Annotated in this window: 45 protein-coding genes; 14 read left to right on the top strand and 31 right to left on the bottom strand. The window is 65.9% G+C overall.

Annotated features, from left to right (window positions below):
• Together Q0A15_RS01070 and Q0A15_RS01065 are read right to left on the bottom strand one after the other, a co-directional pair.
• Window positions 1–460, bottom strand: a 460-nt coding sequence (locus Q0A15_RS01070; RefSeq protein WP_291277686.1) for a hypothetical protein, incomplete at its 3' end; no start/stop codon positions are given.
• Between the two features lie 1,007 nt (window positions 461–1,467).
• Entirely contained in the window at window positions 1,468–2,295 is an 828-nt protein-coding gene (locus Q0A15_RS01065; protein ID WP_291277685.1) for a phosphotransferase family protein, read from the bottom strand.
• Between the two features lie 101 nt (window positions 2,296–2,396).
• Between Q0A15_RS01065 and pepN the strand changes: the two genes are divergently transcribed.
• Window positions 2,397–5,033: an aminopeptidase N gene (pepN, locus tag Q0A15_RS01060; RefSeq protein ID WP_291277684.1), complete on the top strand. Its 2,637-nt coding sequence runs from the start codon at window positions 2,397–2,399 to the stop codon at window positions 5,031–5,033.
• A gap of 127 nt (window positions 5,034–5,160) precedes the next feature.
• On the opposite strand, the gene Q0A15_RS01055 is transcribed toward pepN, so the two are convergent.
• The 4 genes from Q0A15_RS01055 to Q0A15_RS01040 all read right to left on the bottom strand — a co-directional run bounded on the left by Q0A15_RS01055 (window position 5,161) and on the right by Q0A15_RS01040 (window position 8,447).
• Window positions 5,161–6,264 (bottom strand): lipoate--protein ligase family protein, encoded by a 1,104-nt coding sequence (locus Q0A15_RS01055; RefSeq protein WP_291277683.1) that lies wholly within the window; start codon window positions 6,262–6,264, stop codon window positions 5,161–5,163.
• Window positions 6,265–6,403: 139 nt separating this feature from the next.
• Complete coding sequence (locus Q0A15_RS01050; protein WP_291277682.1) at window positions 6,404–6,664, bottom strand: type B 50S ribosomal protein L31; 261 nt, start codon at window positions 6,662–6,664, stop codon at window positions 6,404–6,406.
• Between the two features lie 146 nt (window positions 6,665–6,810).
• Window positions 6,811–7,644: an RNA methyltransferase gene (locus tag Q0A15_RS01045; protein ID WP_291277689.1), complete on the bottom strand. Its 834-nt coding sequence runs from the start codon at window positions 7,642–7,644 to the stop codon at window positions 6,811–6,813.
• A 20-nt stretch (window positions 7,645–7,664) separates the two neighbouring features.
• Window positions 7,665–8,447, bottom strand: a complete 783-nt coding sequence (locus tag Q0A15_RS01040) for an ABC transporter ATP-binding protein (protein WP_291277681.1) — start codon at window positions 8,445–8,447, stop codon at window positions 7,665–7,667.
• A gap of 60 nt (window positions 8,448–8,507) precedes the next feature.
• Here Q0A15_RS01040 and serB point away from each other — a divergent pair, with 60 nt between their 5' ends.
• Both serB and Q0A15_RS01030 read left to right on the top strand, forming a co-directional pair.
• Entirely contained in the window at window positions 8,508–9,410 is a 903-nt protein-coding gene (serB, locus tag Q0A15_RS01035; protein ID WP_291277680.1) for a phosphoserine phosphatase SerB, read from the top strand.
• Between the two features lie 206 nt (window positions 9,411–9,616).
• Window positions 9,617–11,350: a VanW family protein gene (locus Q0A15_RS01030; RefSeq protein ID WP_291277679.1), complete on the top strand. Its 1,734-nt coding sequence runs from the start codon at window positions 9,617–9,619 to the stop codon at window positions 11,348–11,350.
• 160 nt (window positions 11,351–11,510) lie between these two features.
• Here Q0A15_RS01030 and Q0A15_RS01025 read toward each other — a convergent pair whose 3' ends face one another.
• Both Q0A15_RS01025 and Q0A15_RS01020 read right to left on the bottom strand, forming a co-directional pair.
• Entirely contained in the window at window positions 11,511–12,254 is a 744-nt protein-coding gene (locus Q0A15_RS01025; RefSeq protein WP_291277678.1) for an SDR family oxidoreductase, read from the bottom strand.
• 168 nt (window positions 12,255–12,422) lie between these two features.
• The gene (locus Q0A15_RS01020; RefSeq protein WP_291277677.1) at window positions 12,423–13,139 is read right to left on the bottom strand and encodes a beta-ketoacyl-ACP reductase; all 717 of its coding nucleotides are present in this window, start codon (window positions 13,137–13,139) and stop codon (window positions 12,423–12,425) included.
• Between the two features lie 231 nt (window positions 13,140–13,370).
• Here Q0A15_RS01020 and Q0A15_RS01015 point away from each other — a divergent pair, with 231 nt between their 5' ends.
• The 3 genes from Q0A15_RS01015 to Q0A15_RS01005 are packed head-to-tail and all read left to right on the top strand — an operon-like array spanning window position 13,371 to window position 15,043.
• The gene (locus Q0A15_RS01015) at window positions 13,371–13,811 is read left to right on the top strand and encodes a DUF3099 domain-containing protein (RefSeq protein WP_291277676.1); all 441 of its coding nucleotides are present in this window, start codon (window positions 13,371–13,373) and stop codon (window positions 13,809–13,811) included.
• The gene (locus Q0A15_RS01010; RefSeq protein ID WP_291277675.1) at window positions 13,808–14,095 is read left to right on the top strand and encodes a hypothetical protein; all 288 of its coding nucleotides are present in this window, start codon (window positions 13,808–13,810) and stop codon (window positions 14,093–14,095) included. Before Q0A15_RS01015 ends, Q0A15_RS01010 begins: the two co-directional genes overlap by 4 nt.
• Window positions 14,096–14,101: 6 nt before the next feature.
• Window positions 14,102–15,043 carry an SURF1 family protein gene (locus Q0A15_RS01005; RefSeq protein WP_291277674.1) on the top strand — a complete coding sequence of 314 codons (942 nt, stop codon included), beginning with the start codon at window positions 14,102–14,104 and terminating at the stop codon, window positions 15,041–15,043.
• Window positions 15,044–15,118: 75 nt separating this feature from the next.
• Here the strand turns inward: Q0A15_RS01005 and Q0A15_RS01000 are convergent, their stop codons facing one another.
• Entirely contained in the window at window positions 15,119–16,720 is a 1,602-nt protein-coding gene (locus tag Q0A15_RS01000) for an ABC-F family ATP-binding cassette domain-containing protein (RefSeq protein WP_291277673.1), read from the bottom strand.
• A 138-nt stretch (window positions 16,721–16,858) separates the two neighbouring features.
• On the opposite strand from Q0A15_RS01000, the gene Q0A15_RS00995 reads away from it, so the two are divergent.
• The 3 genes from Q0A15_RS00995 to Q0A15_RS00985 are packed head-to-tail and all read left to right on the top strand — an operon-like array spanning window position 16,859 to window position 18,869.
• A complete protein-coding gene (locus tag Q0A15_RS00995) occupies window positions 16,859–17,467 on the top strand; it encodes a biotin transporter BioY (protein ID WP_291277672.1) in 609 nt (202 codons plus the stop codon).
• On the top strand, window positions 17,464–18,234 hold the full coding sequence (locus tag Q0A15_RS00990) for an energy-coupling factor ABC transporter ATP-binding protein (protein WP_291277671.1): 771 nt from the start codon (window positions 17,464–17,466) through the stop codon (window positions 18,232–18,234). The genes Q0A15_RS00995 and Q0A15_RS00990 overlap by 4 nt, the downstream gene beginning before the upstream one ends.
• Window positions 18,234–18,869, top strand: coding sequence for a CbiQ family ECF transporter T component (locus Q0A15_RS00985; RefSeq protein WP_291277670.1), 636 nt, complete (start codon window positions 18,234–18,236; stop codon window positions 18,867–18,869). Before Q0A15_RS00990 ends, Q0A15_RS00985 begins: the two co-directional genes overlap by 1 nt.
• Before the next feature lie 135 nt (window positions 18,870–19,004).
• On the opposite strand, the gene Q0A15_RS00980 is transcribed toward Q0A15_RS00985, so the two are convergent.
• The 5 genes from Q0A15_RS00980 to Q0A15_RS00960 are packed head-to-tail and all read right to left on the bottom strand — an operon-like array spanning window position 19,005 to window position 23,664.
• Window positions 19,005–19,343, bottom strand: a complete 339-nt coding sequence (locus Q0A15_RS00980) for a metal-sulfur cluster assembly factor (protein ID WP_291277669.1) — start codon at window positions 19,341–19,343, stop codon at window positions 19,005–19,007.
• Between the two features lie 4 nt (window positions 19,344–19,347).
• Window positions 19,348–20,103: a Fe-S cluster assembly ATPase SufC gene (gene sufC / locus Q0A15_RS00975; RefSeq protein ID WP_291277668.1), complete on the bottom strand. Its 756-nt coding sequence runs from the start codon at window positions 20,101–20,103 to the stop codon at window positions 19,348–19,350.
• A gap of 23 nt (window positions 20,104–20,126) precedes the next feature.
• Window positions 20,127–21,422 (bottom strand): Fe-S cluster assembly protein SufD, encoded by a 1,296-nt coding sequence (gene sufD, locus Q0A15_RS00970; RefSeq protein WP_291277667.1) that lies wholly within the window; start codon window positions 21,420–21,422, stop codon window positions 20,127–20,129.
• A gap of 2 nt (window positions 21,423–21,424) precedes the next feature.
• Window positions 21,425–22,885, bottom strand: coding sequence for a Fe-S cluster assembly protein SufB (gene sufB / locus Q0A15_RS00965; protein ID WP_291277666.1), 1,461 nt, complete (start codon window positions 22,883–22,885; stop codon window positions 21,425–21,427).
• 11 nt (window positions 22,886–22,896) lie between these two features.
• A complete protein-coding gene (locus Q0A15_RS00960) occupies window positions 22,897–23,664 on the bottom strand; it encodes a MarR family transcriptional regulator (protein WP_291277665.1) in 768 nt (255 codons plus the stop codon).
• 183 nt (window positions 23,665–23,847) lie between these two features.
• On the opposite strand from Q0A15_RS00960, the gene Q0A15_RS00955 reads away from it, so the two are divergent.
• The 4 genes from Q0A15_RS00955 (at window position 23,848) to Q0A15_RS00940 (ending at window position 27,976) form a co-directional block, all read left to right on the top strand.
• A complete protein-coding gene (locus Q0A15_RS00955; protein ID WP_291277664.1) occupies window positions 23,848–24,855 on the top strand; it encodes an ABC transporter ATP-binding protein in 1,008 nt (335 codons plus the stop codon).
• Window positions 24,852–25,640 (top strand): ABC transporter permease, encoded by a 789-nt coding sequence (locus tag Q0A15_RS00950; protein ID WP_291277663.1) that lies wholly within the window; start codon window positions 24,852–24,854, stop codon window positions 25,638–25,640. Before Q0A15_RS00955 ends, Q0A15_RS00950 begins: the two co-directional genes overlap by 4 nt.
• A gap of 78 nt (window positions 25,641–25,718) precedes the next feature.
• Entirely contained in the window at window positions 25,719–26,654 is a 936-nt protein-coding gene (locus Q0A15_RS00945; protein WP_291277662.1) for a COX15/CtaA family protein, read from the top strand.
• Between the two features lie 32 nt (window positions 26,655–26,686).
• The gene (locus tag Q0A15_RS00940) at window positions 26,687–27,976 is read left to right on the top strand and encodes a hypothetical protein (RefSeq protein WP_291277661.1); all 1,290 of its coding nucleotides are present in this window, start codon (window positions 26,687–26,689) and stop codon (window positions 27,974–27,976) included.
• A 141-nt stretch (window positions 27,977–28,117) separates the two neighbouring features.
• Here the strand turns inward: Q0A15_RS00940 and nusB are convergent, their stop codons facing one another.
• The 15 genes from nusB to Q0A15_RS00865 all read right to left on the bottom strand — a co-directional run bounded on the left by nusB (window position 28,118) and on the right by Q0A15_RS00865 (window position 42,682).
• Window positions 28,118–28,522, bottom strand: coding sequence for a transcription antitermination factor NusB (gene nusB / locus Q0A15_RS00935; protein ID WP_291277660.1), 405 nt, complete (start codon window positions 28,520–28,522; stop codon window positions 28,118–28,120).
• Window positions 28,519–29,082, bottom strand: a complete 564-nt coding sequence (gene efp, locus Q0A15_RS00930; protein WP_291277659.1) for an elongation factor P — start codon at window positions 29,080–29,082, stop codon at window positions 28,519–28,521. Before efp ends, nusB begins: the two co-directional genes overlap by 4 nt.
• 149 nt (window positions 29,083–29,231) lie before the next feature.
• Window positions 29,232–29,726: a tetratricopeptide repeat protein gene (locus Q0A15_RS00925; protein WP_291277658.1), complete on the bottom strand. Its 495-nt coding sequence runs from the start codon at window positions 29,724–29,726 to the stop codon at window positions 29,232–29,234.
• Window positions 29,723–30,817: a 3-dehydroquinate synthase gene (aroB, locus tag Q0A15_RS00920; RefSeq protein WP_291277657.1), complete on the bottom strand. Its 1,095-nt coding sequence runs from the start codon at window positions 30,815–30,817 to the stop codon at window positions 29,723–29,725. Before aroB ends, Q0A15_RS00925 begins: the two co-directional genes overlap by 4 nt.
• Window positions 30,814–31,413 (bottom strand): shikimate kinase, encoded by a 600-nt coding sequence (locus tag Q0A15_RS00915; RefSeq protein ID WP_291277656.1) that lies wholly within the window; start codon window positions 31,411–31,413, stop codon window positions 30,814–30,816. The genes aroB and Q0A15_RS00915 overlap by 4 nt, the downstream gene beginning before the upstream one ends.
• Window positions 31,410–32,609 (bottom strand): chorismate synthase, encoded by a 1,200-nt coding sequence (aroC, locus tag Q0A15_RS00910; protein WP_291277655.1) that lies wholly within the window; start codon window positions 32,607–32,609, stop codon window positions 31,410–31,412. The genes Q0A15_RS00915 and aroC overlap by 4 nt, the downstream gene beginning before the upstream one ends.
• Window positions 32,610–32,614: 5 nt before the next feature.
• On the bottom strand, window positions 32,615–33,547 hold the full coding sequence (locus Q0A15_RS00905; protein WP_291277654.1) for a shikimate dehydrogenase: 933 nt from the start codon (window positions 33,545–33,547) through the stop codon (window positions 32,615–32,617).
• Entirely contained in the window at window positions 33,517–35,013 is a 1,497-nt protein-coding gene (gene mltG / locus Q0A15_RS00900; protein ID WP_291277653.1) for an endolytic transglycosylase MltG, read from the bottom strand. The genes Q0A15_RS00905 and mltG overlap by 31 nt, the downstream gene beginning before the upstream one ends.
• Window positions 35,010–35,570, bottom strand: coding sequence for a Holliday junction resolvase RuvX (ruvX, locus tag Q0A15_RS00895; RefSeq protein WP_367273339.1), 561 nt, complete (start codon window positions 35,568–35,570; stop codon window positions 35,010–35,012). The genes mltG and ruvX overlap by 4 nt, the downstream gene beginning before the upstream one ends.
• Window positions 35,567–38,263 (bottom strand): alanine--tRNA ligase, encoded by a 2,697-nt coding sequence (alaS, locus tag Q0A15_RS00890; protein ID WP_291277652.1) that lies wholly within the window; start codon window positions 38,261–38,263, stop codon window positions 35,567–35,569. Before alaS ends, ruvX begins: the two co-directional genes overlap by 4 nt.
• Before the next feature lie 105 nt (window positions 38,264–38,368).
• Window positions 38,369–38,626, bottom strand: a complete 258-nt coding sequence (locus Q0A15_RS00885; protein WP_291277651.1) for a hypothetical protein — start codon at window positions 38,624–38,626, stop codon at window positions 38,369–38,371.
• Window positions 38,627–38,685: 59 nt separating this feature from the next.
• On the bottom strand, window positions 38,686–39,033 hold the full coding sequence (locus tag Q0A15_RS00880; protein WP_291277650.1) for a DUF948 domain-containing protein: 348 nt from the start codon (window positions 39,031–39,033) through the stop codon (window positions 38,686–38,688).
• Window positions 39,034–39,257: 224 nt separating this feature from the next.
• Window positions 39,258–39,881 (bottom strand): 30S ribosomal protein S4, encoded by a 624-nt coding sequence (rpsD, locus tag Q0A15_RS00875; RefSeq protein WP_291277649.1) that lies wholly within the window; start codon window positions 39,879–39,881, stop codon window positions 39,258–39,260.
• Window positions 39,882–40,087: 206 nt separating this feature from the next.
• Window positions 40,088–41,131 carry a prolipoprotein diacylglyceryl transferase gene (gene lgt, locus Q0A15_RS00870; RefSeq protein ID WP_291277648.1) on the bottom strand — a complete coding sequence of 348 codons (1,044 nt, stop codon included), beginning with the start codon at window positions 41,129–41,131 and terminating at the stop codon, window positions 40,088–40,090.
• Window positions 41,132–41,173: 42 nt separating this feature from the next.
• Window positions 41,174–42,682, bottom strand: a complete 1,509-nt coding sequence (locus Q0A15_RS00865; RefSeq protein ID WP_291277647.1) for a replication-associated recombination protein A — start codon at window positions 42,680–42,682, stop codon at window positions 41,174–41,176.
• 87 nt (window positions 42,683–42,769) lie between these two features.
• Here Q0A15_RS00865 and Q0A15_RS00860 point away from each other — a divergent pair, with 87 nt between their 5' ends.
• Entirely contained in the window at window positions 42,770–43,681 is a 912-nt protein-coding gene (locus tag Q0A15_RS00860; RefSeq protein WP_291277687.1) for a rhodanese-related sulfurtransferase, read from the top strand.
• 10 nt (window positions 43,682–43,691) lie between these two features.
• On the opposite strand, the gene Q0A15_RS00855 is transcribed toward Q0A15_RS00860, so the two are convergent.
• The gene (locus Q0A15_RS00855) at window positions 43,692–43,889 is read right to left on the bottom strand and encodes a helix-hairpin-helix domain-containing protein (protein WP_291277646.1); all 198 of its coding nucleotides are present in this window, start codon (window positions 43,887–43,889) and stop codon (window positions 43,692–43,694) included.
• 111 nt (window positions 43,890–44,000) lie between these two features.
• Window positions 44,001–45,719 (bottom strand): HNH endonuclease signature motif containing protein (locus Q0A15_RS00850; protein WP_291277645.1); only part of this gene is annotated, 1,719 nt, incomplete at its 5' end.

Below are 45,719 nucleotides of genomic sequence, written 5' to 3'. Positions count from 1 at the left end.
GCTTGAACAGGGTGAGGGCTTGCTCCTCACTGACTTTTCCGTCCAACCACAACGCGAACGTCAACGGCGCTTGGCCAGGGCATTCGGAGGCGAGGTCCACGAGGTGACGGGCTCGGGAGCCGTTCAGTTTCCGCGCCAGGCCGAGGTCTTTGCCGACCTCGGCGGGGACGTTCCTGACCGAGCGTTCGGCCGCCTCGGCCGCCTGACACCGCACCCGGACTATATGGTCGGTGATCAGGGCCTGACGGGCCTCAATCATTCGCTTCACCGTTTCCAGCGCAGCCAGCCCGGCCAGCGCCTCTGCGTTGTCCCACCCGGAGAAGGCCTCGGAGTTCAACAAGGCAACGTGGCCCTTGAGCTCGACCAAGACTGCTGGTGGGCGAGTTTGTCCCTGCTGCTGTGGTTTCTGGTCCCCTGAGGTGGTGTGTTCCCCTGAGCGGATCCCCCGATTCGCTTCCATGCACTGACTCTACTAGCACATAATAACCAGCGCCAGTGTTTTTCTTAACTGCCAGGTGATTCCCAGATGAGCCGGGTTTCCACCCGTGACTAATCCACAATATGTGGACGACATGCCCACAAACATGCCAATCAATAATCCTGGATTGCAGAAAGCCGGTTAAGCGTCGCATGGGAATTGGGTTGACCCAGGTGGGCGACCGAGGCGATCGGTCGAGCGCGGCGGGAGGATTGACCAGGCGGGGTGGAGCGGGTGGCGGATCCACTGGCTGGGGGTGCAGAGGTTGCGTGGTGGGCGCGTAGCGTGCTGCGGCGGGGTTGGTAGGTGGCGGCGCAGCCGGGCAGGGCCAAGTCACAGGACTCGGAGCGCTACTGCGGAGAGCTGTGGCCAGGTGTGACCGTCAGTCAGCAGACGCTGCTCGGTGCGACGGCTAGTAAGGAAGCATGGCCGGCTGGGGTCACTGGGCGGCGTCGCGGCCAGGCAGGGCCAAGTCACTGGGCCAAGTCACAGGGCTCAGAACGGATTGGCGGAGATGTGCGCCCGGGAGTGACGGTTAGCGAGGAGACATGGCCGGCTGGGGTTACCGGGCGGTGCCGTGGCAAGGCAGGGCGGGAAGGCTCGGTGGGATTGCTGGGTGATGTCGCGGGAACGCGTTGTGAATGGGCTAGGTATGTCAACCACGAAAAGTGTAAAGAGGGCTTCATTCGTGCACGAATGAATCGACAATCGCTTTCCATCCTCGAATGGGTGTCATTCGGTTTAGTGTGCGTGCGACCGTCAGGTCTGTCCCCTTCGAGTTCGAAGTTGAAACACGTCTCGTGGCGACCAATCCGGCGGAGAATCACAAGCTGTGTCGTGCTCCTGTTCTCATGACGCAGCAGGGGCCCGACGGATCGCCCAGGATCGCACCTGTCGAAGGGCCGTTGAAGCATGGCATCCCACAGTGTGGAGTCCCGTCTGGTCCGCCACACAGTATGAGAGTCCTGCGCGTATGCCGATGAGGCTGGTCAGAGCGTGGCATTCCAGGCGTCGAGACGGGCGCGCAGGGTTTCCGCAGTGCCATCACTGCGACCGATCCCCAGGTAATTGGGCGCCCAGGTCTCCACCCTGTCCTCGGCTCGCGCCGCCGCTTGCACGTCCCAGGCGCCGATGTCTGTCACCGTGACCCCGGACAACCTCTGGTACTCACGCAAGAACAGTTCCGCGGCGTCGGGATCGCCCAAGAGGACCAGATCCTGTCGACACCACGCCAGGTCCACGCCGCGGGGCGCGCTGCAGGCGCCGGACCAGTCCACGACGCCGGCCACGTCACTGCTGTCCCACAGGACGTTCCCGCACCAGAAATCGAGGTGGGTCAGCACTCGGTGGCTCGTGTTGAGGTCCTCGAACTCGGCCCGTGCCCTACGTGCCAGCGGCCCGTCGCCCATCCCGGGTCCCACCGGTTGGAGCCGGAGACCGGCACCGGATAGGCCATGAATCCGCGCCAACGTCCGGGCCATACCTGCTGCGATGGCCGCAACCGGTAGGTCGGGCGACGGCGGGGTGCCGGGCACTACGGTCGTGATGATCACGGGGCGTGCCTGCGTGCCGCCAATTGCAACGAGCCGGGGAACCAAGGTGCCGAGCCTCGCCAGCGTCGGGTGAGCTGCGCACTCACGGCGCGCCGCGTCGTCGCCCAGGGGAAAGCGGCGCGCAACCAGGCTGCGGCCCCGACACGTGACCACGACGGTGGTGGCATGCGTACCACCGGGGAGCACCCGGTCCAGGACGGCGGGCGCACCAAGTGCGGTAGCGACCGCATCCACGATCGCGTGGACATCGTTCCGATTGGTCATTGACCCATCCTGGCATCTGCCTCATCGCGACATCTGACAACGGAGAAACATCCGACCAGGGCCGATACCCCAAGATGTGAAAGAGTGCTTGAATAGTTTTCATGATCTGCGATCCCCGGCCCCTGAACGAGAACCTGCGACGTGACGAGGCCGCCGCGCGCGCCCTTGTGGTCACCACGCTCGACTATCGACTGCACCTGGATTTCTCCAACGCCGAGGACCAGGATTCCCCCTCCTTCGCCGTACGCACTGAGGTGGACTTCGACGCCAGTGAGGGTGCCGCAACGTTCCTGGACTACCTGGGTCACGAGGTGAACTCCGTGAGCTTGAACGGAGTAACCCTGGAACCGGAGGACGTGGTGGACGGCGCCCGTATCCACCTGCCCGCGCTCAAGGAACACAACACCGCGATCATCGAGTCGCGCTCCTACTACTCCCGTTCGGGTGAGGGCGTGCACCGTTATGTGGACCCCGCGGACGGATTCACCTACCTGTACTCGCAGAACGAGCCGGCCGACTGCCGCCGCATCTACCCGAACTTCGAACAACCCGACCTGAAGGCTCGCTTCGCCACGCGGATCACCGCCCCAAATCAGTGGCACGTGGCCTCCAACGGCGCCCTCCACGACGTCGTGGAGGCGGAGGGAACCAACTCGACGCGCATCTTCGCTCGGACCGAGCCCATGTCCACCTACATCACCACGTTCCTGGCCGGCCCCTACGCGTACTGGACCGATCGCTACACCGGGGACACCGCCTCCGGCGCACACGTGGAGATCCCCCTGGGCATCCTCACCCGCGCCTCCATCGCGGAGCACGCCGACACCGAGGAGATCTTCGAGGTCACCAAGCGCGGCCTGGACTGGTTCCACGAGAACTTCGACGTGGCCTACCCCTGGGGTAAGTACGACCAGGCTTTCGTCCCCGAGTACAACCTCGGCGCCATGGAGAATCCCGGCCTCGTCACCTTTACCGAGAGCTACATCTTCACCTCAGCAGCCACCGAGGCTCAGCACGAGGGCCGCGCCAACACGATACTCCACGAGATGAGCCACATGGCCTTCGGGGTCCTCGACACCATGAAGTGGTGGGACGATCTCTGGCTCAAGGAATCCTTCGCGGATTACGTGGGCGCCCTCGCCGTGGACGAGGCCACCGACTTCACGACGTCGTGGACCACCTTCGCCTCGCGTCGTAAGGCCTGGGCCTACCGCCAGGACCAGTACCCCACCACGCACCCCATCGTGGCCGACATCGTGGATCTGGAGGCGGCAGACCAGAACTTCGACGGCATCACCTACGCCAAGGGTGCCTCGGTGCTGAAGCAGCTCTCGGCCTACGTCGGCCGCGACACCTTCCTCGCTGCCGCGCGCGACTACTTCCGGGACAACGCGTGGGGCAACACCACCTTGGCCGATTTCCTCAGGGCCCTCGGTTCCGCCTCCGGGCGGGACATGAGCGGATGGGCCGCTGCATGGCTGGCCACGGCAGGCGTCTCCACCCTCACGCTGGAAACCACCGTCGAGGACGGCCGGATCGCCTCAGCCGCACTGCACCAGTCCGCAACCGATCCGCGTACGGGCGAGTCGGTTCTGCGCCCGCACGTGGTGCACGTGGGCGCCTACGCTCCTGTGCCCGACGGCCCGGCTCGGCTGGTTGCCTCCCCCGAGGTCCGCTTGGAGGACGCCGACGGCGCCCTCGCCGCCGCGGAGGTCCCTGAGATTCTCGGCCTGCCCGCGGATACGGTCCTGCTGCCCAACGACGCCGATCTCAGTTATGCGCTGGTGGCCCCCGACGCCAACTCACTGGAGGCCTTCCTCGCGGAAGGGTTCGAGGACGAGTTGGCTCGGGCCACGGCATTCGCCGCGGCGTGGAACCTGGTGCGCGACGGCGGTCTGGCACCGGAACGCTTCGTGGACGGCGTCGTCGCCACGTCCCACCTGCTGGAGGACACCGGTGTGCTTTCCCAGGTGTTCGCGCAGGCGACGTCCGGCCTGGTGGATTACGCCCGTGCCGAGCAGCGTCAGGAACTCCTGGCCCGATGGAGCACCTGGCTGCTGGAAGCCATCGTGGACGAGCCGGAACTCTCCGACGTGCGCACCGTCCGGTTGCGCGCCCTGTTCTCGGCCCTGGAACACCTGCAGGCCCCGGCCGCAGACACGCTGGGTGTCATCGCCACCTGGTTGGACCCGACGAATGCCTTCGATCTCGGGGAGGAGCTGACCTGGGCCGCACTGAGCGTCTTCGCCGCGCACGGCCGCATCGACGCCGCCTCCTTGTCCGGCCGACAGGCTGCGGCGCCCACCGCCGTGTCCTCCACCGGCCTCACCCGGGCGCTGGCCGCGATCCCGGACGCCGACGTCAAGGCTTCAGCGCGCCAGGCCGCCTACAGCGGTCGCGACGTCTCGGGAGCGCAACTCTCCAACGACCAGCTGCAGGCTGTCATCGACGGGCTCGGCGTGGATCCGAGGCACGTGGATCGACCGGATCCGGCGGAGTACTTCGACCGCCTGGCCAAGGTGTGGCGCGAACAGACCCAGGGCCAGTCCACCCGGGTGGTCAAGGGCCTCTACCCCGCAGATGCCGAGATCGCGGACGGCGACGCGGACACCCACCCGACGGTGGTGGCGACCCGCGCCTGGCTGGAGGCCAACCAAGACCAGCCCGCCGCGTTGCGGCGGCTGGTCATCGAGTCACTGGACGACGTCCGCAGGCGGCTGCGCGCGCAGGCCGCCTGACCGCGCGGGCCGGGCACGCACGACTCATCTACGGCAAGAAACCACAGCTACGGTGCCGATCTACCCTTCGGCACCGTAGCTGTGGTTTTTCACCGTTGCTACGACTCGAGCTGGAGTACCGTCCAGATCACGGGACCCGGCGGGTCCACTCGTCGGTGAGGAACTTGGTCCTGGCCAGCTCCTCGGCCTCGGCGAGGGTGGCATCGTCGATGACGGCTTCCTTGGCACCGTAGCGGTCCATGAAGACCGACTTCAGCGTCGAGAGGATCTCCTCGCGGCTGCGTCCCGCCTGACGCTTGAGCGGGTCAACACGCTTCTTGGCGGACGTGATGCCCTTGTCGGAGATCTTCTCCCTGCCGATGCGCAGCACCTGCGTCATCTTGTCCGCGTCGATGTCGTAGCTCATGGTCACGTGATGCAGCATGCCTCCGCCGGCCAGACGTTTCTGAGCGGCGCCGCCGATCTTGCCTGCGTCGGTCGCGATGTCGTTGAGCGGAACATAGTGCGCCTCCACCCCGACCTCGGCCAGGGACTGCATGACCCAGGAGTCAAGGAACGGGTAGGAGTCGGCGAAGGACATGCCGTCCACCAGGGACTGCGGTAGGTACAGGGAGTAGGTGACGCAGTTGCCCGCCTCCATGAACATGGCCCCGCCGCCGGAGATGCGGCGCACCACGTGGAAGCCGTACTTCTGCGCGGCCTGCTCATCCACCTCGTTGCTGTAGGACTGGAAGGACCCGATCACCACGCTGGGCTCGTTCCACTCCCACAGTCGCATGGTCGGGGCACGCAGGCCGGCGCCGACCTGACGGGTCAGGACCTCGTCGAGGGCCACGTTGACCTCGATGGGGTACGGGGTGGGGCCCAGGACCTCCCAGGCATGGTCGTCCCAGGTGCTGGCCAGGCCAAGGGCACGCCGCACCGCCGTGGCCACCGCAGCGGCATCGAAGCCGAACATCACGGCGCCCGGGCGGACCTGGGCCTCGATGGCCCTGGTCAGTTCCTGGTGGCTCGCGGTGGCAGAGAATCCGGTGAGTGCGGTGTTGATGTCATCCAAGGCCTCGTCCGGCTCGAGGAAGAAATCGCCGTTGATCGCTGCGGAGGCGATCCGGTCGTTCTCCACATCGAGGTCGGCGACCACGAGTTTGCCGCCTGGGACCTTGAACTCACCGTGATGGTGAACGGAGCCTGCAGGTGTTGGGGATCCGGGGAAAGAAGAATCATTCGACACGCCCTCCAGCCTATCGCCGTCGACGGCCGCCGAGGGTGACGAGAGAGCCGTTTCCCCGCACAACGCGTTCGGGCCGCCGCCTCCACCCGGGAAGGTGGAGCGCGGCGGCCCGAACGAAGTGATGCGAGTGCTGAAGGCCTCAGGCCTTCTTGCCACCGAAGCCCTTGAAGCGCTGGTTGAAGCGCTCCACGCGACCGGCGGAGTCCATGATGCGCTGCTTACCCGTGTAGAACGGGTGCGACGCGGCGGAGATCTCGACGTCGATGACCGGGTAGGTGTTGCCGTCCTCCCACTCGATGGTCTTGTCGCTCGTGGCGGTGGAGTGGGTCAGGTACTTCTCGCCGGAAGCGAGGTCACGGAACACGATGGGCCCGTAATTCGGGTGGATGCCAGCCTTCATGAAGATCACCTTGGATTTCTAGTATGACCCTGGATTTTGCCAGGGTCGATCAGTGGATCGGTGTGTACGCGCACACACGCGCACAGCGAACCATTCTACACAGATACGGTGCCGGGCGTGCAGCGGCAGACACCGTGGCGTCCGTCTCAGCGGGCACGCAGTTCCCACATGGCGATGGCCGCCGCCGCTCCGACGTTGAGGGAGGAGACCTCGCGCTCCATGGGGATGATGACGGAGGCATCCACCGACTCCAGCGTTCGCGGCAGAACCCCGGCTCCCTCGGTGCCCAGGATCAGGGCCAGCCGCTCCAGATGCCTCAAGGCGGGGTCGTCGATCGGCAGCGCGTCCTCGGTCAATTCCAGTGCGCAGACATGGAACCCCTGGTCCTTGAGCCACTGCACGCCGGTGACGCCGTCCGGCCAGGTGTCGAGGCGAGCCCATGGCTGGGAGAACACCGTGCCCATGGACACCCTGATGGCTCGGCGGTAGAGCGGGTCGGCGCAGCGAGGCGAGAGCAGGATCGCATCCACACCGAGTCCCGCGGCAGTGCGGAAGATGGCGCCGACGTTGGTGTGCTCGGTGACATCCTCCAGCACCACCACACGGCGGGCGGACGAAAGCAATCGGGCCGCGTTGGCCGGTGCCGGTCTCCGGAAGCTCGCCAAGGCTCCACGGTGCAGGTGGAAGCCGGTGAGCGATTCGAGCACCTCGGAGGCGCCGATGAACACGGGCACGTCAGGGAAACGGCCCGAGAATTCCTCGGCTACCGCGGTGTGGCGCTCATCAAGCAGAAAGGAACGGGGCGTGTATCCGGCGTCCAGCGCCCGGCGTACCACCACAGTGGACTCGGCGATGAAGGTGTCCCGGGTGGAACGCAGGGCGGCGTCGGTCAGCCCTACATAGTCGCTCAGGTCGGGCCCGGAGGCTGACTCAGGATCGGAGGGTTGCCGGGGATCGGGCAGGGACCCGATGGTGACGATCGGCACGAGTGAGGAGGGACTCAGCGGGCGAACGCGGAGAAGCGGTGCCCCGTGCGGGTGAGCGTCAGCGGCAGGTCGAAGGTGGTCTCCAGGTTGGCCTGCGTGACGGTCTGCTCCAGCGGGCCTGCGGCGACCACGGAGCCCTCGCGCAACAGCAGCGCGTGCGTGAAGTGTTCGGGGATCTCCTCCACGTGATGGGTCACCATCACCATGGTCGGCGCGGCCGGATCGGCGGCGAAGGAGCCCAGCCGGGCCACGAGGGCTTCCCTCCCGGACAGGTCCAGGCCGGCGGCGGGTTCGTCCAGGATCAGCAGTTCCGGGTCCGTCATGAGGGAGCGGGCAATCAATACGCGCTGGCGTTCGCCTTCGGACAGGGAGGAGAAGCGACGGGAGAGCAACGTGGCTGCTCCCCAATCGTTGAGCAGGGACAAGGCGCGACGCTCGTCGTCCTTGTCGTAGACCTCGCGCCAGCGGCCGGTGAAACCGTAGGCGGCGGAGACCACCACGTCCAGCACCAACTCGTCCTCCCGCAGCTGGCGGGCCAGGCCGGCGGAGGTCAGGCCGATGGCGGGACGCAGCTCGAACAGGTCGACCTCTCCCATCCGGCAGCCGAGCACATCGACCGTGCCGGAGGACGGAAACATCTTGGTGGCGGCGATCTGGGCCAACGTGGACTTACCCGCGCCGTTAGGGCCCATCACCACCCAACGCTGCCCCTCCTCGATGTCCACGGACACGTGGGACAAGAGTTCCTTGTGTCCTCGTTTGACGGTTACATCGGAGAAGTTCAGCACGGACGTCATGGTGCCCAAGTCTAGTTCACAGATAACGGTGAGGGCGGCACCAACGGCCATGATGGAGGCATGGAATCGACACTCCGTCTGGCCGTCTTCACCGCCGCCGACTCCCCCGCCTCGGCTCAGCACGTCCTGGAGGAGGTCCTGCAGGCCTCCGAGGTCGCTCTGACGACGCTGCCCGACGCCGTGGAGGCCCCATCCGGCCTCACGGCCGCGGCCGCGCGCGTCACCGCCGACGCCCAAGGCGTCGAGGCGCTTCGGACCGCGGTGCGATCCGTTCGTGATGTCCCCGCGGCCGTGCTGCTCGCGCCCCAGTCCTTGCTGGATGCCGAGCGCATGCTGCTGGTGACGGACGTGGATTCCACGCTGATCGAACAGGAGGTCATCGAGCTGTTGGCTGCCCATGCGGGGCGTGAGGCCGAGGTCGCTGCGGTGACGGAACGCGCCATGCGCGGTGAACTCGACTTCGCTCAGTCCCTTCACCATCGAGTGGAGGCGCTCACCGGGCTACCGGTCGGGGTCATGCAGGAGGTCGCGGCCCGCATCACGCCGACGGCTGGTGCCGAGGCCCTCATCCGGGCCGCGCACCGTGCAGGGCACAAGGTCGGGGCCGTTTCCGGTGGCTTCATTCAGGTTCTTGAACCGCTGGCCGAGCGGTTGGGGCTGGACCATGCGCGGGCCAACGTATTGGGCGTGGCCGACGCAGCACTGACCGGTTCCGTGGTCGGTGACGTGGTGGATCGCGCCGCGAAGCAGGCGGCCCTGGTGTCCTGGGCCGAGGCGGAAGGGGTGCCCCTGTCTGCCACCATCGGGATGGGAGACGGCGCGAACGACCTCGACCTGGTTGATGCCAGCGCACTCGGTGTCGGGGTTCAGCCCAAGCCCGCCTTGCGTGCACGAGTGGACGCGACGTTGGACCTGCGTCGACTCGATACCGTAGCGGCAACGCTGGGTTGGCCGCTGGACTGAAAGCCTCGCCTGACCGCGAAAGTGTGCTCTTCCACTAATCGAGACTGCATCGTGACGTGCGAGTGACGCGAATCTGCATGTTCCGGCGGAATGAGCACATTACTATGTCGAACTGTGCGGGTGCATTCTGGCACCGTTGAATGAACGGCGTCGCAACGCCTGCCCGGGGCTGACAAGCCCACCAGGGATATCAAGGAGAACAAAACGTGAGCGAAGAGTCCACGATGCCGTCGGACGCAGAGCCAGGCAAGAAGAGCCACAAGGGGGCCAAGATCACCGCCTGGACGCTCGGCGCCGTGGTGGTGGTTGCCGGCGGAGCCTACGTCGGCAGTGCACTGCTGACCAAGGACAAGCTGCCGGCCGAACTGAGCATCGAGGGTGTGGATGTCTCCGGGCAGAATGCGGAAGAGGCAGAAGCAACGCTCACGAAGGCGTTCGCGGAACGGGAAGCGGCCCAGCTGCAGCTGAGCACCGAATCGGAGAACGACTCCAAGGTCACCATCACCCCCAAGGACGCCGGCCTTGGCGTGGACGTGACCGCAACGGTCTCCAAGTACACGGGCCTGAGCTGGGATCCCAGCATCATCTGGTCGCGTCTGACCGGTTCTCAGGACGGCTCTGCGGAGACCACGGTGGACCAGGCCAAGCTCACCTCGGCCGTGGAGGATGCAGCCAAGGATCTGGACAGCAAGGCAGTGGAGGGCCAGGTCTCCTTCAACGAAGGAAAGGCCGAACTCAAGGAGCCCGAATCCGGCGTCAAGGTCGACGTGGATGCCACCGCAGAAGCGCTGCGCGAGCAGTGGCTCAATGCGGACGGCAGCATCAAGGCCACGGCGTCCACCGACGAGCCGGAGGTCAGCGCCGACGACTGGAAGAAGTTCGTCGAGGAATCCGCCGATCCGCTCGTGTCAGGCGAGATCACGGTCGATGACGGTTCCAACCAGGCCACGCTGAGCGCAGAACAGCTCGGCAATGCTGCCTCCACCGAGGTCAAGGATGGCTCGCCCTCACTGAAGCTCGACCAAGACGTCTTGCTCAAGGACACCGTCTCCGCGAACCCCAAGATGAAGTCCACGGGTAAGGACGCCACCTTCAAGCTCACGGGCAAGGCAGGCAGTGCCAAACCCGAGATCGTTCCTGCGAAGGAAGGCCGCGGCATCAAGGCCGAGGACCTGTCCGCCGCCGTGCTGAAGGCTTCCACATCGGAGGACCGCAAGGCCACCGTGAAGCCGACGGTCACGCAGCCCACGGTGTCGACGGCAGCGGCCAAGAAGTGGAAGCTTCAGGTGACTTCCGAGTTCGCCACGGTGTACCCCACCTACGACACCACCCGCACCAAGAACCTTGTGGCAGGTTCTGCCAAGGTCAGCGGCACCGTGGTGGAACCCGGCGAGGAGTTCAACCTGGCCAATGAGTTCGGCCCCGTGACGGCTGCCAACGGCTACTACTCCTCCGGTGTGGTGGAGAACGGCCTGTCGACCAAGGCCATGGGCGGCGGCCTCTCCCAGATCGCCACCATGTCCTACAACGCCGGCTACCTTTCCGGGATGGAGATCCTGGAGCACCGCGCCCACTCGCGTTGGTTCGACCGCTATCCCGAGGGACGTGAGTCCACGTACTGGGAAGGCCAGATCAACGTGCGCTGGAAGAACGACACGCCGGCTCCCGTGGCCGTCGAGATGTGGGTCAGCGACGAAAAGGTCCACATGCGGACCTGGGGCGTGAAGTACTGGGACGTCAAGACCACGACCTCCGACCATTACAACCTCACCAGCCCGCGCGCCATGCACTCCAACGCACCGGGCTGTGTCCCGGAGCGCACCGGCATCAACGGCTTCACCGTGGACGTGAGCCGCACCCGTCAGGCACCCGGCAAGGAGCCGGAGACCCAGAAGGACACCACCACGTACACCGCCTGGCCCAATGTGACGTGCGGCTGAGCGTGACGTGCGGCTGAGCGTGAGCTGCGGCTGAGCGTGAGCTGCGGCTGAGCGTGGTCCAATAAGGGCGGGCCCCGGAACCGATCGGTTTCGGGGCCCGCCCTTCATTGATGCGAGGATCGCTTCGTTGGCGCGAGGCTCGCCTCTTCGGTTGCGTGGGTCAGTCGATGAAGCCCTTGCCGCCGCCCACGAGCTCGGTGTGGCCGGTCTCCACATCAGCGGTGGCCATGGCAGCGACCTCGGCCGCGAACTCGTCAACGGAGTAGAGCTTGCCTGCCTCCTCACGGCGGGCCTCGATGGCGCCGGGTTCCACGCGGTCCAGGAGCGTGGCGGTGATGGTGCCCTCGATCATGTCTCCGGAGACCACGATCAGGTCGATCCCCTTCTGGGCCAGAGCCGGGATCTTCTCACGCAAGGCGACCTCGCCCGCGCGCTTGGACTTGGCCACGGGTTCGTAGGCGGCCAGGGTGGGAACGGTGTCGATGAAATGTGCCTGGTGGCTGGTCACGTAGACCACGCGGGAACCCTCCGGCATGACTGCTGCAGCGGCCTCCAGCATGCCGACCTGGGCGTCTCGGTTCAGGCGCAGCGCGTAGTCCTCGCCGCGATCCGTCTCCATGCCGCCGGAGGCGTTGAGCACCAGCAGGTCGAGGGAACCGAAGTTGGACACCGCTGCGTCCACGAGTGCCTGTTGGCCCTCGGCCTCGGTCAGGTCGGCCTGCACGGCGACGGCGCGTCCACCGGCCTCCTCGATGGCCTTGACGACCTTGTTGGCTCGCGGAGCCTTGGCACGGTAGTTGATGACCACGGCGGCGCCCTCTGCTGCGATGAGCTTGGCCGTGGAGGCACCGACGCCGCGTGAGGAGCCGGTGACGATGGCGGTCTTACCGCTCAATGAACCCATGAGTGAAGTCCTTAATCCTGATGCCCGGGGCGGGTGAGCCCCGGAACTGCTTCGAAATGGTTCTTCCCCTATCTTCGGAGAACCCTGTATCCGGAAGAAACGGTGTTTCTTGACGAAGACGGCCGGGAAGGAAGTATGCGCCTCGAGAAAGAACTCGAGGTGGGTGAGTCAGTGGCCCATGCCCAGGCCGCCGTCCACGGGGATGACGGCTCCGGAGATGTAGGAGGCGTCGTCGCCGGCCAGCCAGGTGGTGATTCGGGCGACCTCTTCTGGCTTGGCGAATCGGTTCGCAGGGATCTGCGCAAGGTACTTCTTCTTCAGCTCCGGATCCAGGACCTCGGTCATCTCGGTCTCGATGAATCCGGGTGCCACCACGTTGGCCGTGATGCCGCGGCCGCCCAGCTCACGGGTCACTGAACGCGCCATGCCCACGAGGCCGGCCTTGGACGCGGAGTAGTTGACCTGGCCGGTGCCGCCCAGCAGTCCCACGACGGAGGAGATGAGGATGATCCGTCCACGACGCTTCTTCATCATGCCCTTCACGGTGCGCTGGACAACGCGGAAGGCACCGGTCAGGTTGGTGTCGATGACGGAGGAGAAGTCGTCTTCGCTCATCCGCAGGAGAAGCGTGTCGTGGGTGATGCCGGCGTTGGCCACCAGCACCTCGACGGGGCCGAAGTGCTCCTCGACCTGGCTCACGGCCGCATCGATGCTCGCGGCATCGGTGACGTCGGCCTTGACCGTGAACAGATCCTCCGGGCCAACGCCCGATCGGGAGGTGATGGCGACGTTGTCACCCTGCGAGGCAAAGCTGCGGGCGATCGCCAGACCGATGCCGCGGTTGCCTCCCGTGACGAGGACGGTGCGGGGGGTCTGCTCGGTCATGAGGTTCCTCACTTCACTTCGGTTGCCGTAACACTTGACGAAAGTTCTGCCCCCGACGGATCCGTGAAGTTCGTGAGGACAGGCCATCCCATCCTAGCGAAGAGACGCGCTTGTCCTGTTGAGGACTGCGTCCCGATCCGAGTGCTGGGATGTGCGCTGGGCCGCACTGGACTGTGCGCTGGGCCGTCCTGGGATGTGAGCCGAGCCGAGCAGTGGAAGAATGGGTTGGTGATGCGACGCGAACACGAATCGACCCAGGATGCCCAGGTGCACTCCGTGACGAGTGCGAACGAGGCCGCCTCGATCGAGTCGAGGCAGCGTCTACGTGCTTACGCCATCAAAATGGGTCTACGCGTGGTGTTCTTCGTGGTCGGAGCCATCGTTGCCGTCACCTGGAACGAGTGGGTGGGCCTGATCCTCATGGGTATTTCGGCTGTGCTGCCGTGGTTCGCCGTCATGGGTGCAAACCTGATCCGCCCTCCTGAGCAGGTGAAGGGGGCCAGCTTCGCCACCTCCCCAGACCCAGAGCAGATCGCGGCGGACTCCTCCCCCACCGAGCCCCGCTACGGCGAGTCCGAGCATGCGCCGTCCGCCCCTGGTGGCGTCACCATCGAGGGTGAGCTGGTGGAGGAGGACCCCGAAGAGAATCCCGATTCCGAGGAGAACACATGAGCTTCGACCTCCTGGGATCCCTGGGCGCGTCCTCACCGGGCGGTCCTGCCCCGCAGTGCTCCCGTAAGGGCTGTCGCAACAATGCGGCCTGGGCCCTGCGCTGGAACAACCCGAGAGTGCACACGCCAGAGCGTCGCAAGATCTGGCTGGCTTGCAACGATCATCGCGAATGGCTCGGCGACTACCTCGCCACTCGTGGCTTCCTCAAGGACGTCGTGCCCTTCACGGAACTGGACCAGGACCAGGACCAGGACCCCCACATCTCGACTTCATCGCAGGAGTAGCCCCACATGTATCGATTCCTTGCCTCCACCCGCTGGGTGGGTTGGCTCATGATGGTCGTGGTCTTCGCCGCAGTGTGTGGACTGTTGAGCTGGTGGCAGTGGGATCGTCGTGCCGAGGTAGCGGCGGACAATGCGAATGTCTCCGCGAATTGGGACTCGGACGCCGTCTCTCTGGACACGGCACGTGCCTGGCTGAAGGACCTCCCTCACGAACGTGAATACACCCCGGTGGAGCTGACGGGACGATATCTGGCAGACGAGACCGTGTTGGTACGGCAGCGCACGGTCTCCTCCTCCTTGGGCATGGAGGTGCTGGTCCCGTTCGAGGCGAAGGACGGAACCGTGGTCCTGATCGACCGCGGCTGGCTACCCAATGGCGACGCAACTGACCAAAGGCCGAACGACGTTCCGGCGCCGCCCAGCGGCACCGTCACCGTGACCGCCCGGCTCGTGACCGGGGAACCGGATATCGGGCGCGATGCGCCCGAGGGGCAGGTCGCCTCCATCCATCTGCCCCACGTCGGGCAATTGACCGGCACCAACGTCCAGCAGGGCGCGTACGCGCTCCTGGCCCAGGAGGATCCGGCGCCGGAGGCGGCCCCGAAGCGGCTTCCCAAGCCCGAGGGTGACGAAGGCATGCACTGGTCCTACGCGCTGCAATGGGCAGGATTCGCGGTGCTGTTCTTCGTGGCCTTCGGCTATGCCGCGCGGCAACAGGCCCGCCTGAATCGGGAGGACAAGGAGGCCATCGAGCGCGGAGAGGAACCTCGGATGCGCGCCAGGAAGCTTCCAGGTGCCAAGGCGGTCAAGCCGCGTCGCGACGGCTCACCGCATGACGAAGAGGTCGAGGACGCCCTCATCGAGGACGCTCCCCTGGCGGAGACCACCGGCGAGGAACTGGATCCCGAGACTTGGTCCAAGGCCCAAAGAGACCGCGCGGGTCGCTGAACGGGTCGGACCAGGGAAGCCAGTTCACCCGGGAGACCAGTTCACTCGGGAGACCAGTTCACCAGGGCGACCAAATCAGGCCAGGGTGACCAACTCGAGGTATTCGTCGTTCCAGAGGTCCTCTGTGCCATCGGGAAGCAGCAGCACCCGTTCCGGGTTGAGCGCCTCGACGGCGCCCTCGTCGTGGGACACCAGGACCACGGCGCCCTCGTAGCCGGCCAGGGCTCCGAGGATCTGCTCGCGCGAGGCGGGATCCAGGTTGTTGGTCGGCTCGTCGAGGAGCAGGACGTTGGCATGGCTGGCCACGATCATGGCCAGCGCCAGTCGGGTCTTCTCACCGCCGGAGAGCACTCCGGCAGGCTTGTTGACGTCGTCGCCGGAGAACATGAAGGAGCCGAGGATGCCGCGCACGTCGGCGTCGCCCAGATGCGTTGGTGCGGTGGAACGCATGTTCTGCAGCACCGTGGCCTGGGGGTCGATGGTGTCGTGTTCCTGCGCGAAGTAGCCGATCTTCAGTCCGTGACCGGGTACCACCGATCCTGAATCCGGGGTGTCGACCCCCGCCAGCATGCGCAGCAGCGTGGTCTTACCGGCTCCGTTGAGGCCCAACACCACCACGCGGGAACCGCGGTCGATGGCCAGATCCAGGCCGGTGAAGATCTCGAGCGATCCGTAGGCGCGCGAGAGTCCCTCCGCGGTGAGCGGTGTCTTGCCGCACGGGGCGGGGCTGGGGAAACGCAGGGCCGCGACGCGATCGGCCTGATGCTCCTCCTCCAGTCCCCGCAGCATGCGCTCTGCGCGCTTGATCATGCTCTGAGCCGCCACGGCCTTGGTGGCCTTGGCGCGCATCTTCTCGGCCTGCTGCATCAAGGCGCCGGCCTTCTTCTCAGCGTTGGCGCGTTCGCGGCGGCGGGCCCGCTCGTCGGTCTCGCGCTGAGCCAGGTATTTCTTCCAGCCCAGGTTGTACATGTCGATGGTGGCTCGGTTGGCATCCAGGTGGTAGACCTTGTTGACCACGGCCTCCAGCAACTCGGTGTTGTGGGAGATGATCAGGAAGCCACCCTCGTAGTCCATCAAGAAGTCGCGCAGCCAGGTGATGGAGTCGGCGTCCAAGTGGTTGGTTGGCTCGTCGAGTAGCAATGTGTCCGCGTTGGAATACAGGATGCGGGCCAGCTCCACGCGGCGGCGCTGGCCACCGGAGAGCGTGCCGATGGGCTGGTTGAGGATGCGCTCGGGAAGGGCCAGGTTGTTACAGATGGCCGCAGCCTCGGATTCGGCCGCGTAGCCGCCGCCTGCCAGGAACTCTGCCTCGAGGCGGTCGTAACGGCGCATGGCCTTCTCGCGTACGGCCTCGTTCTCGCTGGCCATCTCCTCCTGGCAGCGGCGCAGCTTCTCCGTGACCACGTCCAGACCGCGGGCGGAGAGGATGCGGGCCCGAGCCAGCTGGTCCATGTCGGGCAGATGGGTGTCCTGCGGGAGGTAACCGAGGGAGCCGTTGCGGGTGACCTCGCCTGCCGCCGGAAGCGTCTGTCCCGCGAGGACCTTGGTCAGCGTGGTCTTGCCCGCACCGTTACGGCCCACCAGGCCGACCTTGTCGCCGGCATCGACGCGGAAATTCACCTCGTCCATCAACAGGCGAGCGCCTGCGCGCAGCTCCAGGTCGGATACGGAGATCACTGTGCTTCCCGGTCCTTTCGTAGGGTCTCAAGCGGGCAACCTGACTATTCTAGGGCCCCATGGCCTCGGTGCGGGGTGACTTGCGACGTGATGTCACCGACTGGCCGAGTTGAACACTGTTCAAGTACGGTATGGACCATGTCTTCCTCCGTATCCGTTGCTGCCAAGCGCAACACCCTGCCCCGTGACCTGGCTCTGGTCGTCGTCTTCGCCGCCGTGGTCGCCGCATTGTCGCTGACCCCGGCCATCCCGGTCGGGGGCGCCGGCGTCCCGATCACCCTGCAGACCCTCGGCATCGCCATCACCGGCCTGCTGCTCGGCGGCTGGCGTGGGTTCACCGCAGTGGCCCTGTACGTGGTGCTCGGCCTGGCCGGGCTACCCATCTTCGCCAACTACTCCTCCGGCTTCGGAGTGCTGGCCGGTGGTAGCGCAGGCTACCTGCTGGCCTTCCCGGTGGCCGCGCTGGTCTCGGGGTCGCTCGCCACGTTGGTGCTGCGCAAGGCCCGCAAGCTGCAGGCGCTGTGGCTGTTCTGCTGTGCGTTCGCCTCCTCCATCCTGATCGTCCACCCCGCCGGCATCGTCGGCATGAAGCTCAACGTCCCCTTCGACTCGTGGGGTGCCGCCTTCGCCGCTGACCTGCCGTTCTGGCCCGGTGACGTGATCAAGTGCGCGCTGGCCGCGCTGATCGCTGCCGGCGTGTTCAAGGCCTTCCCCGCGCTGGCCGCGCGCCGCACCGGAGACCTGTGAACACGTCCACCGTCAAGCTGGACGCCGCCTCGGTGCGGGTCCTTGATCAACTCGGCACCTCCCGCACCACACTGGAATCCACCACGCTCGATCTTCCACAGCGTCGCATCGCGCTGGTGGGGTCCAACGGCCAAGGCAAGACCACCCTGTTGAGGGCCATTGCCGGCCTGCAAGACCTCGCGGAGGGCAGCATCAGCGTGGACGGCCACGACGTCGCCACCGAACTGTCGGCAGTACGCTCCACCCTCGGTTTCCTCTTCGCCGATCCCTCCGCGCAGTTGATCATGCCCACCGTGACCGAGGACATCCAGCTCTCGCTGCGTCGGCTGGGCCTGAAACGCCGCCGGCGTCAGGAACGGGCCACGGAACTGCTGGCCGAGGCAGGGCTGGGGCACCTGAGTGAACGCAGCGTGCACGCACTCTCCGGCGGCGAACGCCAACTCGTGGCCCTCACCGGCCTGCTGGCCGTGGATCCGTCCGTGATCCTCGCCGACGAACCGACCTCAGCCCTCGATCTGGTCAACCGTGCCCAGGTCGTCACGGAATTGATGAACGTGCCTGCCCGGCTGATCGTGGCCACGCACGACCTGGAGCTGGCCCGCGCTTGCGACCGCGTGATCTGGGTGCATGCCGGGCAGGTGGTGGGCGACGGCGAACCGGGAGAGATCGTGGACGCCTACGTTTCCGCGGCCCAGGGCCGAACCCCCTGGCCGGGCACCACTCCCCCGACGCACCTGGCCCGGACGCTTCCGGAAGACCGGGCCTGATGCGCGTCCTCGATCCTGGCAACATCATCCGGTCGGTGCCGGGAAGCTCGCTGATCCACCGCACACCGCTCTGGTGCAAGTACCTTGTGCTGCTCGCGGCCGGCGTGGCTTCTGCGTTCTTGCGGACGGACTGGCGCTATGGCGTGGGCCTCCTGGCGTTCTCGTTCCTGGTGTACGCGTTCTCCGGCGCCCGCGTCTTCAGAACGTTTCTGTCCCCGTTGCGGTACTGGTGGTGGGTGGTGCCGCTGCTGGTGGCCTACCACTGGCCCGTCAACGGCCCGTGGGTGGCGTTGGCCGTACCCAGCTGCATCTATGCACTGCTGACGCTGGCCAGGCTGCTGCTGATCACCACCGACCAGCAGGTGCTGATCGACGGGATCGGAAGGGCAGGCCGGTGGATCGGCCTTCCTCGATCCAGCGTGGAGATCGCGCTCGCACTGTTCCTCCGAACCCTGCCCGACGTCGTGGACAGCTGGCGTCGGATCCGCGAGTCGGCCGCTGCACGCGGGCTGCGTCGCGCACCCATCCGCACGGCGACCGCGCTGGTCATCGCTGCCGTGGCCCGCGCCCGCGATGCGGGCGACGCCTTGTCGGCGCGCGGCCTGCCCGAGCCGCGTGGCAGCAAGCACGACTGAGCGAGTCACGGAACCCGCGCCACGCCGTCGGGCATCCGACGGCCGCAGACAGGGAACGAGCGAGGGCCCCGAAACCCTAAGGTTTCGGGGCCCTCGCCCTTGATGCATCAAGCGTCGATCAGATGATCACGTGGCTCAGATATTGAAACCCAGCGCTCGCATCTGGTCACGGCCGTCCTCGGTGATCCGTTCCGGACCCCACGGGGGCATCCAGACCCAGTTCACCCGCCAGTCGTCCACCAACGGATCCAGCGCCCGGGCCACCTGGTCCTCGAGGACATCGGTGAGCGGGCAGGCCGCGGTGGTCAGCGTCATGTCGATGAGCAGCGCGCCCTCATCGTTGTAGGCCACGCCGTACAGCAGACCAAGATCAACGATGTTCACACCCAGTTCGGGGTCGATCACATCGTGCAAGGCCTCGGTGACGTCCTCGATGGGGGTCTGCGTGCTGCCCAGCTGCTGCTCGTCAGTCATGGTCTCAAGCACCCACCAGGTAGCGGTCGTAGCCCTCTTCCTCGAGCCGATCGGCGAGCTCGGGGCCACCCTGCTCTGCCACGTGACCGTCAACGAAGACGTGCACGAAGTCGGGCTTGATGTAGCGCAGGATGCGCGTGTAGTGGGTGATGAGCATGATGCCCATACCGTTGGCCTCGTGGGCACGGTTGACACCCTCGGAGACGATCTTCAAGGCGTCGACGTCGAGGCCGGAGTCGGTCTCGTCCAGCAGCGCGAAGCGGGGCTTGAGCAGCTCCAGCTGGAGGATCTCGATGCGCTTCTTCTCGCCACCGGAGAAGCCCTCGTTGACGTTACGGGAGGCGAAGTCCGGATCGATCTTCAGACGATCGAAGGCCTCCTTGACCTCCTTGGTCCAGGTGCGCAGCTTCGGTGCCTCGCCGTCGATGGCGGTCTTGGCGGTGCGCAGGAAGTTGGTCATGGTGACACCCGGGATCTCCACCGGGTACTGCATGGCCAGGAACAGGCCCGCACGTGCGCGCGCGTCCACGCTCATCTCCAGCACGTTCTCGCCGTCGAGCAGCACCTCACCGCCGTTGACGATGTAGCGCGGGTGACCGGCGATGGTGGAGGCCAGGGTGGACTTGCCCGAACCGTTGGGGCCCATGATCGCGTGGGTCTCTCCCTCACGGATGGTCAGGTTGACGCCCTTGAGGATCTGCTTGAAGCCCTGCTCGGTCTCGATACCGACCTTCAGGTCCTTGATTTCCAAAGTAGACATGAGTTCTCTTTATCGCTTGTGATTCAGTAGTCGGTCTGCGCCAGCTCGGCCTCGATGGCCTCGTTCAGCTGCGCCTCGATCGACTCCACGCCGATCTTCTGGACGATGTCGTTCAGGAAGCCGCGCACCACCAGGCGGCGTGCGGTCTTCTCGTCGATGCCGCGCGCCATCAGGTAGAACAGGTGCTCGTCGTCGAAACGACCCGTGGTGGAGGAGTGGCCGGCGCCGTCGATGAGGCCGGTCTCGATCTCCAGGTTCGGGACGGAGTCGGCGCGGGCGCCGTCCGTGAGTACCAGGTTCTTGTTGGCCTCGTAGGAGTCGGTACCCTCACCGGCCGCGCGGATCAGCACGTCGCCGATCCACACCGCGTGAGCGTCCTTGCCCTGCAGCGCGCCCTTGTAGAGCACGTTGGAGGTGCATTTGGGGGCTGCGTGGTCCACGAAGAGCCGGTGCTCCAGGTGCTGACCCGCATCGGCGTAGTAGAGGCCGAAGAGTTCGGCCTCGCCGCCGGGTGAGGTGAAACGAGCCGACGGGGTCACACGGACCAGGTCGCCACCGAAGGAGACCACAACGTGCTTCAGGTGGGCCTTGCCACCGACGCGGGCCTGCTGGTCGGAGGCGTGGACGGAGTCGTCCTCCCACCGCTGCAGCGACACCACGGTGAGGTCGGCGCCGTCGTGCACGTCGATCTCCACGTTCTGGCTCACCGTCGCGGACCCGGAGTGGTCCACCACCACGGTGGCGCGGGAGCCTTCCTCTGCCACCAGCACCAGGTGCTGCGCGGAGGGTGCGGTGTCCTCGCCCTTCACGGAGACCAGCGCGACCTCGCCGTCGGCGGCAGCCGGAACGGTGATCACGTGCGCGGTGGACACACCGGACCAGGCGTTGGCCGCGACGCGGTCCTCAGGTGCGGCCCAGCCCACGCGGGGATCGGCGGACTTGTCCACCACCTCGTGCGAGAACTCGAGGGTCCCCTCCACGGTCTTCAAGGACACGGCAGGCTCCGCATCCTGACTCAGGGCCAACTTGTCCAGGCCCTTCAGCCGCTTCAACGGGGTGAAACGCCAGTCCTCTTCGCGACCGGTCAGGGGCGCGAAGTCGTTGACGTCGAAGGAGGTCTTGCGGCCTGCCCTCGAGGAGTCGGGCACGCCATCGCCACCACCGTGGGAGTGCGCCTTCACGGCGTCGCCACCGATGGGGGCCAGGTTGGTCGCAGCCAAGTTCAGGGGCGAGAGATCCTCGCCCTCCTCCGTGAAACCAGCGATCAGGGGTGCACCCTTGCTTCGCTGGGCCGCGGTATCAGTCAGATTCTGTGCCATGCTCAGCCCACGGATCCTTCCATCTGCAATTCGATCAGTCGGTTCAGCTCGAGGGCGTACTCCATCGGCAGCTCACGGGCGATGGGCTCCACGAAGCCGCGCACGATCAACGCCATGGCCTCCTGCTCCTCGAGGCCGCGGGCCATCAGGTAGAAGAGCTGGTCCTCGCTGACCTTGGACACGGTGGCCTCGTGGCCCATGGTGACGTCGTCCTCGCGGACGTCGATGTAGGGGTAGGTGTCGGAGCGAGAGATCTGATCAACCAGCAGGGCGTCACAGACCACGTTGTTCTTCACACCCTTGGCACCCTCACGCACCTGCACCAGGCCGCGGTAGCCGGAACGCCCGCCGTTACGGGCAATCGACTTGGCGACGATGGAGGAGGACGTGTTGGGAGCGATGTGCACCATCTTGGAGCCGGTGTCCTGGTGCTGTCCCTCGCCGGCGAAGGCGATGGACAGGGTCTCTCCGCGAGCGTGCTCACCGGTGAGGTAAACGGCCGGGTACTTCATGGTGACCTTGGAGCCGATGTTGCCGTCGACCCACTCCATGGTGGCGCCCTCTTCGCAGACGGCGCGCTTGGTGACCAGGTTGTAGACGTTGTTGGACCAGTTCTGGATGGTGGTGTAGCGAACGCGGGCGCCCTTCTTCACCACGATCTCCACCACTGCGGAGTGCAAGGAATCCGACTTGTAGATCGGAGCCGTGCAGCCCTCGATGTAGTGAACGTAGGAGTCCTCGTCCGCGATGATGAGCGTGCGCTCGAACTGGCCCATGTTCTCCGTGTTGATACGGAAGTAGGCCTGCAGCGGGATCTCGACGTGGACGCCCTTGGGGACGTAGACGAAGGAACCGCCGGACCATACGGCCGTGTTCAACGCGGCGAACTTGTTGTCGCCAGCGGGGATCACGGAACCGAAGTACTCCTCGAAGATCTCCGGGTGCTCACGCAGGCCGGAATCGGTGTCGAGGAAGATGACGCCCTGCGCCTCGAGATCCTCGCGGATCTGGTGGTAGACGACCTCTGACTCGTACTGGGCTGCGACGCCGGCCACGAGACGGTTGCGCTCGGCCTCCGGGATGCCCAGCTTCTCGTAGGTGTTCCGGATATCCTCCGGCAGGTCTTCCCAGCTCTCGGCCTGACGTTCCGTGGAGCGCACGAAGTACTTGATGTTGTCGAAGTCGATCCCCGACAGGTCTGCACCCCAGGTGGGCATGGGCTTGCGGTCGAAGTACTTCAGGGCCTTCAGTCGGCGCTTCAGCATCCATTCCGGTTCGGACTTCTTCGCGGAGATATCCGCGACGACGTCCGTGTTCAGTCCACGACGGGCGCTGGCACCTGCGTCGTCGGCGTCGGCCCATCCATACTCATAATTGCCGATTCCGGCGAGCTCCGGATTCTTCTCCAGGATCTCGGCGATCACGCCTGGATCCGCTGCACTCGGTGCAATTTGTTCCGTCATCTCGTCCCCTCCTACTTCCTCGAAATCTTGATGCGCGTCCGCTTCTCCGGCTTGGTCTGCGCCGAGTCACGTCCCAGGGGGATGTGCAGCGTGCACACGTGCCCGCCCGCAGCCATGGTGGAGAGTCTTCTCACGTCAACGTCCAACACCCGTGCAAACATTTCCGCTTCCGCCTCACAGATCTCTGGGACATGGCGTGCCACATCGACGAGCGGGCAGTGGGCCTGGCACAGCTGGAGGCTGCGCATGGCCTGCGTTCCTGTGGAGATGTCCACCGTGCGGGTGAAGGCCACGTAATCGTCCTCGGACAGGGCCTCCGCCAAGGCTTCGGCACGCTCCTGACCGGCAGGTGCTGCAGACACGCGCTCGCTGTACAGGCGCTCCTGCCGCTCTGCCTGCCGAGCTGCGAACTGCCTCACGGCCGTTTCTCCGCCGAGCGTACGCAACTGCTCCACGGCGTCGACCGCGGCTTCACCGTTGCGGTTGCCCAGGCGAACCTGAGCGGCCGGATTCACCACGTAGTGGCGCGCCGGCCGGCCGGCCTTGGCACGTTTGGCCTGTACTTCCTTGACGCCGATCAGCCCTTCAGACTCCAGTCGATCGAGGTGACGACGCACCGCGGCGGGAGTGAAGCCGAGAGTTGTGCCGAGCTCGGCGGCGGTGATGGGACCGTGCTGCAGCACGGTGCGCAGCACACGGTCCCTGGTGCTGTGCTCCGTGTCCTTGGGATCTGGGGAAGGGCTCAGGACAGCCGTTCCCTCCGTTGCCTGCGAATACACAACATATATCTTCCCTTGTGTTCGTCATGCTTTCCAGTAAGGGAAGCCTTGTCGTAGCCGTATAGACAGCACTTGGTGACGAGACTCCCAGCTGCAGGTGACGTTGGACACTGCCGCGAGATTGCGACCTGGAGCGGCATCAGGTCGAGCCGGAAGAGACGCTCAGCGCCGTAGACTGGTGGCGTGCCGTCACCACACCCTTCCGCGCTTCCGACGCCTGCCACCACATCAGCGGACACCAGTGTCCCTGCGGTGAGCGTCAAGGCACTCACGAAGGCGTTTCGCAGTGCGGGTGGCAAGCAGGTCCAAGTGCTGCAGGGCGTCGACCTGGTGGCCCGAGCCGGTGAGGTGACCACGCTGCTCGGCACCAACGGGGCCGGGAAGTCCACCACGTTGGCCTGCGCCCAGGGCTTGTTGGAACCTGACGGCGGAGAAGTTCGACTGCTAGGGCAGACCCCGTGGCACGCGGACGCGAATCTACGAGCCCGAGTCGGTGTGATGTTGCAGGACGGTGGGCTGCCCCCGTCACAGAAGCCGGTGTCCTACCTGCGGCATGTGGCGAGCCTGTATCGCCACCCTCGCCACGTAGGAGAGCTGGTTCATCTCCTCGGCATCGACCAGTTCGCCAAGACCTCCATTCGGCGACTCTCGGGCGGTCAGAAGCAACGACTCGCCCTGGCGGTCGCACTGATCGGTGATCCCGAGGTGCTCTTCCTCGACGAGCCGAGCGCGGGCCTCGATCCTCAGTCGCGGCAGGTGGTCTTCGACCTGATCCGCACCCTGAGAGCGGAGGGACGTGCCGTGGTGCTCACCACCCATCTGTTGGAGGACGCAGAGAAACTCTCCGACACCATCTATGTCATCGACCGTGGTCGCACGGTGGCCCACGGATCCGTGGCCGAACTGACCCAGGCGGACGGTGCCGCCGATCTCGTGGCCGGTTTCGCTGCAGGGGTGACCCCCGCGTGGCCGGAGGGTGTGTGGGCCCGGCGCGAAGGAGTCGACACCTGGGTGGTCCAGGACGTGGCCGACCCCGAGTTGCTGGCCCGTCTGACCCGAGCGTGGGCAGACCAAGGTCTGATGCCGCAGCGCCTCCACCTGCGTCAACGCACCCTCGAGGAGGCCTTCTTGGAGCTGGCCGACCACACCGATGGCGCGCACCATCAGGAGGAGGCGACGGAGACCGCATGACCAGTCACTCCCCCACCACCATTCCCGTCACGTCGCGTCCTGCGGGGCGTCCGCGTTCCTTACCGGTGAGAGCCTTCCGGCAGGCCGGCTACGAGGCCAAGACCATCCTCGGCAATGGGGAACAACTCCTGCTGGCGCTGGTTCTGCCCGTGCTGGCCCTCGTTGCCTTGACGTGGCTCGACGTGTTGGACGGGGTCGCTCCGCGCCGCATCGACGCAGCTACTCCCGGCGTTCTGGCCCTGGCCCTCGTCTCCGTCGCCTTCACGGGCCAAGCGATCCAAACCGGGTTCGATCGTCAATACGGCGTGCTTCGCTCCCTTTCCACCACCCCGCTCGGCCGCGGCGGGCTGATCCTCGGCAAGACCATCGCGGTCTTCGCGGTGCTGGTGGTCCAGCTCCTGGTGCTCGGCGTCATCGCCGCATGCATGGGTTGGCGACCGGAACCGAATGGCATCCTGCCGGCGCTGATCGCCCTGGTCTTCGGTGTCGCCGCCTTCGCCTCCTTGGGTTTGCTCATCGCCGGCACCATGCGACCCCAAGCAACGCTGGCCGTCACCAACCTGCTCTGGGCACTCTTGGCCGGCGTCGGCGGCATCCTGCTGCCCGTGAGTCGCTTGGACGGACTCGCCCATTCCATCGTGACGCTGCTTCCCTCCTCCGCCCTCGCCGAGACACTGCGTGCGGCCTTGCTGCACGGACGCTTCGACCTCCCGTCCATCCTGGTGCTGGCGATCTGGGCCGTGATCGGCTCGGCGGCAGCCATCCGATGGTTCCGCTGGGACTGAATCCCAGCCCCGACGTAACCCACGCACGTACAATCCGCGCACGCACAATCCACACAACACGACCAAGGAATTGTTCCGATGTCCCAGACCGCTACACGACCAAGCAGCCGCTTCGAGCTGCCCACCACGGTCACAAAACTCACTCACGGCCTGGCGATCGCCTCCCTGGCCTCTCAGGTGGGCATCATCGTGACCGGTGGAGCGGTGCGGCTCACCGGCTCCGGTCTGGGCTGCGCCAACTGGCCCAACTGCATGCCAGGCACCATGACTCCCACCCGGGAGATGGGAATCCACGGCATCATCGAGTTCGGTAATCGGACCTTGACCTTCGTCCTGTTGATCATCGCGCTCGCCACCATCGTCTCGGTCTGGAAATTGCGCCGTAGCCACCCCACCATCTACTGGCTGGCGTGGACTCTGCTCGCCATCATTCCCGTGCAGGCGGTCATCGGCGGGATCACCGTGTGGACCAAACTCAACCCGTGGGTGGTGTCGTTGCATTTCATCGCCTCCGCCTTCCTGGTGTGTACCGCCGCGCTGCTCGTGAATCGGACCGGGCTGGCCGCACGTGGCCGGCAGTCGCTGGCAGGCGGCCCCGTGCCGTCGGGCATGAAGGCGCCGGCCTGGGCGGCATGGATTCTTTCCGCAGTCGCGGTGGTCCTCGGGACCATCGTGACCGGCGCGGGCCCTCACGCCGGGGATCCCGATGCACCCCGCCACGCCTTCGATCCCGACCTGGTCACCAAACTGCACGTGGTCCCCGTCTACCTGCTGATCGCGGTCACCCTGATCGCGTTGGTGATCGTGCTGCGTCGCCCCACCGGTGCGGCTCTGCGACACGCCGTGCTCTGGATGTTGCTGGTCATCGTGGTCCAGGGGGCGATCGGCTACACGCAGCACTTCAACGGACTGCCGATCGTGCTGGTACTGCTGCACATGCTCGGCTCCGCACTGTTGATGGTTGCGGCAACGAATCTCTGGGATCGCTCGACCTCTCTGCTGCGCCTGTCCTGATCTGCGCCGTCTCCTGGCCTAGGCTGGAACGTATGAGTGCTGATTCGTCGACGTCGGTTCCGCCGCATCTGCCGTATGCGAGCGTGGCCGTGCGTCAGGTACGCACGGGGTCACAGCTGCCCGTGAGTGCCGCCCGCAGCGTGGTACCGGCCTTCATCACGGACCTGCTGCTGTTGCTCGGCGTCGTGGTCATCGGGTTCGGCGTGGCTTGGACCGCACGTGAAGTCGGCGGAGCCGCCGGCCGCATCTACATTCTGCTTGCCACCATCGTGGTCATCTGCGTGACCGCCGTGCTCCTGCGCCGAGGCGCACAGCATGGCCGTCCCGCCATGTGGGCAACGTTGGTGTGTATCGGGTGGGGCGTCGTTGCCGCTCTCTGGGTTCCGGGTCTGTTGCTCAACCTGGTGAAGGACAGCAGTTGGGCCGAGGGAGTGTTCACGGCAGAAACCACCCCCTCTCTCATTGTGACCATGCTCGCCGTACAGGCACTGGTGTCCGTCATCGTGCTGCTACCGGCCATCCTGGTGCCCGAGTGCGTTCGCGGCTGGGCCCGCGGGTTCTTCACGGCCGCCGGCGCCGGATTGGGATTCGGGGGTATGCAGGCGGTCCTGATCCTGAGCGGCCGCCATCTGGTCGGGTTGGACTCCGATGCCGGCCTCGCGGCGTCACTCCATGCGATGTCCCTGCCGGTATTGCAGGCGTTCGGGTCCGGGTGGGGAGGACTGGTGCTCGGCGTGGCCCTCGTCAAGGGAAGAAAGCGCCTGTGGTTCGCGTGGCCCGTCGCCGTCGTGATCTCGGCGTTCTGCAGCGCACTGGTGGCGGGGCTGATCCGTGCCCGGGCGTTGTGCCGTGAGGTCAACAGCCACGACTGGTGCGTCGGCAGTGAACCGCAGTCATGGATCGTTGCCGTGGTGGCGGCGACGACGTCGGTCTTCGTCGTGGCCATCGCCGTGACGGTCTCCGCCATGGGATATCGCAGGGCGAGACTGCGAGCCGCGGCCATGGTGGGTCTCGTGGATCATGGATGGTACACCGAGGCTGAGGCGGAGGCGCTCTCCACCCGGCCTGCCCGACGACGCCTGCTGGCTTGGTCACGCCGCCGCGGCGCGGCGGCTCAGGCTCGTTCCGTCATCTCGACCGCAGATGCGCTGATCGCGTTGCGGCTGGAGATCGAGGATCTTGCCGACCCACTACCCTCTCCGGCCGCTCCTCGGGCAGGACTGGTGGAGGAGCAGGATGGTCTGCTCCAACGTTCCCTGTCCGCCCGCGAGTCCCTGCGCACCGCGGTGGCGCACGGTCCTGGCGGCTGGACCGCTTCCTGACCCGAGCGCTTCCTGACCCGAGCGCTTCCTGATCCACGGGCGGAACCGTCGCACTGCGTCAGGCACCAGTGCTGCTTCCGCGCACGAAACAACGATGCCCCCGACGCCTTGCGGCGCCGGGGGCATCGTTTCGAGAAGGGATCAGGCCAACAGGGTTGGCTTGATGCGCTGCAGACGACCGAGGAGTCCGTTGACGAAGTCCGGGGAATCGTCGGTGGAGAGTTCCTTCACCAGGGCAACGGCCTCCGACACGGCGACCGTGTCCGGCACCTCGTCGTTGTAGAGCAGTTCCCACAGACCGATGCGCAGGGCCTGGCGGTCCACGGTGGGCATACGATCCAGGGTCCAGCCCTGGGCGTAGGTGGAAAGGATCTCGTCCAGACGGTCCTGCTGGGTGAGCACACCGTCCACAATCTCTGCGGAATAAGGGTTCACCGCGTCCTCCTCGACCTTGCGGCGGAGGATGGCACGGGCGTCGCCCCGACGTTGCTCAGCCTCGAAGAGCACCTCCAGGGCGCGCTTACGAGCCTTTGACCGGGTACTCACTCGGAGACACGCCCCAGGTAGGTGCCCTCACGGGTGTCCACCTTGACGCGGGTGCCCTGCTCAACGAAGAGGGGAACCTGGATCTCGGCTCCGGTCTCCAGGGTGGCCGGCTTGGTGCCTGCGGAGGAACGGTCACCCTGCAGGCCGGGCTCGGTGTAGGTGATCTCCAGGACAACGGAGGCCGGCATCTCGACGTAGAGCGGGGTGCCCTCGTTGATGGCGATGGTGACTTCCTGGTTCTCCAGCATGAACTTCGCCGCGTCGCCGACCGTTGCGGCTGCCACGGTCAGCTGGTCGTAGTCGGCCATGTCCATGAACACGTAGTCGTCGCCGTCCTGGTACAGGTACTGGTAGTCGCGGCGGTCCACAGTGGCCGTCTCGATCTTGGCGCCGGCGTTGTACGTCTTGTCGACGACCTTGCCGGAGAGGACGTTGCGCATCTTGGTGCGAACGAAGGCGCCACCCTTGCCCGGCTTCACGTGCTGGAACTCGATGATGCTCCAAAGCTGACCGTCGATCTTCAGCACGGTGCCGTTCTTGATGTCGTTACTGGTGGCCACTTCTTCCTCTTTCGTGGTGCTCCCCCGCGCGCTCCCCGATCGTTCAAGGGCGCGTCCAACGGGTGGACGTTAATTTGCTTCAGGCTGACACACGATTCTACCGCAGAGAAGCGCCTGCTTCGGTGTTGTGTCGGGACACCGGTGTCGCGTCAGGACAGCGAGGCCGATGCCAATTCGTAGCAGCGGCGCGAGCACTCCTGGCGTACCTCCGCAGCGTGCCACTGCTCACGGCCTTGCCAGGCTTCCCGGAACCTGGTCACGGCGGCGCGGACGTCGCCCAAGGAGTAGAAGCAGGCCCCCAATTGGTGCAGCACTTCCGGCTCGTCCGCGCTGCCCGCGGTCTCCTCCAGGATGCGACGGAGGCGGCGGACCGCGCGATCGGTGTCACCGGTCCAACGGACCACTTCCGTGTCGAGCAGGCGAAGCCTGGTGTTGCCGGGGTCGAGCAGCCGAGCCTCGGTGATCGCCTCGGCCGCGTCCGCATAGCGCTGCAGGGCGATCAGCACCACGACACGGTCGCCGTACTCCCCCGACCGCAGAGTCTCCATGGCCGCGTTCTCGTCCACCACCACCGGACGCATCCGCGGCAGTTCCATCTCCACGCCCGGAACGCCCAAGGCGAAGTGGGTTTCCAGCACCGTCATTCCGCGATCTCCTGGTAGGCGGTGAAGAGCAGATGGTCCTCGGGGGCCTCGAGTACGCCGGGCCGGGCCAGGCCGTCCAGCACGATGAAGCGCAGGTGGTCGCCACGAGACTTCTTGTCTCGGCGCATGGTGGACAGCAACGTCTTCCAGCGGTCCCCGCGGTAGCTCACGGGCAACCCGAGGGAGGACAGCACTGATCGGTGACGGTCCGCCGTGGCATCGTCCAGACGTCCGACGAGTCGTCCGAGTTCCGCCGCGAACACCAGGCCCACCGACACGGCTGCGCCGTGTCGCCACTGATAACGCTCCGCGTATTCGACCGCGTGACCCAGGGTGTGACCGTAGTTGAGGATCTCGCGTCGACCGGATTCGCGGAGGTCCTCCGAGACCACCTCGGCCTTCACCTTGATGGTGCGCTCCATGATCTGCCTGAACGCCGATGAGGTCGGATCCGTGGCGGCTTCGACGTCGGCCTCGAACAGGTCCAGGATCGTGGGATCGGCGATGAAGCCGGTCTTGACGGATTCGGCCATGCCGGTCACCAGCTCGTTGCGTGGCAGGGTCTCGAGGGCGTCAAGGTCAACCAGGACTCCGGCCGGCGGGTGGAACGATCCCACCAGGTTCTTGCCCTCCGAGGTGTTGATCCCCGTCTTGCCGCCAACGGAGGCATCCACCATGCCGAGCACGGTGGTGGGCAGGTGCACCACCCGCACCCCGCGCAGCCACGTGGCGGCGACGAATCCGGCCAGGTCGGTCACCGCACCGCCACCCACGGACACCACTGCATCGGTCCGGGTGAAGTCGGACTGTCCCATGATGCCCCAGCAGAAGGCGGCGACCTCGACGCGCTTGCCCTCCTCCGCATCGGGGATCTCTGCGGTGTAGACGTGCAGGCCGTCTGCCTTGAGCTGCTCGGCCACGGTGTCACCTGTGGTGCGCAGCGCTCGAGGGGTCACCAAGAGGACCTTGTTGACTTGTTCGCCCAACAGCGGGCGCAGTTGCGGAAGCAGTCCACGGCCTACGACCACGTCGTAGCCCGGTCCACTGGGGGTCCCGACATGGATCGTGCTCTGCTGCGGGTCGCCGCTCATCGTGCGCTCCGTTCCTGTTCTGCTCGGGGTTCGTGAGCCTCCGATGTGGAGGCCTCGGTGGGTGAATACGTACTCATGGCGTAGGAGGTCGCGATCTGGGCCGCCAGTTCCTCAGGGGTGTCACTTCTGGCGTCCACGATCTCTGTGGCCGCCGCCGTGTAGAGCGGCAGCCGCTCGTCCAGGATGCGTTGCCACACCTGCATGGGATCGCCACCGGCGAGCATAGGTCGCGATTGTGCATCGCGGATCCTGCCACGCGCGGTTGCCTGGTCGATCGAGAGGAAGACCACGAAGGCACCTGCAAGCAGATCCCGGTTCCGCTGCGAGTGGACGATCCCGCCGCCCGCGGAGATGACGGTTCCCGTCTCCGCCAAGGCGGCGCGCAGCACCTCGGTCTCTGCCGAGCGGAAGGCCGCCTCGCCTCCCTTGGCGAAGATCTCCGGGATGGGACCGTGGGCCGCAGCGATCCGTTGATCCAGGTCCACGAACTCCGCTCCCGTCAGATCGGCGTATGCGTGGGCCACGGCCGTCTTTCCGGCACCCATGGGACCCACGAGGACCAAGGCCCTGGGATCCTCCGGGACGGTTGCGCTCACCGCTGCGCAGGGGCCACGGCGGCAGGGATGTCCGCCAGGAAGGCCTCGAGATTGGTGCGGGTCTGAGCAACGTTGTCCCCACCGAACTTCTCCAGCACGGCGTCGGCCAGGACCAGTGCCACCATGGCCTCCGCGACCACACCCGCGGCAGGCACGGCACAGACGTCGGAGCGTTGGTGGTGAGCCGTGGAGGCCTCACCGGTTGCGACGTCGACCGTGGCCAGTGCGCGGGGAACCGTGGCGATGGGCTTCATCGCTGCTCGGACGCGGATGGATCCTCCCGTGGACATGCCGCCCTCGATGCCACCTGCGCGGTCGGTCAGCCGGGCAAGGTGGTTGTCCTGGTCCAAGACGATCTCGTCGTGGGCTTCGCCGCCTCGGCGGCGTGCCGTCTCGAACCCGTCACCGATCTCGACACCCTTGATGGCCTGGATGCCCATGAGGGCCCCGGCCAGACGGGAATCCAGGCGACGGTCCCAGTGCACGTAGGAACCCAGGCCAACGGGCACACCGGTCGCGATGACCTCGACCACGCCGCCCAGGGTCTGACCGGAGTCATGGGCCGCATCGACCTCGGCCACCATGGCGGCCGAGGTGTCCTTGTCGAAGCAACGCAACGGATCCGCATCCAGGGCCTCGACATCGTCAGGGGTGGGACGCGCGGCATCGCTGGGTGAGGTGACCGTGCCGAGCTCCACGGTGTGGGACACGAGCCCGATCCCCAGTTCCGCCAGGAAGGAGGCTGCCACGGTTCCGAGAGCCACGCGGGTGGCGGTCTCGCGCGCGGAGGCACGTTCGAGCACCGGCCGGGCCTCGTCGAATCCGTACTTCTGCATACCGGCCAGGTCGGCATGTCCGGGGCGCGGGCGGGTCAAGGCGGCGTTGCGGGCCTTTCCCTCCAGGATGGACGGATCCACCGGATCGGCGCTCATCACGTCTTTCCACTTGGGCCATTCCGTGTTGGCCACCTGGATGGCCACCGGGCCACCGATACTCACGCCGTGTCGAACGCCGCCCAGCAGGCTGACCTGATCCTGCTCGAACTTCATGCGGGCGCCGCGGCCGTAGCCGAGCCGGCGACGAGCAAGGGCGGCCTGAACGGCGGAGGTGGTCAAGGGGACGCCGGCGGGAAGACCCTCGATGATCCCTGTGAGAGCGGGACCATGGGACTCGCCGGAGGTGAGCCAACGCAACATGGGTTCTATCCTGCCACGGCTGTGGCCGCAGTCCCGTCTCGGGTGATCCCCACCTCGTCACACAATGCGTCCCGATAATCCTGTCCCAAGGCTTCAGCGCGACCGGTGAACAGTGCGACCTGTTCAACCGCCTGGTGAACCAGCATCGCCAGACCGTGAACGGGCGTTCCGCCCGCTGCCCCCCAGGCCGTGCTCAGCACTGACGGCCACTGCGCATACGCGGCGTCCAGTAGCGCGCTACCGGGTGCAGCCAGGGCCGAGATCACGGGGGCAAGGGGGTCCGCCGCACCTGCAGGCAACGTGGAGACCACCACGTCCATGATGCCGAGGTCTGCCGCGGTCAACGACTCGAAGTCGATGAAGTCCACGTGCATCCCGAGCGCAGCTGCCACGCGGGGCAGCTCGTGAACGCGGTCGTAGGCACGCACGGCGACGGCGACATGAACGTGACCCAGATCATGCAGGGCCGCCAGTGCGGCGGCGGCCGTCCCCCCTGCCCCGATCACCAAGGCTCGTGGGGGCAATTCGAGGCGAGCAGCGCTCGTCGGGCATGAGTCGACGCCGGCGGCGCGCAGCGCCGCGACGATGCCTGCCACATCGGTGTTGTGACCGTGCAGTACCGGAGCATCCTCCGCACGTTCCACCACCACGGTGTTGAGCGCACCCAGGGTCGCCGCCAAGGGATGAACCACGTCGACCTGCTGGATCATGGGCTGCTTCATGGGCATCGTCACGCTCAGGCCGAGCCACCCGGGCTCGTGACGCAACCGGTCCGCCAGCGCCCCGGCATCGGGGGCGGTGGCATCGATCCGGGTGTACTCGATGGGCAGTCCCAGCAACTGATACGCGCGCAGATGCAAGGCGGGCGAGGACGAATGGTCAACGGGATGACCTATGACCGCAGCCCTCACTTGCACACGTCCGGGTTGTCGGAGCACCAGGTGCGGTACTCCTTGACGTTCTTCTGGTGCTGCTCGTAGGTCGGGGCGAACTTGGTCTCACCGGTGGAGAGATTCACCGTGACCCAGTAGAAATCGTCCGACGCCGTCGGGTTCACGGCAGCCTCGATGGCCCTGTCCCCCGGAGAGCCGATGGGCGTGGGTGTGAGTCCCTTGTGAACGTACGTGTTGAACGGGTTGTTCTTGTCCTTGAGCTGGTCCTTGGTCAGATGGATACTGACCTGTCCGAGTCCGTAGGAGACCGTGGAGTCCAGCTGCAGGTAGCCGTGCGTCTCATCGTTGGGCTTCAAACGGTTGTCGATGATCCCACTGATGCGCTTGTAGTCCTTGGAGGTGCCTTCACCCGCCACCACCGAGGCCAGCTTCAGGACGCGGTACTGGGCATCGGGATCGGTGACCCCCTGCTTCTCCAGACTCTTGGTGGTGTCATCCACCAACTTCTTCAGGATCGTCTTGGCGTCGGTGTCCAATGGCATCCGGTACTCGCCCGGGTGCAGGTAACCCTCAAGACTCTTCACGGAGGAGGGCAACCCGAATTCCTCCGGCTTCTCAGCAGCGGTGCGCAGTTCCTCGAGGTCGATCCCGGTCCCCTCAGAGATGTTGGACAAGGCATCGCTCATCCGGGCGTTCGCCTGGATCTGGAAGTAGGAGACCTTGTCGGTCGACTGAGCCAGGGACTCCAGTGCCGAGGCCGCGGACATGTGCTTGCGCAGGTTGAACTCGCCGGGCTGGAAGATGGGCGTGGTCTCTGCACCGTCCACGGCGTCATAGAAGGCGTCAGCAGACTTCACCACATCCGCCTTCTCCAAGTCCTTACCGATCTGGCGGACACCGGCACCTTCAGCGATGCTGAAGGACACCTTCCCGGAACCCGGACCCGCATAATCGGCTGCGGGCGCCATGAGACGAGACACACCGAACCAGCCGGCGCCGCCGACGGCGGCCAGGACCACGAGCACCACCACCGTGGTGATCCAGCCGCGCTTGCGACGACGCTTCTTACGAGCCTTCAGGTCGATCTCCCCCTCGTCGGGATCCGAGAAAAGATCCGCGGCAGGCAGGTACCCCGCGGGCAGGTTGGAGACGTCCACGCCGAAGCGGTTCAGGGCATCCGCGAATCCGCTGCCGTGATGGTCCACGGCTTCCGAAGCCGCTTCGGCCTCATGCAGGAAGAACTCCTGGGTCACCTCACCGTCCGCGAGGGGCGCGCTCGGATCTTCTTCGGATGAGGCGTGCACCGTGGTCTCCACGGCCTCAGGGAGATCGAATTCGTCCTGTGGCGTGGCAGAGGAGGGCGCCGCCTCCTCTTCGGCTGCCGCAAGTGCGGCGAGTACGGCGGCGGTGTCGCCTGGGCCGTGCCGTCCCACGCCGGTGAAACGGCGGGCGGCAACGGGGCGTCGGGCGCGTCGGGGCCGGCGGGGGGAAGCTCCGTCTGCCTGGTTCACGACTCGTCTCCTTCCGGAGGATTACTCCGTGTTCCTGGGTGCGAGGTGGCCTGCTCTGTGGACAATGATGAATCGGTGGGCGGCTCGGAGACGGGAGGGAGAACATGTTCTCCCGCCCGGCGTCCTGAGGCTCGCTCCACGTCGAGGGCCTGCTGCAGGATGTCTACTGCCGCCGCCTGGTCGATGACCGAACGGGAGTTCTTCACGTCACGACCGGATTCATGAAGTTTCCGCTGGGCGCTGACCGTCGTCAAACGCTCATCCACCAGCCGTACCTCGACGTCGTCGAGGGTCGTGGCCAGCGCTCGAGCGTAGCGCTGAGCGTCCTCGGTGGAGGGTGTCTGCTGACCGTGCAGGTTCAGGGGCAACCCGACGTAGACCACTACGGCCTCGGCCTCCCGCGCCAACCGGGTCAGGACCGCCAGGTCCGTGCCCTTCTTCTGGTCACGGCGCAGGGTCTTCACCGGTGTAGCGAGGATCCCGTCGGGGTCGGAACGGGACACGCCCACACGGGCGCGTCCCACGTCGACCCCGAAACGGGTTCCGCGAGGTATCACGCTTGCGACACCAACCGGGTGACCTCTTCGAGGGCGTCGGCGATCTTGGTGGGGTCCTGGCCGCCACCCTGTGCAACGTCGTCCTTGCCGCCGCCGCCTCCGCCGAGGATCTTGGCGCCGGAGCGCACCAGCGCACCGGCCTTGACGCCGGCGTCTCGGGCGGCCTCGTTGGTGGCAACCAGTAGCACGGGCTTGCCCTTCACGACGCCGGTCACGGCGACGACGGAGGCCCCCTGACCAAGGCGATCGCGTGCAGGCAGCGCCAACGAACGCAGATCGTCTGCGCTGTCCACCTCGCCTGCGTCGTGCGTGACGAGACGGATGCCCGCAACGTCGTGGGCGTTGGCGACGAGGTTCGCGGAGGCGGCCTGAAGCTTCTCCCGACGGAGCTTCTCGATCTCCTTCTCCGCGGTGCGCAGTCGGTCCACCGTGGAATTGATGCGCTCCCGCAGCTCTGCGGCCGGCACGCGGAACATCTCGGTCAGGTCGTTGACCAGCGCGCGTTCTGCAGCATTGTGGCGGAACGCGGAGAGACCGACGAGAGCCTCGACGCGTCGGTTGCCGGAGCCCACGGAGGCCTCACCGAGCAGGGACATGGAACCGACCTTGGAGGTGTGGGGCACGTGGGTACCACCGCAGAACTCGCGGGACCATGCGCCGTCGATCTCCACGATGCGGACCATGTCCCCGTACTTCTCACCGAAGAGGCTGGTGGCACCGAGCGCCTTGGCCTCCTCCTTCTTCATGACGCGGGTGATGACCTCGAAGTCGTGATCGATGGCCTGGTTGACCACGTCCTCGACCTCGGACGTGGCGCCAGCGGACAGGGCCTCTGCCCAGGAGAAGTCGAAGCGCAGGTAGCCGGCTTTGTTGAAGGAACCGGACTGGAGGGCCTCGGGACCCAGCACCTGGTGCAGGGCTGCGTGAACCAGGTGAGTCGCAGTGTGTGCCTCTTCGCCCGCGTGGCGGCGCGCCTGGTCCACCTGAGCCAGCACGGTGGCGTCGGCAGGCAGCTCGCCCTCACGAACCACTGCCCTGTGAACGGAAAGGCCACGCATGGGCGCCTGGACGTCAGTGACCTCCAGGACGAATCCGTCACCGGTGATGAGGCCGGTATCTGCAGCCTGACCCCCGGCCTCGGCGTAGAACGGCGTGGCATCGAGGACGACCTCGACCTCCTGACCCTGCTCGGCGACATCAGCTCGGGCGCCGTTGATGATCAGGCCACGCACCGCCGACTCCGTGGTGAGTTCCTGGTACCCGGTGAAGTGGGTGTCCCCGACACCGTGCAGCTCGCGGTAGAGCGTGAGGTCGGCGTGGCCGGTCTTCTTGGACTTGGCGTCCTTCTTGGCGCGCTGGCGCTGCTCTTCCATCAGGGAGCGGAACGTGTCCTGGTCAACGCTCAGCCCTGCCTCGGAGGCGATCTCCAGGGTCAGGTCGATCGGGAAGCCGTAGGTGTCATGCAGCTGGAACGCATCCTCGCCGGAGAGCGGGGTGCCGGCGGAGCGCGCACCCTGAAGCGCCTCGTCCAGGCGGGTGGTGCCGGAAGCGATGGTGCGCAGGAAGGAGCGTTCCTCGGCATAGGCCACACGGGCGATGCGTTCGAAGTCGGTGGCCACCTCGGGGTAGACACCCTTCATCGCGTCGCGCGAAACCGGCAGCAGCTCCGGCATCACGGGCTGTTCCACACCGAGCAGGCGCATGGCGCGCACCGCCCGGCGGATCAGGCGGCGCAGCACGTAGCCTCGACCCTCGTTGGAGGGGGTCACGCCGTCGGAGATGAGCATCAGGGAGGAACGCACGTGATCGGCGACCACGCGCAGGCGAACGTCATCGGCGTGTTCCGGCGACTCGGGATCCTCGCTGGAGGTGTAGTGCTTACCGGACAGCTCGGCGGCGCGGTCGAGCACGGGACGGACCTGATCCGTCTCGTACATGTTCTCGACGCCCTGCAGGATCATGGCGAGGCGCTCGAGGCCCAGCCCCGTGTCGATGTTGCGCTGGGGCAGCTCGCCGTCGATCACGAAGTCGGTCTTGGAATTCACGTGGGAGAGGCGGTACTGCATGAAGACCAGGTTCCAGATCTCCACGTAGCGGGTCTCGTCCACCGCCGGGCCACCTTCGATACCGTACTGGGGACCGCGGTCGTAATAGATCTCGGAGCAGGGGCCACCCGGACCGGGCTGGCCGGTGTTCCAGAAGTTGTCCGCCTTACCGGTGCCCACCACACGCTCGTGCGGCAAACCGATCTTGTTCTCCCAGATCTCCCTGGCCTCATCGTCCTTCCAGTCGGAGTCCTCGTCCTCGAAGACAGTGACCCACAGCCGCTCGGGATCCAGCCCGAAGCAGCCCTCGTCCTGGGACCCGGTCAGCAGACCCCAGGCGAAGGTGATGGCCTCCTCCTTGAAGTAGTCACCGAAGGAGAAGTTGCCTGCCATCTGGAAGAAGGTGCCGTGACGCACCGTCTGGCCCACCTCTTCGATGTCGGCCGTACGGATGCACTTCTGCACGCTGGTGGCGCGTGGGTACGGTGCCGGCTCCACCGCGGTCAGGTAAGGAATGAACGGAACCATGCCTGCCACGGTGAACAGCAACGACGGGTCGGCAGAGACCAGGGATGCGCTGGGCACGGGGGTGTGGCCGCGGGCTTCGAAGTAGTCGACCCACCGCTTGGCGATCTCCTGGGATTTCATGCTGTTCTCGTGTCTCCTCGTTGGTGAACGATGTCTTGGTTCCGGCTCAACGTTGGTGAGACCGGGAAAGTCTGTTGGTGTGTGCGGGTGACGAACTCAGACGTGTCAGTCCGCGGCGGGGCCCGCATGACGGCCGCGGGGTGCCTCGTCGATGCCAAGGGCTGCTCGCAACTCCGCCTCACGTGTGGCGGATCCTTCCTTGAAGGAGGAGGCCGCGCCGCGGACCAAGGAGGTCACGCGGTCGAGTGCGGAGTCTGCGATGGCCAGCGGTGCCGTGGCCGAGGTGGTCTTCACACGGGCAAGTTGGCGGCTGGCAAGCACGCCGATGCCGATGCCGACGGCGACCCAGAAGAGCTTCTTCACGTGAGTTGAGTCCTTACTCGTTGGTTGTTTCCGTGGGGCGACTGAGGGTTGGGTGCCGCTCAGGAATCCTTGGTGAAGACCGCCCGCACGCCTGCACTGAAGGAAGCGATCTTGATGAGCGGCTTGCCCAATACGGAGGCCGTCAGCGAGGTGACCGCGGTCAGGTTCGCGGTGGCGTCCTGAACGTTGGAGGTGATGGCGTCCACGCGTTCCAGCTGCTGGTTGGAGGTTGCCACGGTGGTGGAAACCTCCTTCAGCACGGGCGTGGTGTTCTCCGTGACCTCGGTGACCGCGTCACCGAGCTTGTCGAAGACTCGTCCCAGTTTCAGGATCGGGACTGCAAGCAGGGCCACCAGGATCAGGAAGACTCCCGCTGCGATGAGGCCGGCGATGTCGCCACCAGACATGCTCTTCAACTCCATAACTCAAGGACGATGCGGATTGTGCCCAAACTACTTTACCCGTTCGTGACCAAATCGAGGCCGACCCGCGATGGTGAGTGCACCGTCCGCCATCTCGAGAGCCTGGTCAGCGAACTCGAGAGTCCGGTGCGCCAACGCGAAAGCCCGCGAACCGTTTCCGGTCCGCGGGCTCTCGGTCCCCTCCCACAACTGTGGGCGGGTGACGAAAATCAGCGTGCGTAGTACTCGACCACGAGCTGCTCTTCGCAGGTCACGGGGACCTCGGAACGCTTGGGGCGGCGAACCAGCTTGGCCTGCAGCTGCTCCAGCTTGACGTCCAGGTAGCCCGGGACGGCGGGGAGCACGTCACGGTGGGCGCCGGCGGCGGCGAGCTGGAACGGGACCATGGTCTCGGAGCGCTCGGAGACGTGGATCAGCTGACCCTCCTTGACGCGGAAGGAGGGAACATCCACCTTCACACCGTCAACCAGGATGTGGCGGTGCACAACCAGCTGGCGAGCCTGCTGGATGGTGCGGGCGAAGCCGGCACGCAGGACGAGGGCGTCCAGACGCATCTCGAGCAGCTCGATGAGGTTCTCACCGGTCAGACCCTTGGTGCGGCGGGCTTCCTCGAACACGCGAGTCATCTGAGCCTCGCGGATGCCGTACTGAGCGCGAAGACGCTGCTTCTCACGCAGACGCACTGCGTAGTCGCTGTCCTGCTTCTTGCGGGCGCGGCCGTGCTGGCCGGGTCCGTACGGACGACGTTCCATGTACTTCTCGGCCTTGGGGGTCAGGGCGATCCCCAGGGCGCGGGACAGACGCACAGTGTTGCGCTGGCGCATGTTGGCCATGTCTGTTTCCTTTACTGTTTGCGCACTCTGAAGTTGACGGCCTCCTGGTGTGGAGAGTGGGGGGAATGCGCTTCCCGCCTGTTACTTCGATGCGCGTGGCCCACCGGGTGGGCGCACGACACCTGCCGTACAGCCTTCAATCCTACCCGGTCGCGGGGCGGGACACGAAGAGGCCTGGTTCGTGGGGTCCGTCACTGGGTCGGACGTCAGTCCTTCTCGGGATCACTGCCCGACGGGGTGTCTCCTGGTTTCGATGTCGCGGCGCCATCGGCGCCATCGGCGCCGTCCGCGCCTTCGGTGCCATTGTCAGCGGACTCGGCACCGCCCTCGGGCACAAGTGCGGTCTCGGAGGCCGCCGGCCTCTCCTCTTCGTCCCACGTGTGTCCGTCCAGGTAGGCGCTGGTCTGGGCGCCGGGATGGAGCTTGTATTGAAGCGCAATGATCAGCAGGCCGAGGACCACGGCGAAGATGGCGGCCCACACGTTGGAACGCAGGCCGTAGATGACCTCGGAGGGATCGATGCGGATGTTCTCCCACACGATGCGGCCCGCCCCGTACCAGATCAGGTACGTGCCGAGCAGGCGACCCCAGCTGAAGAACGCCTTCTTGCCCAGCCACAGCAGGACCAGGCAGCCGAGAGCGTTCCAGACGACCTCATAGAGGAATGTGGGATGGAAGAGGGCGTCGGCAGGCGTGCCCTCCGGGATCGCGGAATTGGGGCGATCGATCTCGAGGCCCCAGGGAAGTGTGGTGACGGAACCGAAGAGTTCCTGGTTGAACCAGTTGCCGAAGCGACCACAGGCCTGGGCCAGGATGAGTCCCGGAACCAGGGCATCCGCCACGGCCGCGAAGGACAGCCCCTTGACTCGGCACATGATCCACACGCCGATGCCACCGCCGAGAAGCGCTCCGAAGATCGCGATGCCGCCCTCCCAGATGGCCCATACCGATCCGGGTTCGGTGATGTCCCACGTGTTTCTGCCTTCACCGAAGTAGTCGTTCGGGTGGGTCAGCACGTGATAGATCCGGGCGACCACGATGGCCAGCGGCACCACCAAAAGGGCGATGTCGAGAACCACCCACGGTTCTGCACCCTTCCTGGTCAGGCGGCTATTCGTCATGATCACGGCGATGACGATGCCGGTCAGGATGCACAGCGCGTAGAAATGGATGTTCAGCGGTCCGATCTCGATGCTCGAGATGGAGGGGGAAGGAATGGACGCTACGAGCGTCTGGGCCTGCAAGGACATGACCTACACTCTAGCGGCGAGCGTGTTGGGTTCAGGTGATGTTCAGCTGCGGCGCCGTCCTCGCACGATGTCCCTGAGCGTGGCGAGCGTGGCCTTGATGCCGCGTTCGTGGCCGTTCTCCGTGGGGACGTAATAGTCCACACCCACCAGATCATCCGGCGGGTATTGCTGAGTGGCCACCGAGTGTGGCGCATCGTGGGCGTAGACGTAGTTCTTGCCGTGACCCAGCTGTTCCGCGCCCTTGTAATGGGCGTCGCGCAAGTGGGCAGGGATGCCCTTCCCCTTGCCCGCTCGCACGTCAGCGATGGCGGCATTGATCGCGTTGTAGGAAGCGTTGGACTTCGGAGCCGTGGCGAGATGAGTCACCGCTTCCGCGAGCACGATGCGTCCCTCCGGCATGCCGATGAGTTGAACCGCTTGAGCTGCCGCGACCGCGGTCTGCAACGCCGTGGGATCTGCCATGCCGATGTCCTCTGCTGCGGAGATCACCAGGCGGCGGGCGATGAAGCGTGGGTCCTCCCCTGCCTCGATCATGGTGGCCATGTAATGCATGGCCGCATCAACGTCGGAACCGCGGATGGACTTGATCAGGGCGGACGCCGTGTCGTAGTGGTTGTCGCCCTGTTTGTCGTAGCGACGCACCGCCACGTCCATGGCGCGTTCGGCGTCGTCCGTGGTGATCGTGGCCTTGCTCTTGTCGGCCTCGTCGTTCGCGTCGTTGCCGCCGTCGTCAGCGTCGTCGCCCGGGACTGAATCGGCGTCGTGTTCGACGTCCCTTGTCGCGCCGTCGTCACGTTCACGGGCGTGACGATCCAACGCCACGGCGGCAGCCGCTTCCAGCCCCGTCAGCGCCTTGCGTGCGTCGCCACCCGAGAGCGTGACGAGATGCTCCAGGACGCCTTCTTGCGGTTCAACACTGGCGTTGAGGCCGCGTTCCGATTCGATGGCCCTGGTCAGGAGGTTCACCAGATCCCGGTCCGTGAGCGATTTCAACGTGAGCAGGATCGAGCGGGAAAGCAGAGGCGCCACCACGGAGAAAGAAGGGTTCTCAGTGGTAGCCGCAACCAGGACCACCCAGCCGTTCTCCACGCCGGGGAGCAGAGCGTCCTGCTGTGCCTTGTTGAAGCGGTGGATCTCGTCAAGGAAGAGGACGGTGGTGACGCCGCGCAGATCACGGTCCTCCAGCGCTTGGTCCATGACGCGGCGCACGTCCTTCACGCCGGCGGAGATGGCGGAGAGTTCCACGAAACGTCGGTGGGGACCGCGGGCGATGACGTGAGCAAGAGTGGTCTTGCCCGTACCAGGAGGGCCCCAGAGGATGACGGAGCTCAGCCCGGCAGGACCCGACCCTTCTGCTTCAGCGAGTTGACGCAGGGGCGATCCGGGCAGCAGAAGATGCTGCTGTCCTGCGACCTCGTCCAGCGACGTGGGGCGCATGCGCACCGCAAGAGGTGCACGGCCACGACTGCGGCCTGTCCCCCCACCTGGGCTGGTCGAGTCGAACCCGGTATACGTGTCCTCGTCGCTGTCCTGGTTGAAGAGATCGCTCACACACCCAAGTTTAGGCGTGGATCGTTGTGAACAGCACAGGTGGCCCCCCGGGGCATGACCACAGCACTCCTCGATAGAATCGGCTACATGGCCGTCCCCAAGATCGTTCTCTTCTACGTGTTCACTCCTCTGCCGGATCCGGAGGCTGTTCGACTCTGGCAGCACTCGCTGGCGAGTTCACTGAACCTGACCGGTCGAGTGATCGTGTCCGAGCACGGCATCAACGCCACCCTTGGTGGGGACATCTTCGACCTGAAGCAGTATTGCAAGGCAACACGCGGGTATGCGCCGTTCCGAGGCGCGGATATCAAGTGGTCCGACGGCTTGGGCGACGATTTCCCGCGGCTGTCCGTGAAGGTCCGCCCGGAATTGGTGACCTTCGGTCACCCGGACGAGGTCATGGTGGACGAGTCCGGCGTCGTTGGCGGCGGCGAACACCTCAAGCCTGCGGCCGTGGACCAACTCGTGGCCGGCCGTGGACTTGCCTCCGACGGCGGCGATGTCGTGTTCTTCGACGGCCGCAACGCCATGGAGGCGGAGATCGGCCGCTTCAAGGATGCAGTGGTGCCCTCGACCGACACGACCCGCGACTTCATCGAGGAACTCGAGTCAGGCAAGTATGACGACCTGAAGGACAAGGCAGTGGTCACCTACTGCACCGGCGGCGTGCGGTGCGAGGTGCTGAGCGTGCTCATGAAGAACCGTGGCTTCAACGAGGTCTATCAGATCGACGGCGGCATCGTTCGTTACGGCGAGGCGCGCGGCAACGACGGCCTCTGGGACGGCTCCCTGTATGTGTTCGACAAGCGCATGCACCAGGAGTTCAGCCCAAATGCCGTGTCATTGGGCAATTGCGTCGGTTGCGGCCGGCCCACCCCGATCTACGTCAACTGCGACAACCTCTCCTGCCGCCACATGTACCTGCGGTGCGAGGACTGCACGGCGGCTGGGATCCAGCCAAGCTGCGGAGACTGTGCCACCGCCGACGCTCTCATGTGAGCGCTGGCGGTCAGTCTGCGAAGTCGATTCCTCGCTGCTGCATCTCGTCCTCGAGGATGCGGATCGCTTTAGGTCCCACTCCATGCAGGCTGGCGACTCGCTTCTTGCCTAAGGCGGCCACCTCGGCCAGGGTGTCGACTCCGATGTTCAGCAGCGCGGCCGCTGCAGGACGGCCGATCTTCGGCAGATCGCCGATCTGCTCTGGCATGTGTCGAGTGCTCATGCACCCAGGTTACGTGCAGACGGACACGGGGAACGCGGGCTGCGCGGCTCGGTCCTAATTCCCTGAACGGGCGTCGCTGTGAGGCGGCGTCGTGCCCTACCGAGCGGTGCCGTGTTCGAGGAGTGCGTTGGCCATTTGTTTGAGGTGGTCTTCTGCGGCGAAGATGGTGTCTTCTTGGTTTTGGAGGTCGTGTTCGCGGTCGGTTTGTTGTTGGCGTTGGTCTCCGCGGCCGTCGCGGTAGCCGCGCCAGTAGTGATCCTCGGCCACGCTCATGGGAGATTCCGATGGGAAGGCGCGGGTTGGTGAGTTGAATTTCATGCCGGTTGAGAGGACGGTGATGATGGCGCCTGCACCGGGCCCTGGGCTGGTGTTGTGCTCGGGTTCTGTGGTGGCTCCGTCTGCTTCTTTGAGGAGGTTGTGGCGGGCGCAGAGGCCTTGGCCGTTGCCGTAGCTGGTGGCTCCGCCTTCTGCGTGGGGTTGGATGTGGTCGAGGTGTCTGATGGGGGCGTCGCAGAACGGGAATCGGCAGTGCCTATCACGCAGGGCGATCATCGTGCCTAATCCGTCGGGGAAGGTGCGGGCGGTGGATTCCATCCGCATCAACGCCCCCGACCCCGGTTCCGTGTAGAGCCGTCGCATGGTTGCGGAGTGGCGGGTGTGGGCGGTGTGGATCAGTTCCCTCGCCATCTCTGCTGGGTAGGGGCCCAGCCCGAAGATCTGCGCCGGCTGGTCGGTGATCCCGAAGGCTGACAGGTCGGTGATGACCAGGTTCACGTGCACACCCACCCCGGCCGGCAGGAGGAGTCCCAGGGTCGAGTCGTACTCCATTCCGGCGGGAACCCATACATCACCGGCAACACCCTCATCCTCTGAGGCTTCGCCGGGAACAAGGTGGCTGAACAGGTCCCCGATGGTTTCCACGTCAGTGAATCCGGTGGTCGGGGTGCAGGACTCCCCTGCCGCATTCCCGTCAGCGCGGTCGTCAGTACCGCTGGGGTCGTTGCAGGCCCCGTCGCCGCACTGCTCGTCGGTGCTGTTGCTGGTGTCACCACCTGGTGAGCATGCGCCGTGATAGCTGCCGCCACTTCCCCGGTCCCCACTGCCGTCTTCCCCGTTGCCGTTGGCGTTGCCCTCATCAGTCTGGGCTTGGGCTTGGGTGCAGGGGTGGCCTGGTTGTCCGCCGCAACCGATGTGGTGAGCCCTCAAGAACTCGCCGGGGAGGCCTTTGGTGGCTCGGGCCCAGCCGATCACCAACGCGGTGAGGAGGTCGGCTTTGAGTTGGTCCTGCGTGCGTTCGTCCCCATCATGTCCGTCCTTGCCGTGTCGCTTGGAGCGGGCGTAGGTGGACAGGATGGTTTCCATTGCCTGACCGGCGACTCCGGGGAGGAGGGCGTTGAGGTTCATCATCCCGTCGGGCCGGTACGTGAATCCTGCCCGGCGTTGCTCAGCGGCTTTCTTGCGGCGTTCGGCGACCAATTCTGGTTCGAGTTGGGCGACCACACCGTCGAGGCGTTTGCGCAGTGCCCGCAACCCCAGGTTCGGAAGGTCTTCGGCCACGGGGTCGGCTGCGTCGGAACGGCCAGCTGGGGTGAGGAGGGTGGTGTGGCGGAAGAGGGTCAGGGCTTGCTCCTCGGACACCTTCCCATCCGCCCACAGCCGGAACGTGTGTGGGGCTTGGTCCGGGCAGTCGGAGGCGAGGTCCACGAGGTGACGGGCACGGGAGCCGTTCAGTTTCCGCGCCAGGCCGAGGTCTTTGCCGACCTCGGCGGGGACGTTCCTGACCGAGCGTTCGGCCGCCTCGGCCGCCTGACACCG

The sequence above is a fragment of the Galactobacter sp. genome (assembly GCF_022712295.1).
Taxonomy (GTDB): Bacteria; Actinomycetota; Actinomycetes; order Actinomycetales; family Micrococcaceae; genus Galactobacter.
Note: the sequence above shows the minus strand (reverse complement) of the source record. Positions and strands in the feature narration are given on the sequence as shown.

Excerpts from the sequence above, each read along its gene's own strand:
- Q0A15_RS00945 (WP_291277662.1), top strand. The coding sequence starts at position 25,719 with ATGTCCCAGACCGCTACACGACCAAGCAGCCGCTTCGAGCTGCCCACC.
- Q0A15_RS01010 (WP_291277675.1), top strand. The coding sequence starts at position 13,808 with ATGAGCTTCGACCTCCTGGGATCCCTGGGCGCGTCCTCACCGGGCGGT.
- Q0A15_RS00860 (WP_291277687.1), top strand. The coding sequence starts at position 42,770 with ATGGCCGTCCCCAAGATCGTTCTCTTCTACGTGTTCACTCCTCTGCCG.
- Q0A15_RS00985 (WP_291277670.1), top strand. The coding sequence starts at position 18,234 with ATGCGCGTCCTCGATCCTGGCAACATCATCCGGTCGGTGCCGGGAAGC.
- pepN (WP_291277684.1), top strand. The coding sequence starts at position 2,397 with ATGATCTGCGATCCCCGGCCCCTGAACGAGAACCTGCGACGTGACGAG.
- alaS (WP_291277652.1), bottom strand. The coding sequence starts at position 38,263 with ATGAAATCCCAGGAGATCGCCAAGCGGTGGGTCGACTACTTCGAAGCC.
- Q0A15_RS01005 (WP_291277674.1), top strand. The coding sequence starts at position 14,102 with ATGTATCGATTCCTTGCCTCCACCCGCTGGGTGGGTTGGCTCATGATG.
- Q0A15_RS00940 (WP_291277661.1), top strand. The coding sequence starts at position 26,687 with ATGAGTGCTGATTCGTCGACGTCGGTTCCGCCGCATCTGCCGTATGCG.
- rpsD (WP_291277649.1), bottom strand. The coding sequence starts at position 39,881 with ATGGCCAACATGCGCCAGCGCAACACTGTGCGTCTGTCCCGCGCCCTG.
- Q0A15_RS00950 (WP_291277663.1), top strand. The coding sequence starts at position 24,852 with ATGACCAGTCACTCCCCCACCACCATTCCCGTCACGTCGCGTCCTGCG.
- Q0A15_RS01025 (WP_291277678.1), bottom strand. The coding sequence starts at position 12,254 with ATGGGTTCATTGAGCGGTAAGACCGCCATCGTCACCGGCTCCTCACGC.
- Q0A15_RS00880 (WP_291277650.1), bottom strand. The coding sequence starts at position 39,033 with ATGTCTGGTGGCGACATCGCCGGCCTCATCGCAGCGGGAGTCTTCCTG.
- Q0A15_RS00925 (WP_291277658.1), bottom strand. The coding sequence starts at position 29,726 with ATGACGGTGCTGGAAACCCACTTCGCCTTGGGCGTTCCGGGCGTGGAG.
- Q0A15_RS01050 (WP_291277682.1), bottom strand. The coding sequence starts at position 6,664 with ATGAAGGCTGGCATCCACCCGAATTACGGGCCCATCGTGTTCCGTGAC.
- Q0A15_RS01065 (WP_291277685.1), bottom strand. The coding sequence starts at position 2,295 with ATGACCAATCGGAACGATGTCCACGCGATCGTGGATGCGGTCGCTACC.
- sufD (WP_291277667.1), bottom strand. The coding sequence starts at position 21,422 with ATGGCACAGAATCTGACTGATACCGCGGCCCAGCGAAGCAAGGGTGCA.
- Q0A15_RS00855 (WP_291277646.1), bottom strand. The coding sequence starts at position 43,889 with ATGCCAGAGCAGATCGGCGATCTGCCGAAGATCGGCCGTCCTGCAGCG.
- Q0A15_RS00980 (WP_291277669.1), bottom strand. The coding sequence starts at position 19,343 with ATGACTGACGAGCAGCAGCTGGGCAGCACGCAGACCCCCATCGAGGAC.
- serB (WP_291277680.1), top strand. The coding sequence starts at position 8,508 with ATGGAATCGACACTCCGTCTGGCCGTCTTCACCGCCGCCGACTCCCCC.
- aroB (WP_291277657.1), bottom strand. The coding sequence starts at position 30,817 with ATGAGCGGCGACCCGCAGCAGAGCACGATCCATGTCGGGACCCCCAGT.
- aroC (WP_291277655.1), bottom strand. The coding sequence starts at position 32,609 with ATGTTGCGTTGGCTCACCTCCGGCGAGTCCCATGGTCCCGCTCTCACA.
- Q0A15_RS01040 (WP_291277681.1), bottom strand. The coding sequence starts at position 8,447 with ATGACGTCCGTGCTGAACTTCTCCGATGTAACCGTCAAACGAGGACAC.
- lgt (WP_291277648.1), bottom strand. The coding sequence starts at position 41,131 with ATGTCCTTGCAGGCCCAGACGCTCGTAGCGTCCATTCCTTCCCCCTCC.
- sufB (WP_291277666.1), bottom strand. The coding sequence starts at position 22,885 with ATGACGGAACAAATTGCACCGAGTGCAGCGGATCCAGGCGTGATCGCC.
- Q0A15_RS01020 (WP_291277677.1), bottom strand. The coding sequence starts at position 13,139 with ATGACCGAGCAGACCCCCCGCACCGTCCTCGTCACGGGAGGCAACCGC.
- Q0A15_RS01015 (WP_291277676.1), top strand. The coding sequence starts at position 13,371 with ATGCGACGCGAACACGAATCGACCCAGGATGCCCAGGTGCACTCCGTG.
- sufC (WP_291277668.1), bottom strand. The coding sequence starts at position 20,103 with ATGTCTACTTTGGAAATCAAGGACCTGAAGGTCGGTATCGAGACCGAG.
- Q0A15_RS00995 (WP_291277672.1), top strand. The coding sequence starts at position 16,859 with ATGTCTTCCTCCGTATCCGTTGCTGCCAAGCGCAACACCCTGCCCCGT.